General features: G+C 66.9%; 54 protein-coding genes (2 of these 54 cut by a window edge). 20 read left to right on the top strand and 34 right to left on the bottom strand.

The annotated features are described in order from the left end of the window. On the top strand, positions 1–349 hold the 3' end of the coding sequence (locus FOF45_RS16200; protein WP_158986663.1) for a 3-hydroxyacyl-CoA dehydrogenase/enoyl-CoA hydratase family protein. 2,027 nt of this gene lie to the left of the window's left edge; only the last 349 of its 2,376 coding nucleotides appear in the window; its start codon lies off the left edge, out of view; its stop codon occupies positions 347–349. Positions 350–375: 26 nt separating this feature from the next. Next, positions 376–1,584 (top strand): acetyl-CoA C-acyltransferase, encoded by a 1,209-nt coding sequence (locus tag FOF45_RS16205; RefSeq protein WP_158986665.1) that lies wholly within the window; start codon positions 376–378, stop codon positions 1,582–1,584. A 72-nt stretch (positions 1,585–1,656) separates the two neighbouring features. Here the strand turns inward: FOF45_RS16205 and FOF45_RS16210 are convergent, their stop codons facing one another. The 10 genes from FOF45_RS16210 to cmk form a co-directional block, all read right to left on the bottom strand. After that, the gene (locus FOF45_RS16210; protein WP_158986667.1) at positions 1,657–1,998 is read right to left on the bottom strand and encodes a tRNA-binding protein; all 342 of its coding nucleotides are present in this window, start codon (positions 1,996–1,998) and stop codon (positions 1,657–1,659) included. Then, the gene (locus FOF45_RS16215) at positions 1,995–3,296 is read right to left on the bottom strand and encodes an FAD-binding oxidoreductase (protein ID WP_158986669.1); all 1,302 of its coding nucleotides are present in this window, start codon (positions 3,294–3,296) and stop codon (positions 1,995–1,997) included. The genes FOF45_RS16210 and FOF45_RS16215 overlap by 4 nt, the downstream gene beginning before the upstream one ends. Positions 3,297–3,370: 74 nt before the next feature. Next, on the bottom strand, positions 3,371–4,270 hold the full coding sequence (galU, locus tag FOF45_RS16220) for a UTP--glucose-1-phosphate uridylyltransferase GalU (protein WP_158986671.1): 900 nt from the start codon (positions 4,268–4,270) through the stop codon (positions 3,371–3,373). Next, positions 4,270–6,180 (bottom strand): polysaccharide biosynthesis protein, encoded by a 1,911-nt coding sequence (locus FOF45_RS16225; RefSeq protein ID WP_158986673.1) that lies wholly within the window; start codon positions 6,178–6,180, stop codon positions 4,270–4,272. The genes galU and FOF45_RS16225 overlap by 1 nt, the downstream gene beginning before the upstream one ends. Positions 6,181–6,204: 24 nt before the next feature. After that, on the bottom strand, positions 6,205–7,173 hold the full coding sequence (locus tag FOF45_RS16230; RefSeq protein WP_158986675.1) for an MraY family glycosyltransferase: 969 nt from the start codon (positions 7,171–7,173) through the stop codon (positions 6,205–6,207). 3 nt (positions 7,174–7,176) lie between these two features. Beyond that, complete coding sequence (gene lapB / locus FOF45_RS16235; RefSeq protein ID WP_158986677.1) at positions 7,177–8,355, bottom strand: lipopolysaccharide assembly protein LapB; 1,179 nt, start codon at positions 8,353–8,355, stop codon at positions 7,177–7,179. Between the two features lie 3 nt (positions 8,356–8,358). Then, positions 8,359–8,622: a lipopolysaccharide assembly protein LapA domain-containing protein gene (locus FOF45_RS16240; RefSeq protein ID WP_158986679.1), complete on the bottom strand. Its 264-nt coding sequence runs from the start codon at positions 8,620–8,622 to the stop codon at positions 8,359–8,361. A gap of 86 nt (positions 8,623–8,708) precedes the next feature. Next, complete coding sequence (locus FOF45_RS16245) at positions 8,709–9,011, bottom strand: integration host factor subunit beta (protein ID WP_158986681.1); 303 nt, start codon at positions 9,009–9,011, stop codon at positions 8,709–8,711. Between the two features lie 87 nt (positions 9,012–9,098). After that, on the bottom strand, positions 9,099–10,787 hold the full coding sequence (rpsA, locus tag FOF45_RS16250; protein ID WP_158986683.1) for a 30S ribosomal protein S1: 1,689 nt from the start codon (positions 10,785–10,787) through the stop codon (positions 9,099–9,101). 185 nt (positions 10,788–10,972) lie between these two features. Next, on the bottom strand, positions 10,973–11,665 hold the full coding sequence (gene cmk, locus FOF45_RS16255) for a (d)CMP kinase (protein WP_158986685.1): 693 nt from the start codon (positions 11,663–11,665) through the stop codon (positions 10,973–10,975). Positions 11,666–11,831: 166 nt separating this feature from the next. Here cmk and ykgO point away from each other — a divergent pair, with 166 nt between their 5' ends. From ykgO to FOF45_RS16295, 8 genes are all read left to right on the top strand, one after another. Beyond that, the gene (gene ykgO, locus FOF45_RS16260; protein WP_010342887.1) at positions 11,832–11,957 is read left to right on the top strand and encodes a type B 50S ribosomal protein L36; all 126 of its coding nucleotides are present in this window, start codon (positions 11,832–11,834) and stop codon (positions 11,955–11,957) included. A gap of 205 nt (positions 11,958–12,162) precedes the next feature. Continuing rightward, a complete protein-coding gene (locus FOF45_RS16265; protein WP_158986687.1) occupies positions 12,163–12,492 on the top strand; it encodes a hypothetical protein in 330 nt (109 codons plus the stop codon). Between the two features lie 4 nt (positions 12,493–12,496). Then, positions 12,497–13,537, top strand: coding sequence for an agmatine deiminase family protein (locus tag FOF45_RS16270; protein ID WP_158986690.1), 1,041 nt, complete (start codon positions 12,497–12,499; stop codon positions 13,535–13,537). A 96-nt stretch (positions 13,538–13,633) separates the two neighbouring features. Next, positions 13,634–14,521, top strand: coding sequence for a carbon-nitrogen hydrolase (locus tag FOF45_RS16275; protein WP_158986692.1), 888 nt, complete (start codon positions 13,634–13,636; stop codon positions 14,519–14,521). Between the two features lie 13 nt (positions 14,522–14,534). Next, complete coding sequence (locus FOF45_RS16280; protein WP_158987607.1) at positions 14,535–15,062, top strand: GNAT family N-acetyltransferase; 528 nt, start codon at positions 14,535–14,537, stop codon at positions 15,060–15,062. A gap of 56 nt (positions 15,063–15,118) precedes the next feature. Beyond that, positions 15,119–15,736 (top strand): TetR/AcrR family transcriptional regulator, encoded by a 618-nt coding sequence (locus FOF45_RS16285; protein ID WP_158986694.1) that lies wholly within the window; start codon positions 15,119–15,121, stop codon positions 15,734–15,736. 18 nt (positions 15,737–15,754) lie between these two features. After that, on the top strand, positions 15,755–16,678 hold the full coding sequence (locus FOF45_RS16290; RefSeq protein WP_158986696.1) for an alpha/beta hydrolase: 924 nt from the start codon (positions 15,755–15,757) through the stop codon (positions 16,676–16,678). A 146-nt stretch (positions 16,679–16,824) separates the two neighbouring features. Then, on the top strand, positions 16,825–18,030 hold the full coding sequence (locus FOF45_RS16295; protein ID WP_158986698.1) for a TraB/GumN family protein: 1,206 nt from the start codon (positions 16,825–16,827) through the stop codon (positions 18,028–18,030). A 4-nt stretch (positions 18,031–18,034) separates the two neighbouring features. Here the strand turns inward: FOF45_RS16295 and FOF45_RS16300 are convergent, their stop codons facing one another. The 4 genes from FOF45_RS16300 to FOF45_RS16315 form a co-directional block, all read right to left on the bottom strand. Further along, on the bottom strand, positions 18,035–18,922 hold the full coding sequence (locus FOF45_RS16300; protein WP_158986700.1) for a DUF817 domain-containing protein: 888 nt from the start codon (positions 18,920–18,922) through the stop codon (positions 18,035–18,037). A gap of 152 nt (positions 18,923–19,074) precedes the next feature. Next, positions 19,075–22,179, bottom strand: a complete 3,105-nt coding sequence (locus FOF45_RS16305) for an efflux RND transporter permease subunit (RefSeq protein ID WP_158986702.1) — start codon at positions 22,177–22,179, stop codon at positions 19,075–19,077. A 13-nt stretch (positions 22,180–22,192) separates the two neighbouring features. After that, entirely contained in the window at positions 22,193–25,663 is a 3,471-nt protein-coding gene (locus FOF45_RS16310) for an efflux RND transporter permease subunit (RefSeq protein WP_158986704.1), read from the bottom strand. Between the two features lie 16 nt (positions 25,664–25,679). Next, a complete protein-coding gene (locus tag FOF45_RS16315) occupies positions 25,680–26,816 on the bottom strand; it encodes an efflux RND transporter periplasmic adaptor subunit (protein WP_158986707.1) in 1,137 nt (378 codons plus the stop codon). Positions 26,817–27,126: 310 nt separating this feature from the next. Here FOF45_RS16315 and FOF45_RS16320 point away from each other — a divergent pair, with 310 nt between their 5' ends. Then, positions 27,127–27,504 (top strand): c-type cytochrome, encoded by a 378-nt coding sequence (locus tag FOF45_RS16320; protein WP_158987609.1) that lies wholly within the window; start codon positions 27,127–27,129, stop codon positions 27,502–27,504. A gap of 14 nt (positions 27,505–27,518) precedes the next feature. Then, entirely contained in the window at positions 27,519–27,953 is a 435-nt protein-coding gene (locus tag FOF45_RS16325; protein WP_158986709.1) for a c-type cytochrome, read from the top strand. A 149-nt stretch (positions 27,954–28,102) separates the two neighbouring features. Here the strand turns inward: FOF45_RS16325 and FOF45_RS16330 are convergent, their stop codons facing one another. The 11 genes from FOF45_RS16330 to rpsF all read right to left on the bottom strand — a co-directional run bounded on the left by FOF45_RS16330 (position 28,103) and on the right by rpsF (position 37,341). Further along, a complete protein-coding gene (locus FOF45_RS16330) occupies positions 28,103–28,834 on the bottom strand; it encodes a YiaD family glycine zipper/OmpA-like lipoprotein (protein ID WP_158986711.1) in 732 nt (243 codons plus the stop codon). A gap of 95 nt (positions 28,835–28,929) precedes the next feature. Then, positions 28,930–30,348: a WS/DGAT/MGAT family O-acyltransferase gene (locus FOF45_RS16335; RefSeq protein ID WP_233264170.1), complete on the bottom strand. Its 1,419-nt coding sequence runs from the start codon at positions 30,346–30,348 to the stop codon at positions 28,930–28,932. 131 nt (positions 30,349–30,479) lie between these two features. Continuing rightward, entirely contained in the window at positions 30,480–31,922 is a 1,443-nt protein-coding gene (locus tag FOF45_RS16340) for a cryptochrome/photolyase family protein (RefSeq protein ID WP_158986715.1), read from the bottom strand. A 53-nt stretch (positions 31,923–31,975) separates the two neighbouring features. Continuing rightward, a complete protein-coding gene (gene alr / locus FOF45_RS16345) occupies positions 31,976–33,112 on the bottom strand; it encodes an alanine racemase (RefSeq protein WP_158986717.1) in 1,137 nt (378 codons plus the stop codon). A 135-nt stretch (positions 33,113–33,247) separates the two neighbouring features. Then, a complete protein-coding gene (locus tag FOF45_RS16350) occupies positions 33,248–33,577 on the bottom strand; it encodes a glycine zipper 2TM domain-containing protein (protein WP_158986719.1) in 330 nt (109 codons plus the stop codon). Positions 33,578–33,624: 47 nt separating this feature from the next. After that, complete coding sequence (locus FOF45_RS16355) at positions 33,625–33,882, bottom strand: KTSC domain-containing protein (protein ID WP_158986721.1); 258 nt, start codon at positions 33,880–33,882, stop codon at positions 33,625–33,627. A 53-nt stretch (positions 33,883–33,935) separates the two neighbouring features. Continuing rightward, positions 33,936–35,351 carry a replicative DNA helicase gene (locus FOF45_RS16360; RefSeq protein WP_158986723.1) on the bottom strand — a complete coding sequence of 472 codons (1,416 nt, stop codon included), beginning with the start codon at positions 35,349–35,351 and terminating at the stop codon, positions 33,936–33,938. A gap of 229 nt (positions 35,352–35,580) precedes the next feature. Continuing rightward, positions 35,581–35,895 carry a hypothetical protein gene (locus FOF45_RS16365; protein ID WP_158986725.1) on the bottom strand — a complete coding sequence of 105 codons (315 nt, stop codon included), beginning with the start codon at positions 35,893–35,895 and terminating at the stop codon, positions 35,581–35,583. Positions 35,896–36,058: 163 nt separating this feature from the next. Further along, positions 36,059–36,511, bottom strand: coding sequence for a 50S ribosomal protein L9 (rplI, locus tag FOF45_RS16370; RefSeq protein ID WP_158986727.1), 453 nt, complete (start codon positions 36,509–36,511; stop codon positions 36,059–36,061). Between the two features lie 150 nt (positions 36,512–36,661). After that, the gene (gene rpsR, locus FOF45_RS16375) at positions 36,662–36,892 is read right to left on the bottom strand and encodes a 30S ribosomal protein S18 (protein WP_158986729.1); all 231 of its coding nucleotides are present in this window, start codon (positions 36,890–36,892) and stop codon (positions 36,662–36,664) included. A gap of 26 nt (positions 36,893–36,918) precedes the next feature. Beyond that, a complete protein-coding gene (gene rpsF / locus FOF45_RS16380) occupies positions 36,919–37,341 on the bottom strand; it encodes a 30S ribosomal protein S6 (protein ID WP_158986731.1) in 423 nt (140 codons plus the stop codon). Between the two features lie 384 nt (positions 37,342–37,725). Here rpsF and xth point away from each other — a divergent pair, with 384 nt between their 5' ends. The 4 genes from xth (at position 37,726) to FOF45_RS16400 (ending at position 42,283) form a co-directional block, all read left to right on the top strand. Further along, complete coding sequence (gene xth, locus FOF45_RS16385; RefSeq protein ID WP_158986733.1) at positions 37,726–38,553, top strand: exodeoxyribonuclease III; 828 nt, start codon at positions 37,726–37,728, stop codon at positions 38,551–38,553. A 76-nt stretch (positions 38,554–38,629) separates the two neighbouring features. Continuing rightward, complete coding sequence (locus FOF45_RS16390; protein ID WP_158986735.1) at positions 38,630–40,501, top strand: ABC transporter ATP-binding protein; 1,872 nt, start codon at positions 38,630–38,632, stop codon at positions 40,499–40,501. A gap of 41 nt (positions 40,502–40,542) precedes the next feature. Then, positions 40,543–41,739, top strand: a complete 1,197-nt coding sequence (locus FOF45_RS16395; RefSeq protein ID WP_158986737.1) for a PQQ-dependent sugar dehydrogenase — start codon at positions 40,543–40,545, stop codon at positions 41,737–41,739. 106 nt (positions 41,740–41,845) lie between these two features. Then, positions 41,846–42,283 carry a nuclear transport factor 2 family protein gene (locus FOF45_RS16400; protein WP_158986739.1) on the top strand — a complete coding sequence of 146 codons (438 nt, stop codon included), beginning with the start codon at positions 41,846–41,848 and terminating at the stop codon, positions 42,281–42,283. Positions 42,284–42,289: 6 nt separating this feature from the next. Here FOF45_RS16400 and FOF45_RS16405 read toward each other — a convergent pair whose 3' ends face one another. Further along, on the bottom strand, positions 42,290–42,847 hold the full coding sequence (locus FOF45_RS16405) for a DUF488 domain-containing protein (protein ID WP_233264171.1): 558 nt from the start codon (positions 42,845–42,847) through the stop codon (positions 42,290–42,292). Positions 42,848–42,949: 102 nt separating this feature from the next. Between FOF45_RS16405 and FOF45_RS16410 the strand changes: the two genes are divergently transcribed. Together FOF45_RS16410 and FOF45_RS16415 are read left to right on the top strand one after the other, a co-directional pair. Continuing rightward, positions 42,950–43,759: a ferredoxin--NADP reductase gene (locus FOF45_RS16410; RefSeq protein WP_158986743.1), complete on the top strand. Its 810-nt coding sequence runs from the start codon at positions 42,950–42,952 to the stop codon at positions 43,757–43,759. A gap of 104 nt (positions 43,760–43,863) precedes the next feature. Next, complete coding sequence (locus tag FOF45_RS16415) at positions 43,864–44,286, top strand: universal stress protein (protein ID WP_158986745.1); 423 nt, start codon at positions 43,864–43,866, stop codon at positions 44,284–44,286. 3 nt (positions 44,287–44,289) lie between these two features. Here FOF45_RS16415 and FOF45_RS16420 read toward each other — a convergent pair whose 3' ends face one another. From FOF45_RS16420 to FOF45_RS16435, 4 genes are all read right to left on the bottom strand, one after another. Continuing rightward, positions 44,290–44,679: a hypothetical protein gene (locus FOF45_RS16420; protein WP_158986747.1), complete on the bottom strand. Its 390-nt coding sequence runs from the start codon at positions 44,677–44,679 to the stop codon at positions 44,290–44,292. 5 nt (positions 44,680–44,684) lie between these two features. Then, the gene (locus FOF45_RS16425; protein WP_158986749.1) at positions 44,685–45,167 is read right to left on the bottom strand and encodes a glutathione peroxidase; all 483 of its coding nucleotides are present in this window, start codon (positions 45,165–45,167) and stop codon (positions 44,685–44,687) included. Between the two features lie 128 nt (positions 45,168–45,295). After that, positions 45,296–47,626: a TonB-dependent receptor gene (locus FOF45_RS16430; RefSeq protein WP_199244516.1), complete on the bottom strand. Its 2,331-nt coding sequence runs from the start codon at positions 47,624–47,626 to the stop codon at positions 45,296–45,298. Between the two features lie 254 nt (positions 47,627–47,880). Continuing rightward, positions 47,881–49,935, bottom strand: coding sequence for an amidohydrolase family protein (locus FOF45_RS16435; RefSeq protein WP_158986751.1), 2,055 nt, complete (start codon positions 49,933–49,935; stop codon positions 47,881–47,883). Between the two features lie 160 nt (positions 49,936–50,095). Here FOF45_RS16435 and FOF45_RS16440 point away from each other — a divergent pair, with 160 nt between their 5' ends. Beyond that, positions 50,096–52,288, top strand: coding sequence for a M3 family metallopeptidase (locus FOF45_RS16440; protein WP_158986753.1), 2,193 nt, complete (start codon positions 50,096–50,098; stop codon positions 52,286–52,288). A gap of 64 nt (positions 52,289–52,352) precedes the next feature. On the opposite strand, the gene FOF45_RS16445 is transcribed toward FOF45_RS16440, so the two are convergent. Next, complete coding sequence (locus tag FOF45_RS16445; protein WP_158986755.1) at positions 52,353–52,688, bottom strand: gamma-glutamylcyclotransferase family protein; 336 nt, start codon at positions 52,686–52,688, stop codon at positions 52,353–52,355. A gap of 169 nt (positions 52,689–52,857) precedes the next feature. Here FOF45_RS16445 and FOF45_RS16450 point away from each other — a divergent pair, with 169 nt between their 5' ends. After that, a complete protein-coding gene (locus FOF45_RS16450) occupies positions 52,858–54,102 on the top strand; it encodes an MFS transporter (RefSeq protein WP_158986757.1) in 1,245 nt (414 codons plus the stop codon). A gap of 10 nt (positions 54,103–54,112) precedes the next feature. On the opposite strand, the gene FOF45_RS16455 is transcribed toward FOF45_RS16450, so the two are convergent. The 3 genes from FOF45_RS16455 to FOF45_RS16465 form a co-directional block, all read right to left on the bottom strand. After that, on the bottom strand, positions 54,113–55,438 hold the full coding sequence (locus FOF45_RS16455) for a glycerophosphodiester phosphodiesterase family protein (RefSeq protein WP_233264172.1): 1,326 nt from the start codon (positions 55,436–55,438) through the stop codon (positions 54,113–54,115). Between the two features lie 130 nt (positions 55,439–55,568). After that, positions 55,569–56,075: a hypothetical protein gene (locus FOF45_RS16460; RefSeq protein ID WP_158986759.1), complete on the bottom strand. Its 507-nt coding sequence runs from the start codon at positions 56,073–56,075 to the stop codon at positions 55,569–55,571. 76 nt (positions 56,076–56,151) lie between these two features. Beyond that, positions 56,152–56,733, bottom strand: partial view of a DEAD/DEAH box helicase gene (locus FOF45_RS16465; RefSeq protein ID WP_158986761.1) — the 3' portion only. It continues 3,888 nt past the right edge of the window; the window shows 582 of its 4,470 coding nt (coding positions 3,889–4,470); the start codon falls outside the window, past its right edge; it ends in the stop codon at positions 56,152–56,154.

A 56,733-nucleotide genomic window follows, 5' to 3' on the forward strand; every position in this document is an offset into this window, starting at 1 on the left:
CGAGCTGCTGCACGTGGCCAAGGCGCAGGCGCGCGCGCTCGCCGAATCCGGCTACCGCCCGCCCCTGCCCGCGCGCCGCATCCAGGTCGCCGGCGATGTCGGCATCGCGACCTTCAAGATGATGCTGGTCAACATGCTGGAAGGTCGCTTCATCTCGCCGCACGACTACGAGATCGCGACCCGCATCGCCACCGTGATGTGCGGTGGCGAAGTCGATCGCGGCGCGCTGGTCGACGAGGAATGGCTGCTCAAGCTCGAGCGCGAACACTTCGTCGCGCTGGCGCAGATGCCCAAGACGCAGGAACGCATCGCGCACATGCTCAAGACCGGCAAGCCGCTGCGCAATTGAGCGACGACGACACAGGACCCAGACACATGACCAAGCAAGTTCAAGACGCCTACATCGTCGCCGCCACCCGCACTCCGGTCGGCAAGGCGCCGCGCGGCGTGTTCCGCAACACCCGTCCGGACGAGATGCTCGCCCACGTGCTCCGCTCCGTGGTCGCTCAGGCACCGGGCATCGACGTCAACCGCATCGACGACGCGATCATCGGCTGCGCCATGCCCGAGGGCGAGCAAGGCATGAACGTGGCGCGCATCGGCGCGCTGCTGGCAGGCCTGCCCAACACCATCGCCGCGCAGACCATCAACCGCTTCTGCTCTTCGGGTCTGCAGGCCGTCGCGATGGCGGCCGACCAGATCCGCCTGGGCAACGCCGAGCTGATGCTCGCCGGCGGTACCGAGTCGATGTCGATGGTGCCGATGATGGGCAACAAGGTCGCACTCAGCCCGCAGGTGTTCGCCAAGGACGAGAACGTCGCCATTGCCTACGGCATGGGCATCACCGCCGAGAAGGTCGCCGAGGAATGGAAGGTCTCGCGTGAGGACCAGGACGCGTTCGCACTGGCCTCGCACCAGAAGGCCATCGCCGCGATCCAGGCCGGCGAGTTCAAGTCGGAGATCTCGCCGTACGAAGTGATCTCGCGCATTCCGGAGCTGGGCGGCAACACGATCCGGGTGAAGAAGTCGCTGGTCGAAATCGACGAAGGCCCGCGCCCGGATTCGTCGATCGAAGGCCTGGCCAAGCTCAAGCCCGTATTCCGCAACGGCCAGTTCGGCGGCAGCGTCACCGCGGGCAACAGCTCGCAGATGAGCGACGGCGCGGCCGGCGTGCTGCTCGCCTCCGAGCAGGCGATCAAGGACTACGGGCTGACCCCGCTCGCGCGCTTCGTCAGCTTCTCCGTCGCCGGCGTGCGTCCGGAAGTGATGGGCATCGGTCCGATCGCGGCGATCCCGAAGGCGCTCAAGCAGGCCGGCCTCACCAAGGACCAGCTCGACTGGATCGAACTCAACGAAGCCTTCGCCGCGCAGGCGCTGGCGGTGATCCGCGACAGCGGCCTGGATCCGTCCAAGGTCAATCCGCTCGGCGGCGCCATCGCACTCGGCCACCCGCTCGGCGCGACCGGTGCGATCCGCACCGCAACCATCGTGCACGGCCTGCGTCGTCGCCAGCAGAAGTACGGCATGGTGACCATGTGCATCGGCACCGGCATGGGCGCGGCGGGCATCTTCGAAGCGCTCTGATCGCGCCTCGACGCAGCAATAGAAACGGGCGGCCCAGGCCGCCCGTTTTCGTTTCCGCCGCGACTGCCAATGTCAGGCCAGACGGGTTCCGTTCGGCACGGGCCGTTCGATGGTGGTGATCACCACGCCGTCGTCGGTCGGGAAGCCGGTGAGCAGGAACTCCGACACGAACGGGCCGACCTGCTTCGGCGGGAAGTTGATGACGCCGACGACCTGTCGGCCGACGAGATCCTCGACCGCATACAGATGGCGGATCTGCGCGCTGGTCTTGAGCACGCCGTAGGGACCGAAATCGACCCATACTTTCCACGCCGGCTTGCGCGCCTGCGGGAACTCTTCGACGCGCCGCACCGTGCCGGCGCAGATCAGCACCTTCTCGAAATCGGCCCAACCGATCGTCTCGCGCCCGCTCATGCTGCCCTCGCCTGCTCCATCCGGTCCTTCCACTCGTCCTTGAACTGCGCCCACCAGTAACTCAGCTGTGCGCCGACGAAACCGGCCGGCTTCATCGCCGACACCAGCCCGTAATCGGCGAACTCACGCCAACGCGTGTCGCCCTCGGCGATCGCGCTGGCGATGCATTCTCCTGCAAACGTCGTCGGCGCGACGCCGTGGCCACCGAAGGCCTGCGCCAGCCACAGGCCATCGCCGATGCGACCGATCTGCGGCATCTGGTGGCGCGCATAGCTCATCAGACCGGACCATGCGTGATCGATCCGCACGCCGTCCAGCTGCGGGAATACCTTCATCAGGTCGGCGCACAGCAGGCGCTCGACTTGCGCGGGCGACCGGTCCAGCACCGAGATGCGGCCGCCCCACAGCAGTCGCGTGTCGGGCAGAGGCCGGTAGTAATCGAAGGCGAAGCGCGTGTCGTAGACCGCCGCGCGTGTGCCGAGGATATCGTCGAGCCGTTCGCCCAGCGGCTCCGTGACCATCACGTAGGTGGCGATCGGCAGCACGCCCGCATCGACCTCGCTGCGCAGTCCGGCCAGATAACCGCCGCAGGCCAGCACGACCTGCTCGCACTGCACTTCGCCATCCGGCGTGCGCACGCACCAGTCCGCTCCGTCGCGCTCCAGGGCCACGGCAGGCGAGCGCTCGTGGATCGACACGCCCTGCGCCATCGCCGCCGCGGCGATGCCGCGCGCGTACTTCAACGGATGGAAATGGAATGCCTGCGGCTCGAACAGCCCATCGTGGTAACGGTCGCTGCGCACGAGTCCGCGCAGTTCGGCTTGGGGCATCCATTGCCAGTGCGTGTCGTAGTGTTCGGCGAGCAGTTGCTGGCGTTCGCGTAATGGCGTCGGATCGCGGAACCAGTTCGCCCACAGGATGCCGGCGTCGGTGCGATCGCAGTCGATGGCGTAGCGATCCGTGCGTGCGCGGATCAGCTCGACCGCATCGGTCGTGCCCGCGTACAAGCGGCGCGCACGCTGCGGGCCGAGTTCGCGCAGCAGGCTGTCCTCGCCGCGTGAGAATCCGCCGAACACGAAGCCGCCGTTGCGGCCGGAGGCGCCGAAACCGACGCGCTCGGATTCCAGCAGCACGACATCCCGCATCCCGCGTTCGACCAGGCCCAACGCGGTGTTCAGGCCCGCGAAACCGCCGCCGACCACACACACGCGCGCTTCGTGCGATCCACGCAAAGGCCCGGACCCCATGCCCGTATCGGGCACGGTCGCGGTGTAGTAGTTGGCGCCGGTATCCGCCATGTTTCGCTCGTCATCGGCGGCGGGAAATCCGCCGCCTCGCACGCCAGTCTAGCGATGTGCGACGTGGACCGGGCTCAGCCGAGTTCTTCGACGCCCAGTTCGGACAACGCGTTCTGCATCAGCTGGCGCGCGGAGTCGCTGAGCTTCTCGTGGTCCAGCGCGTAGCGGATCGTCGCTTCGATGAGACCGATGTGGGTGCCGCAGTCGAAACGCGTGCCCTGGAATCGGTAGGCGTTGACGGCCTCTTCCTCGAGCAGCGCGGCGATGGCGTCGGTCAGTTGGATCTCGCCGCCGGCGCCCGGCTTCGTCGATTCAAGCAGCGAGAAAATGCGCGGGTTGAGCACGTAACGACCGACCACGGCCAGGTTGCTCGGTGCGACCTCGGGCTTGGGCTTCTCGACGATGGCGCGGATGCGGCCCTGACGGGACTGGAAAGCCTCGGTGGCGACGATGCCGTAGCTGGCGGTCTGTTCGTGCGGCACATCCTGGACGGCGATCATGCTCGCACCCGAGGCTTCGGCCGCATCGGCCATCTGCTTGAGTGCGCCGGGACCGCGGTTCCAGATCAGGTCGTCCGGCAGCAGCACGGCGAACGGCTCGTCACCGATCACGGCCTTCGCGCACAGCACGGCATGACCGAGGCCCAGCGCTTCGGCCTGGGTCACGAACACCGCACGCACGCCTTCGGGCAGCACGTTGCGCACCAGTTCGAGCTGTTCGGTCTTGCCGCTGCGCTCGAGCTTCTGTTCGAGCTCGTACGCCTTGTCGAAGTAATCCGCGACCGCATGCTTGTAGCGATTCGTCACGAAGACCAGCGTGTCGCACCCGGCCTCGATGGCCTCGTCCACGGCGTACTGGATCAGCGGCCGGTCGATGATCGGCAGCATCTCCTTGGGGACGGTCTTCGTGGCGGGAAGGAAACGGGTGCCGAGACCGGCCACCGGGAACACGGCCTTACGAATACGTGCGGACATCAAACCTTCCTGGCGTTACGGGCGGGAAACGCGACCACGGTGGCCGATTCCTGGTAGTCCGGATGCGCGCCGACGGGCTCGAACTCCGGCACCGCCATGCGCAGCAGATGGCCCAGCGCCTCGAGATCGTAGCGGCCGGAGGCTTCGCGCAGCTGACCGACGGCGTTCTCGATGTGCGCGGCCGTGACGTCGCGCGGCTCGGCCTGCAGGATCTTCGGATGCGCGGTTCGACGATAACGCTCGTCCGCATGGAACAGCGTCTCGTGCAGCTTCTCGCCCGGGCGCAGGCCGGTGTAGACGATCGCGATGTCGCGGCCCGGATGCTTGCCGGCGAGACGGATCATCTGTTCCGCCAGCAGTCGGATCGGCACGGGCTCGCCCATGTCGAGGGTGTAGATGGCTTCGTGCGTACCGATGGCCGATGCCTGCAGGATCAGCTGGCAGGCCTCGGGAATCGTCATGAAGAAGCGCGTCACTTCCGGATCGGTCACGGTGACCGGACCGCCCGCGCGGATCTGTTCGCGGAACAGCGGCACGACGCTGCCCGCCGAATCGAGCACGTTGCCGAAGCGAACCGTCACGAAGCGCGTGGAGCGGTGGTCGGCCAGCGACTGGCAGGCCATCTCGGCCAGGCGCTTGGTCGCACCAAGCACGTTGACCGGATCGACCGCCTTGTCGGTGGAAATCAGCACGAACGTGCCCACGCCCGCATCGCGACACGCGCGCGCCACGGTATGGGTAGCCAGCGAGTTGTTGCGCACCGCTTCGCGTAGCTGAAGTTCGAGCAACGGCACCTGCTTGTAGGCCGCGGCATGGAACACGGCATCGGGCTCGGCGCGACCGAGCGCGTACGCGATCACCGCGGGATCGCCGCAGTCGCCGAGCACGGCGATGTATTCGAGATCCGGGAAGTCGCGACGCAACGCGGCTTCGGTCGTGGTCAGCGCGAGTTCGTCGATTTCGATCAACGCAATGCGACGCGCGCCATGACGAGCGCACTGACGGCACAGCTCGGAGCCGATGGAACCGCCGGCCCCGGTGACCAGCACGGAACGCGCGCCCAGCCAGCTGCGGATCGCCTTCCAGTCCGGCATGACCGGCTTGCGACCGAGCAGGTCCTCGATCGCGACTTCCTTCAGTTCGCCCGGAAGCGAACGCCCTTCCATCACGTCCTGCAGCTTCGGGACCATGCGGAACGGCAGGCCGGTGCGCTCGCACGCCACGACCACGCGCTGCAGCGCATTCGCATCCGCCGAAGGCATTGCGATCACCAGCAGCTTGGCCGCGGTCTCGCGCGCGATCTCGGCAACATCCTGCACGCGGCCCAGCACCGGCACGCCCTGCACCTTGCTGCCGCGCAGGCGTGCGGCATCGTCGAGGAAACCGACCGGATGATAGGTGGCCGAACGACGCAGGTCGCGCACCAGCGCTTCGCCCGCATGGCCGGCGCCGAGGATGAGGATGCGCACCGAGGACTTGCTCGACGCTTCGGCGCGGCTGTCCTTCCATGCGCGATACAGCAGGCGCGGTGCACCGAGCATGCCCATCAGCACCAGCGGGTATAGCACCAGCACCGTGCGCGGCACGGTACCCAGACGGTTGTAGAGGAACAGCCCGAGCACGATCGCGAACAGGCCCAGGACCGAGGCCTTCAGGATGTTCCAGAGATCCGGCACGCCGGCGAAACGCCACAGGCCGCGATACAGGCCAACCTGCCAGAACACCAGTCCCTGCGCGGCGAGCACGAGCGCGACTTCCGCCGACCACAGCGGCACGCCGGGCGCGTTGAGTTCGATGCCCCAACGCAGGCGATGCAGGGCCTGCCAGACGAGCCAGACCATCGCGAGATCGTGCGCGACCACCGCCATGCGCGGCAGGCCACTTTTCACACGATCACGCCATGAGCTCATTCCATGCCCCTTGTTCGGACTTCGTCAGGAAAGCGGCGCTGCATGCTTCTTTTGCAGCCCCAGCCAGAAAAAAGTGCAGCCGGTATACCACGCGACTGTGATACCCGTGATGAAGGAAGAATCGAGGGTCGTCAGCAGCCAGCTGCCAAGTATGACCAGAAGCGAAATCACTGCATAGGCAAAGGTCACCAATGTGTGACCGGAGAAGCGTGCCCACGCCTGGTATGCATGCTGCGTATGCGGCGACCACCAGCGCTCGCCGCGAAGGATCCGCCGCGCCAGGGTCAGGCTGGCGTCGACCAGGAACACCGAGATCGGCAGCAGCACCAAAGCAGCCCGGCTTTCCAGTCGGGTCGCCGCCAATGCCACCAGCGCACCGAGGGTGTAGCCGATCGCACCGCTGCCGACGTCGCCCATGAAGATCCGGGCACGCGGAAAATTGAAAGGCAGGAAGCCCGCGCACGCAGCGGCCAAGGCCAGGGCAAGCAAGGCCCAGCCTCCACCCAGCCACACCGACAGGCCTACCGCGGCAAGCAGCGCCTGGCTCGCCGCCAGCCCGTCGATGCCGTCCATGAAATTCCACACGTTGGTGAGGACCAGCGTCGCGATAAAGGTGCACGCAGCCCACGTGAAGGACGAGTGGAGATCGCCCACGGCGAGTGCGAGCAGCCCGGCGGCAACCACGTGGACGGCAAGACGCCACCACGGCGACAACGGCCGGTGGTCGTCCACCCAGCCGATGCCCGCGACCAGCGCCAGTCCGATCCCGAAGGCGAGCATCAGCGGCGCCTGCGCAGGCTGGCGGATACCGATGGCCACGGTGGCCACCAGCAACGCGATCACGATCGAGATGCCGCCGCCGCGCGGGGTCGCAACGCTATGGCTGCGCCGCTCGCCCGGCTGGTCGATCAACGAACGATGCAGCGCGTATCGACGCGCCAGCCAGGTTCCCACCACTCCGATGAGGAAGTGCACCGCCAACCATTCGAGCATGCGTCACACCACCGCGTAGTTCAGCAGCGGCTTGATCGTGCCCCACTCCTTGCAGCTCGGACACTGCCAGTGGTGGCTGCGCGCGCCGAAGCCACAGCGGTTGCAGCGATAGCTCGGGTTGCGCACCAGCAGCTGGTCGGTGATGTGCTTCAGGTCGTGCAGCGTCGCCGCGGGATCCGCGCCTTCGGCGAGGGTCAGGTCGATCAGCGCCGCTTCGCCGCGAACCGAAGGACGATCCTTCAGTTGCCGCGCGAGATATGCGCGCGCCGCCGGTACGCCATCCTCGCTCTCGACCATGCGCGTGAGCGCGAGGACGGGCGCGATGCCGCGGTAGTGCTCGGTCATCTCGGCCAGGAACGCGCGCGCGCCGGACGCATCGCCGACGCGTGCGTAGCACTCCAGCAATGCGGGCAGGATCTCGGGCAGGTAGTCCGGATCGACCCGGGCCACGCGCTCGAACGCACGAATCGCACCGGCGTCGTTGCCCGAATCCACTTCGAGGCGGCCTTCGGTCATGCCGGCGCGCACGGAATTGGCATCCGCCTCGTACGCACGCTTGACCGCGGCACGCGCGGCCTCGATGTCGCCGGCGGCGCGGTGGCGGTCGGCCAGCTCGCATTCGAACTGCGCGACCAGCTTGCCCATCGGCTCGCCGGTGGCTTCCTCGAAGCGGCGCGCGTTCTCGATGGCCTTGTCCCAGTCGCGCTCGGACTGGTAGATGCCGATCAGATGGCGCAGCGCGAGCGGCGCGCGCATGTCCAGCGCGACCAGATCGCTGAAGACGGTCTCGGCGCGATCTAGCAGGCCCGAGCGCATGTAGTCCTCGCCCAGCGCAAGCAATGCCTGCACGCGCTGCTGGTCGCTCAGGCCGGGACGTTGCACCAGCGCCTGGTGCAGGCGGATCGCGCGATCGACTTCGCCGCGACGACGGAAGAGATGGCCCAGCGCGACCTGCGTCTCGAAGGTGTCCTTGTCGAGTTCGGCGATATGCAGGAACAGTTCGATCGCCTTGTCCGGCTGCTCGTTGAGCAGGTAGTTCAGGCCGCGGAAGTACGTGGTCGACAGACGGCTGACCTGCGTGTCGCTGTGGCGCTCACCGCCACGTCGGCCGATGATCCAGCCGCTGACGGCCGCGATCGGAAGCAGGAGGAAGAACCAGAACCACTCGCTGATGAAGGCCATGCATCACGTTCCGGAAGGTGGGGCGGCGACAGGGAGCTGCCGTTCCGCGCGCGCCAGGCGACGACGCAGCGGCAGCACCACGCTGGCGCTGATGGCGAGACCGCCGACCAGCACGCCCAGCAATAACGCCACGAGCAGGGAAACACCGAGGTTGCTCGGCATGCGCGCGAAGCCAAGGTCGACCATGACCGGAGCACGGTTCAGCGCACCGATGATGGCACCGGCGGACAGGCACGCGATCGCGATGAGGAATCGAAGCAGGCGCACGTCGGCCTCCGTGGACCGCTCAGGTGTGCGTTAGCTTAACGGACCGCGCACGCAGGTCCAGAGGAAAGCGTTGGAAACGCGGGCTTTCAGTCCGCTTCGTCCAGCGGCACCACGCCGCTGACGCGCTCGCGCAGTTCCTTGCCCGGCTTGAAGTGCGGAACGTGCTTGCCCGGCAGCGCGACGGACTCGCCCGTCTTCGGGTTACGACCCAGGCGCGGCGGACGGTAATGCAGGGAAAAACTGCCGAAGCCGCGGATCTCGATCCGCTCTCCGGTAGCGAGGGATCCGCCCATCATCTCGAGCAGTGCTTTCACGGCCAGGTCCACATCCTCGCCCTTCAGGTGCGCCTGACGCTGGGAAAGGATCTCGATGAGCTCGGACTTGGTCATGGGTTCGGAAGGCGGCTCGCGTTGCTTCTGAAAGGAAGGCGGCCCGGCGAACCGGACCGCCTTCGCGGTTACCACTGACAGCGGGTATTACTCGGACTTGTTGCCCAGCTGCTCGCGCAGCAGCGCGCCCAGCTTGGTGGTGCCGCTGGAAGCTTCCGACGAGGCGCGGTTGTAGTCGGCCAGCGCTTCCTGCTGGTCGGCTTCGTCCTTGGCCTTGATCGACAGCTGCATCGAGCGGCCCTTGCGGTCCGTACCGATGATCTTGGCCTCGATTTCCTGGCCGACCTTCAGGTACGTCGAAGCGTCTTCGACGCGCTCCTTGGCGATGTCGCGAGCGGCGATGTAGCCCTCCACGCCATTGTCGAGCTCGACGGTGGCGCCCTTGGCGTCGACTTCCTTCACCTTGCCCTTGACGATCGAGCCCTTCGCGTTGGACGCGACGTACTGGCCCATCGGGTCCTGCTCAAGCTGCTTCACGCCGAGGCTGATGCGCTCGCGCTCCGGATCCACGGCCAGCACGACGGCTTCCAGCGTGTCGCCCTTCTTGAAGTTGCGGACCACGTCTTCGCCGGTGGTGTTCCAGCTGAGGTCGGACAGGTGCACCAGACCGTCGATGCCACCGTCCAGGCCGATGAAGATGCCGAAGTCGGTGATCGACTTGATCTGGCCCGACACCTTGTCGCCCTTCTTGTGGATGACGGCGAAGGTTTCCCACGGGTTGCTGGTGACCTGCTTCATGCCCAGCGAGATGCGGCGACGCTCCTCGTCGACATCCAGGACCATGACCTGAACCTCGTCGCCGACCTGCACGATCTTCGACGGGTTGACGTTCTTGTTGGTCCAGTCCATCTCGGACACGTGCACCAGGCCTTCCACGCCCGGCTCGATCTCGACGAACGCACCGTAATCGGTGACGTTGGAGACCTTGCCGAACACGCGGGTGTTGGCCGGGTAGCGACGGGCGATGTTGTCCCACGGATCCTCGCCCAGCTGCTTCAGGCCGAGGCTGACGCGGTTGCGCTCGCGGTCGTACTTGAGCACGCGGACGTCCAGCTCCTGGCCGACTTCCACGACTTCGGACGGATGGCGCACGCGCTTCCACGCCATGTCGGTGATGTGCAGCAGGCCATCGATGCCGCCGAGGTCGACGAACGCACCGTAATCGGTGAGGTTCTTGACGACGCCCTTGAGGATCGCGCCTTCCTGCAGCTTCTCGAGCAGCTGCTCGCGCTCAACGCTGTACTCGCTCTCGACCACCGCACGGCGGGAGACGACGATGTTGTTGCGCTTGCGGTCGAGCTTGATGAGCTTGAACTCGAGTTCCTTGCCTTCGAGGTAGGCCGAGTCGCGCACCGGGCGCACGTCGACCAGGGAGCCCGGCAGGAAGCCGCGCACGTCCTTGATGTCGACGGTGAAGCCGCCCTTGACCTTGCCGCTGATGCGGCCGGTGATGGTCTCGTTCTTCTCGAGCGCCTGCTCGAGTTCGTCCCACACCATGGCGCGCTTGGCCTTCTCGCGCGACAGGACGGTCTCGCCGAAGCCGTTCTCGATCGAGTCGAGCGCGACCTTGACTTCGTCGCCCACGCCCACGTCGATTTCGCCGGCGTCGTTCCGGAACTGTTCGATCGGCACGATGCCTTCGGACTTCAGACCGGCGTTGATGACAACGACGTCGCCGCGGACTTCCACGACGACACCGGTGACGATCGCACCCGGCTTCAGCTTGGCCAGGTTGGTCTGGCTCTGTTCAAACAGTTCGGCAAATGATTCGGTCATTGGAAAAAATACTCGGTTGAACACACGGGCCGCACCGGCTGTCAGGGCACTCCGCGTCGGAGGGCATCAAGCAGCGCGTGGTCGACCCACCCGTTGTGTGGCGCGATGAACTGCACCATGTGTTGGTGGATGACCCACCGTTTCCGCCTATGGCTTCGCGGTGGAACTTTTTCTGCCGCGTGCGATCAACGTGAAGGCAACAACGCCAGCACGCGCTCGACGACTTCCTCGATGCCAAGGCCGGTGGTATCGATGCGCACGGCGTCTTCGGCCGGGCGCAACGGAGCCACCGCACGACTGGCGTCGCGGGCGTCGCGGGCGAGGATCTCCCGCAGCAGACCGTCTAAATTAACGGAAACCCCCTTGTCTTTCAACTGCTTATAGCGCCTTTCGGCCCTTTCTTCGGCACTGGCGGTCAGAAACACCTTATGGAGGGCGTCCGGGAAGATCACCGTGCCCATGTCGCGACCGTCCGCGACCAGCCCCGGCGCCCGCCTGAAAGCCCGCTGGCGGTCCTTCAGGGCAGCCCGGACTTCCGGGATGGCGGCGATGGCCGAGGCCGCGGCGCCGGCCGTCTCGGTACGCAGTTCATCGGTGGCGTCGACGTCATTGACCAGCACCCGCAGCTCCCCGCCGGCGGGGTCTTCGATGAAATCGATGCGGGTATCGAAGGTGCAGCGGACCAGCGCCGCCGGGTCGGCCAGGTCCAGGTCGGCCCAGCCGGCGGCCACGCCGACCGCCCGGTACAGTGCGCCCGAGTCGAGGTAATGCCAGCCCAGGCGGGCGGCCACATAGCGACTAATGGTGCCCTTGCCGGAGCCGGAGGGGCCGTCGATGGTGAGGACGGGGATGGATTCGCGGGAGTCGGGGCTGTTCATCTCGCCATTATGCGGGCAAGCTGCCGCCCGCCCGAGGACGCCCTTTGGCCGGTTCGAAGTGCCCCTTCGCGACGAATAATCGCAACCACTTGATCCGCGTGGACTTTGCCCGTTAGAATCGCGGGCTTCGTTCCATTTTCCCATTTTCCTGTTGCCGAGGTCTGTCATGAAGGTCCTGTCCTCCCTGAAGTCGGCGAAGGCCCGTCACCGCGACTGCAAGGTCGTTCGCCGCCGTGGCAAGGTCTTCGTGATCTGCAAGTCCAACCCGCGTTTCAAGGCGCGTCAGCGCTGATCGCGGACGGCTCGGCACTCCGGTGCCGTAGCCGTTCGTCGTTCCGCGCGATGCACCGTCGAAGGGCCGCCGCGAGGCGGCCTTTCTGCATCCGGGCCTGCGTCGCGCTATTGCGTCTCGCGATCCCCAAAACGTGACGGCCGCGCGCTGCCTTCGCCGGACGTGTTGTGCATACAATCCGGCACCAATCACGAGGGGGCCCGTCATGAAGCACCGCATCGCTGCCATTCCGCTGTTCGCTCTGCTCGCTTTCGCCGGTGTCGCCTCGGCCGACACGCTGCTGATCGAGCGCGTCCAGGAAGAAAACCCTGCCACCCTCCCCGTCCGCGGCCAGACCATGTCGCAGGTGGAGGCCAGCTACGGCGCGCCCGCGCAGAAGCTGGAGGCCGAGGGTGGACAGAAGCGCCAGTGGCCCGCCATCAATCGCTGGGTCTATCCGTCCTTCACCGTGTACTTCGAGAAGAACAAGGTGATCGACGTGGTGGCCAACAAGGCGAGCGCCGAGGAAGTCGGGCCCAAGCCGCCCATCCGATGAGGCCATGAACCAAACCGCACACGCATCGCGCTTTCCCGCCGAATGGGAACCCCAGTCGGCTGTCCTGATCGCCTGGCCGAACGCCGACACCGACTGGGCCGATCGGCTCGGCGAGGTCGAAGAGACGTACATCGCGCTGGTCGCGGCGATCACCCGGTTTCAGGACGCGATCGTGTGCGTGGCCGACGAGGACGTGGAAGCGTACGCGCGTGCGCGCCTGTCCTCGGCCCGCATCGACATGGCGCGTGTGCGCTTCATCGAAGCCCCCTACGACGACACCTGGCTGCGCGATTCCGGCCCGATCACGCTGCGTGACGGCGACGGTTTCCGCCTGCTCGACTTCCGCTTCACCGGCTGGGGCGGCAAGTTCGACGCGAGCCAGGACGACCTGCTGGTCGAACGCCTGTTCGACGCGGGAATCTTCTCGAAGAGTTCGCGTCAATCCATTGATTTTGCACTGGAAGGTGGCGCCATCGATACGGATGGCGAAGGCACGCTGCTGACCACCTGGCAGTGCCTGCACGAGCGCCATCCGGAGACCTCGCGCGAGCAACTGGGCGCGAACCTCGCCGACTGGCTGAAGCAGGACCGAGTGCTGTGGCTCGACCACGGCTATCTCGAAGGCGACGACACCGACGCCCACGTCGACACCCTCGCCCGCTTCGCCGCACGCGACGCCATCGTCTATCAGGATTGCGACGACCCGGCCGATTCGCACTACGCCGAGCTCAAGGCGATGGGCGCGGAACTGGCCGCGCTGCGCACGACGGACGGCCAGCCGTATCGCCTGTTCCCGCTGCCGTGGGCCAAGCCCATCGTCGACGAAGGCCGCCGCCTCGCCGCGAGCTACGCCAACTTCCTGATCGTCAACGGCGCCGTGCTGATGCCGGCCTACGGCGACGAAGCAGACGCGAAGGCACAGGCTGTGTTGGCACAGGCGTTCCCGGACCGCGAGATCGTGCCGGTGCCGTGCCGCGCGCTGATCTGGCAGAACGGCAGCCTGCACTGCATCACGATGCAGTTGCCCAAGGGCGTCGTCGCCTGAGTCCCGGACGGCGACGCCCGCCCTTACCGGCGAGGCGCCGTCACTTCCGAGTCCTACAATGAGCGGCGCCCCCGCGTCGTACGGACCACGATCACGATGAAGAAGACCACCCTCCCCGTCGCGCTGATCCAGGAACGCAACCACGGCGATGCCGAGGCGAACCTGGCGGTGATCGAACAGCGCGTGGCCGAAGCCGCCAAGCGCGGCGCGAAGCTGGTGCTGCTGCAGGAGCTGCACAACGGCCCGTACTTCTGCCAGCACGAGAGCGTGTCGGAATTCGACCTGGCCGAGACCATTCCCGGCCCGAGCACGCAGCGCCTGGCGCCGCTGGCGAAGCAGCACGGTGTCGTCCTGGTGAGTTCGCTGTTCGAGAAGCGTGCGACCGGCCTGTACCACAACACCGCGGTGGTCTTCGAAGCCGACGGCTCGATCGCCGGCAAGTACCGCAAGATGCACATCCCGGACGACCCGGGCTTCTACGAGAAGTTCTATTTCACTCCGGGCGACATCGGCTTCGAGCCGATCGACACGTCGGTGGGTCGTCTTGGCCTGATGGTGTGCTGGGACCAGTGGTATCCGGAAGGTGCGCGCCTGATGGCGCTGGCCGGCGCGGAGATGCTGCTGTATCCCACCGCGATCGGCTGGGATCCGACGGACGAACAGTCCGAGAAGGACCGCCAGCGCAACGCGTGGATCCTCAGCCACCGCGGCCATGCCGTCGCCAACGGCCTGCCCGTGCTCAGCTGCAACCGCGTCGGCCACGAGCAGTCGCCGATGGACGCAGCCGGCATCGATTTCTGGGGCAGCAGCCACGTGCTTGGTCCGCAGGGCGAGTTCCTCGCCGAAGCGAACACCAGTGAGCCGGAAATCCTGATGGCCGAGGTCGACATGCAGCGCAGCGAACACGTGCGCCGCATCTGGCCGTTCCTGCGCGATCGCCGCATCGACGCGTACGGCGACCTGCTCAAGCGCTACCGCGACTGACCGCTTGGACGGCGTGCCGGTCATCCGCACCGCCACGGCCGGCGACCTGCCGGCCATCACCGCCGTCTACGCGCGCGAAGTCGACGACCACGTCGCGACCTACGAGTACAGCGCGCCCGACGAAGCCGAAATGCGCCGCCGCTGGGAGGCGATCGTCGCGCAGGGCTATCCGTATGTCGTCGCCGAGATCGACGGCCGCTTTGCCGGTTACGCCTACGCCAGCAGTTACCGCAGCCGCGAAGGCTATCGCTGGACAGTGGAGGACACGGTGTACGTGCATCCGGACTTCATGGGTCGCGGCGTCGGGCGCGCACTGTTGCAGCATCTGATCGACGACTGCACGACCCGGGGCTACCGGCAGATGGTCGCGGTGATCGGCGACGTGACCAATACTGCCTCGATCGCACTTCATGAAAAGCTCGGTTTCCACGGCGTGGCCGTGTTCCAGGGACTCGGCCGCAAGCACGGGCGCTGGCTGGACACCGTGCAGATGGTCCGCCCGCTGGGGGCCGGATCGAAGGCCCCGCCCGAGAGCGCCTGAACGCTCGACCGACGAACGGCGATAAAAATACGAACGGACGTGCTATTTTTTCGTCCATGAACGCTCTGACCGCCACCAGCAAGGGTGCCGCCACCCGCGAGGCCATCATCGACCGCGCCTACGGAATAGCCTGCGCGGCCGGCCTGGAGGGGCTGTCGATCGGCCCCCTGGCGCAGGCGGTCGGCATGTCCAAGAGCGGTGTGTTCGCTCACTTCGGCTCCCGCGAAGACCTGCAGCTGGCCGTCCTCGACGCCGCTGGTGAGCGCTTCGTCGCCCACGTTCTGCGACCCGCTCTCGCGCAGCCGCGCGGCGTGGCACGCCTGCGCGGTGTCCTCGAAGCCTGGTTCGACTGGGTTCGCCAGTCCGAGGGCGGCGGCTGCCTGCTGCTCAGCGCGGCCAGCGAATACGACGACCGTCCGGGCCCGCTGCGCGACCGCATCGTCGAGAACGAGCTGCGTTGGCGCCAGGAAATCGTTCGAGCTGTCAGCCTCGCCGTCGAGACCGGCGAGCTCGCCTCCGACACCGACCCGACCCTGATGGCCTTCGAGCTCTACGCTCTGGCCCTGACCGTGCACCACGACGCCGGCCTGTTCGGCTTCGATCTCGCCGTCGAGCGCGGACGTCGCTCGCTCGAACGGCTGCTGCGCTCGTACGCCCCCACCACCAACCGCTGACCGCCCGCGGAGGCCCCCATGTATCCGCTCATCGCCAAAATTAGCACGACCGTTCGTAATGCGATCTTCCTCGGCATGCGCCTGCGCTTCGCGGTCGGCAGCCTGTTCGCGCCGGGTTCGACCCTGGCACGGGCCGCGCGCGTGTTCTGCACCCCGCTGCCTTCGTCGCGAAGCCGTGCGCTGGCTGCACCGACCTTCGATGCGCGGGAAGTCGCCATCGCCGTGGACGACCACACGATCACCGCCTACGTCTGGGGCGATCCTGCCAAGCAGCCGTACGTGCTGTTCGCGCACGGCTGGTCGAGCCACGGCACGCGCATCGCGGCGTGGCTGCCGCAACTGCGCCGCGACGGCTACGCCGTGGTCGCGTTCGACCAGCCCGCGCACGGTCGCAGTCCCGGTGAACTGGCGACGCTGCCCTGCTTCACACGCCACCTGCTGGCCGTCGGCACGCATTTCGGCCCGGCCGCCGTCGTCATCGGCCATTCGCTTGGCGGCGCGGCCACCGCGAACGCCTTGAGCCGCGGTCTGCAGGCCGAACGCGCGGTCCTGATCGCGCCGGCGGCGGATCCGGTGGCCGCGGCGGAACGCTTCGCCGACTTCATGTGGATCGGCCGCAACCTGTGCCAGCGCATGTTCGGCTACTTCGAAAGCCTCATCGGCATCAGCTTCGACGAACAGCAGGCACACCGCACCGCGCCAGTGATCGGCCGCCCCGCGCTGATCGTGCACGACCTGGAAGACCGCGATGTGCCCTGGGCCGAAGGCGAACGCTATGCGCGCTACTGGCCGGATTCGCGCCTGCTCACGACGCGCGGACTCGGCCACCGCCGCGTGCTCGACGACGGCGAGGTGATCGCCTCGGTGATGCGCTTCCTGCACGGCGAGGCGGTCGGCGACCGGCTGGTCTCCTCGCCGAACCTGCCCTTTGGCGTGGCCTGAGAAACCCGTTCATTGCCCCCTCGCAGTACAGGCCCTAAGCTTCGGGCCACCACGCGATGTGCGGACCGAGACGGCGCCTGATGGCGCCGTCTTGCTGACGGGCCTCCCGCCGCACGCGTCCCTCTGCTTCCATCCTGACGGTACCCATGTCCGAAACGCTGCAGGCGCTGCTCGAAACCCAGCCTCACGCGATCGTCGAACGCGACGGCGTCCGCTACACCCTGCTCGGCACGGCGCACGTGTCGCAGGCCAGCGTCGACGCGGTGCGCGATGCGATCGGCACCGGCGCCTTCGACGCGGTCGCGGTCGAACTCGACGCACAGCGCCTGCAGGCGCTGACCGACCCGGACGCGCTTGCGCGCCTGGACCTGGTGCAGGTGATCCGCACCGGCAAGACCGCACTGTTCGCGGCCAACCTCGCCCTCGCCGCCTACCAGCGCCGTCTCGCCGAGCAACTGGGCATCGAGCCCGGTGCGGAGCTCAAGCGCGCCGTGCTGGAAGCGCGTCAGCGCGACCTGCCCGTGCACCTGATCGACCGCGACGTCGGATTGACCTTCAAGCGCGCCAGCGCCGGCCTGGGCATGTGGGGACGCATCAAGCTCGCGACCGGTCTGGTCACCGCGCTGTTCGTGGACGAGGAAGTCGGTGAGGAAGAAATCGAGAAGCTCAAGCAGGGCGACATGCTCGAGTCGAGTTTCAGCGAATTCGCCAGCGACAGCCCAGAGTTGTACGAAAGCGTGATCGCCGAGCGCGACCGCTACATGGCCGCGCGCCTGCGCGAAACGCATGGCGACGCGCGTGAAGTGCTGGCGGTGGTCGGTGCCGGCCATCTCGCGGGCCTGGCGCGGCACCTGCGCGAGGAAACCCGCGAGCCGGACGCGATCCGCGCCGAGCTGGAAAGCGTGCACAAGAAGAGCAAGACGCCGTGGTTCGGCATCGCCATCGTCGCGCTGATCGCCGCCGGCATCACGATCGGCTTCTGGCGCGGCGGCTTCGCGATGGGCGCGGACCTGCTGCTGCAATGGGTCGCCTGCACCGCGGGCTTCGCGGCAGTCGGCTGCGCCCTGGCGACCGCGCATCCGCTGAGCATCCTGACCGCGGCATTCTTCGCACCGCTCAAGCCATTCCGCCTCGGTGTTCCGACCGGCACCTTCAGCGCGCTGACCGAAGCGCGCATCCGCAAGCCGACGTATGCCGACTTCATGTCCCTGCGCGACGACGTGCAGAGCGTGCGTGGCTGGTACCGCAATCGCGTCGCACGCGTGCTGGTGACCTTCCTGCTGACCAACCTCGGCTCCGCCATCGGCGCATGGGCAGGACTGTTCCGTATCGGCGGACGCCTGATGCACTGACGCTTCAAGCGCGACTGCGCGAGGAAGGCCATGCGTCGCCCCCGTCCTCGCGCGACTGCGCGTTGACGGAACACTCCGGTGGGTGCACCAGCGTCACCAGCACCACCGAGATGATCATCAGCAGGTACCACGAACCGAGCTTTCCCAGCCCGACCGGCGACCAGCTCCCGAGCTGGTTCGGATAGAGCCAGACGCTGGACCACGTCGCGATGTTCTCCGCCAGCCAGATGAACATCGCGACCAGTCCGAACGCGAGCAGCAGCGGCATGCTGTGGGTGCCTTCGAGCGCGCGGTAATGCATGCGCACCCGCCCGAAGATCACACCGGTCGCAGCGAACAGCAGCCATCGCAGGTCTGGCAGGAAGTGGTGGGCGAAGAAGTTGCCGTAGATGGCGGCGGCGAGCACCACGGTGACGCCGATGCGCGGATAGCCGTCCAGTCGAATGTCGAACACGCGGTACACCCGCGCCATGTACGAACCTACCGCGGCGTACATGAAGCCACTGAACAACGGCACTCCGCCCAATCGAAGGAAGTTCGCCTCCGGATAGGACCAGGAGCCCATGTGCGTCTTGAACACCTCCATCGCCGTGCCGACGATGTGGAAGACGAGGATCACGCCCGCTTCCGAGGGCTGCTCGAGACGCGTCACCAGCAGGCCCAGCTGCACGAGCACGGCCATCACGAACAATGCGTCGTAGCGCGCGATCGGCGACGCTTCTGGCCAGTACAGCCGCGTTGCGAGGATCAGCACCAGCAGGATGCCGCCGAACAGGCAGGACCATCCCTGGCGCGCACCGAAGACGAGCAGCTCGATCGCGAAACGCCAGGCGCGAGTCCCGCGATGACGGGCGAGCAGTCGGCTGGCGAAACGATGTAATGCATGCTCCATGTCGGCACCGACTAGTCTGTCGGCTCAAGCGTGCATGCTCGGCATGAAGTGCGCGGGGCTGCGATGCGAAGCGAATGTGAAGTCGCGCGCGTCCGCACAAACAAGAACGGGAAGGTCATCGACCTTCCCGTTCCGTTTGCATTGCAGTTGCCTTAGTCCGCCCTGAGCGCCGCCACCGCCGCCGCGGGCACGGCCTCGGGCTTTCCGCGTGCGCGACGCACCATGCGCGCGGTGCCGGTGCGCAGGTCGTCGAGCATCGCGTAGATGGTCGGCAGGAACAGCAGGCTGACCACCGTCGAGAACGCGAGGCCACCGGCGATTGCGCGCGCCATCGGGTAGTACGGCGGACCGTCGCCGCCGATCTGCGTCTGCGTCAGTGAGATCGGCACCATCGCCAGGATCGCCGTGCCCATCGTCATGAGGATCGGACGCAGGCGTTCGCGGCTGCCTTCCACCAGCGCATCGGTCCGCGACAGGCCACGACGACGCAGGTTGTTGATGTGCTCGATCATCACGATGCCGTTGTTCACCACCACGCCCATCAGCACCAGGATGCCGATGAAGGCCATGATGTTGAATTCTGTGCCGGTCAGCCAGAACAGCCAGAACACACCGAACACCGAGAACAGCACGCCGCTCATGATCGCCGACGGGAACAGCAGCGATTCGAACACCGCCGCCATGACCACGTAGATCATGATCAGCGCGATCAGCAGGTTGAACATCATCTGCTTGTTCGCCTCGGCTTCGTCCTCGAATGCACCCGACTCGAAGCTGAAGGTGTAACCGGCCGGGAACGCGATCGACTTGAGCGATTCTTCCATCGCCTTGCGCGCTTCGGGCACGGTGATCTTGTCGCCGAGGTTGGCCTGGATCGCGACCGTGGTCTGGCGGTTGGCGCGCTGGATCTGCGTCGCCGACGGCTTGACCGCGACATCGACCATCGCCAGCAGCGGCACGGTGCGGCCATCCGGCGCGCGCACGGTGAAGCTGGCGATGTCTTCCATGCCGAAGTCTTCGGCGCCGGCGAAACGCACCCACACCGGCACTTCGGTCTCGCCGCGACGGAACTCGCGCAGCGGAGCGCCACGTAGCGCCAGGCCGACGAAGCTGGCCACTTCCTGCGCGCTGAAGCCGAACGAGGCCGCGCGCTCGCGATCCACGTGCACCGACAGCTCGCTGTTCTGGTCGCCGATGTCGACGCGCACGTCGCGCAGCTCCTTGCGCTTGGCGAGGATCGGCACGATGTCGTTGGCCAGTTCGACCAGGGTTTCGGTCGAATCGCCGACCAGCTGCACCTGTACGTTCTGGCCCGGGCCACCGCCGCCGCCACCACCGCCCTGGTTGCCGATGCCGATGTTGGCACGGGCCGACTTCGGGATGTCCTTGCGCAACTTCTCGATGATCGCCTTGGACTCGCTGATCTTCTCGGTGTCGAAAGTGATGCGCGTACCGCCCCAGCCCTGCTCGCTGTAGTACGAGTAGATCTGGGTGATGTTGTACTTCTTGCGGTTCACGTCGAGGAACTTCTCGACCTTGAGGATCTCGTCCGACATCTGCTCCTTCGTGTACGCGCCCTTCCACTGGTAGAAGATGTTGGTCTCGGTGCCGTCGTCGCCACCGAACATGTTCTTCTTGGTCAGCTGGAACGGCACGATGCTGACGGCGATGATCATCAGGATGCCGAGCACGGCCTTGCCGCGATGCTCAAGCGTCCAGCGCAGGAACTGCGCGTAGTGCTTCTGCATGCGCGGGATCAGGCCGCGATCGGACTTCACCGCCGGCGGCGTCTTCAGTCGCGCGGAGATCATCGGGATCAGGCTCACCGCGACCAGCCACGAGGCCAGCAGCGACACCGAGATGGTGATCGCGATCTGCGACAGGTAGATGCTCAGGAAGTTGCGGTCGCCGAACAGGTTGGGCAGGAACACGATGCAGTGGCACAGCGTGCCCGCCGACAGCGCGATGGCGACGTGCTTGGTGCCCAGGATCGACGCCATCACCGGCTGGTCAGGCAGGCGTTCGCGTTCCTGGTAGATGCTCTCCACCACCACGACCGCGTTGTCGACCAGCATGCCCACCGCCAGCAGCAGGCCCATCATCGACAGGATGTTGAGCGTGACGCCGGTGAAGTACATGAAGCCCAGCGTCATCACGAAGCAGATCGGGATGGCCAGCGTCACCATCAGCGTCGACGGCCAGTGGCGCAGGAAGAAGAACAGCACCGCGATCGACAGCAACAGGCCGATGCCGCCGGCCTCGGCCAATTCCAGCAGCGACTTGGTGACGTTCTCGCCCTGGTTGTCGATGATGATGATGCGGATGTCGCTCAGCTCGGGCTGCTTGCGGATCGCCTCGACTTCCGCCAGCGCCTTGCTCGACACATCCACCAGGTTCGCATTGCGCTCCTTGAAGATGTCCAGGCCGATCGCGGGTCGTCCGTCGAGACGGCGACCGTAGTTCATGCGCTGCGGCTTGAGCCGGATCTCGGCGATGTCGCCCAGGCGCACGCCCTTGCTGTCGATCACCAGGTCGCGCAGCTGCTGCAGGTCGGTGATCTCACCCACCGGCTGCACGCGCAGGCGCCGCCCGCCGTCGTCGATCTGGCCGGCGGAGATCGAGAAGTTGACCTCCTGCAGACGCTTGTTCAGATCGTTGAGGCTGAGGTTGTGCGCGGTCAGGCGGTCCGGATCGATCGCGATCTCGACTTCGTTCGGCGCCGCGCCGGTCACATCGACGCGCGCGACGCCCGGGATGCGTTCGATGCGCCGCTTGAACTCGCGGTCGATCATGTCGTACGCGCCGGTCAGGTCGCTCTTGCTGGCCAGTCGCACGCGCAGGACGGGTTCGTCCGTGGTGGAGAACTTGAAGACGTTGTAACGCTGCAGGTCTTCCGGCAGGTCGTCGCGGATCGCGTCGATGCGCTCGCGCGCTTCCGAGGCCGCGATGGCGACATCGCGGTTCCAGTCGGAGAACTGCATGAAGATCTCGGCGCCGTCGGCACGCGCATTGGCATCCATGCGCTTGATGCCGGTCATCGTCGACAGCGATTCCTCCACCGGACGCAGCAGCGTGCGCTCCACCTCCTCGGGGGTGGAGCCGGTGTACGGAAGCTGGACGAAGATGAAGGGCGGCGAGACTTCCGGGAACGCTTCAAGCGGCAGGCGGATCGCTGCGATCAGGCCGATCACGAACAGCGATATGAAGAACATGATCGCCGTGACCGGCCGCTTGATGCTGAGCTCCGCAATGGTCATGTCGTCGCGCTCCTCAGACCGGCTCGACCGTGCCGTCGGCATCGCCGCCGGCGATCGGCGCATGCGTGCGCTTGGCGCGGTTGACGTAGTACTCGTCCGCGCGGCGATCCAACAGGTCGTACACGACCGGGATCACCACCAGCGTCAGCAGCGTCGACACCAGCAGGCCGCCGATCACCGTGATCGCCATCGGCGAACGCACTTCCGCACCCTCGCCCATCGCCAGCGCCAGCGGCAGGAAGCCGAACAGCGTGCACATGGTGGTCATGATGATCGGACGCAGGCGCGAACGTGCACCTTCGATCAGCGCTTCGCGCTTGCCCACGCCGTTCTCGCGCAACTGGTTGACCTTGTCGACCAGGATGATCGCGTTCTTCACCACCAGGCCGACCAGCAGGATCAGGCCGATGAACACCACCACCGACACCGGCGAATTGGTGATCAACAGCGCGAGCACCGCACCGACCAGCGCCAGTGGAATGGTGAACAGGATGACGAACGGATGCAGCAGCGATTCGAACTGCGAGGCCATCACCAGATACACCAGGAACACGGCCAGACCGAACGCGAACAGCAGCGACTTGACGGATTCCGCGAGCTCCTCGCCCTGGCCGCCGATGTGCATGCTCACGCCCGCGCCGAGCGGCTGGCGACCCACCATGTCCTGCACTTCCGCCACGGCGGTGCCGAGGTCGATGTCGCGCAGGTTGGCCGAGACGATCGCCACGCGCACCTGGTCGGCGCGGTGGATTTCGCTCGGGCCGGTGGTGGCGACCACGTCGGCGACCGCGTCCAGCGTGACCGGGCGCGTGCTGCCCGGGTTCACGATGAGGCGGCGGATGCTGTCGACCGACGCGCGATCGGTTTCGCGCGCACGCACCAGCACGTCGATCTTGCGGTCGCGGAAGCTGTAGCGCGTGGCGACATCGCCGCGCACCTTCTTCACGACCACGTCGGCGATCTGGCGCGTGGTCAGGCCGAGCGCACCGGCGCGGTCCTGGTCGAAGCGGATCTGGATCTCCGGGAAGCCTTCCTCCACCGTCGACTTCACGTCGGCGTAGTGCGGATTGGCGCGCAGCATCTTGGCCATCTGCTGGCCCGCCTGCTGGATGCCCGCCAGGTCCTGGCCACGCAGTTCGATTTCCAGCGGCGTGGAGAAGCTGAAGAGCTCAGGACGGCTGAAGTCGACCTGCGCGGACGGATGCGCCTTCATCGTTTCGCGCAGACGCTCGGTCTCACTGGCTTCGATCGCCTTGCTGCCACCGTCCTCCATCACGACGGTGAGCTTGCCGATGTTCTCGCCGCTCTCGGTCGGATTGGCGTCAAGGCGCGTGCCGGTGCCGCTGACGCCGTACAGCGTACGGATGCCCTCATCCTTGGCATGCTTCTGCTGCAGTTCGCGCACCAATGCGTCGGTGTCGCGCAGCGGCGTGCCAGGAGGCAGCTTCACCGTCATTTCGAAGCGGTCCTGCGCCAGCTGCGGGATCAGGTCCGCGCCGAGCATCGGCACGGCCAGCAGCGTCAGCGCGAAGGCCACCGCCGCCGAACCCAGCACCAGCGCCGGCCGGTTGAGCGCGGTCGGCAGCAGCTTCAGGTAGCCGCTCTCGGCGCGGCCATACGGTGCCATCGACAGGTCGCTGGCCTTGCGCATGATCGGACCGACCACGCGGACCAGTCCGCGCCACGCGCGCACGATGCCCCACGCGATCACGAAGAACAGCATGCGCAGCAGCCAGTTGAAACCGTGCACGAGGTAGGCGAACGGCTTGCCGACCTTCGCCTTCGGCTCCCAGCGCGGGTGCGGCGCTTCTTCGGCGAACGCCATCGGCGGACGGCCCTTGAGCGCACTCAGCATCGGGATCAGCGTCATCGACACGATCAACGAGATGCCGATCGCAAGCGCAACGGTGAGCGCCTGGTCGCGGAACAGCTGGCCGGCGATGCCCTGCACGAACACCAGCGGCAGGAACACCGCGATGGTGGTCAGCGTGGACGCGACGACGGCCATGCTCACCTCGCGCGTGCCGGCGATGGCGGCATCGAGCACGCCAAGCCCTCGCTCACGCGCCTTGGCGATGCTTTCGAGCACGACGATCGAGTCGTCCACGACCAGGCCGGTGGCCAGCGCGAGGCCGCCCAGCGACATGACGTTGAGGCTCAGGCCCATCTGGCCCATGAAGAAGAACGTCGCGATGATCGACACCGGCAGCGACAGGCTGATCACGAACGTGCTCCAGCCATCGCGCAGGAACAGGAAGATGATCAGGATCGCGAGCGCGCCGCCGATCACCGCGTCCTTCTTGACGTCGCTGATGGCGTGGCGGATGAACGTCGACTGGTCGTCGGTGGTCGTCAGCGTGATGTCCGGCGGGATCTGCTCCTTGATCTCGTCCAGGCGCTTCTGGATCGCATCGGCGGTGGCGACGGTGTTCGCATCGCCTTCCTTGTAGATGGCGAGTTCGACCGCTTCCTTGCCGGCCAGGCGGATGATGGCCTCGCGTTCCTTGAAGCCCTGGCGGACCTCGGCCACGTCCTTCAGGCGCACGGGCATGCCGCCGGCGACGGTGGAACCGGCGCCGCCGCTGGCGCTCTGCACCGACGCCGCCGCGGCCATCGCCTCGGCAGAACCGGTCTGCGCCGCGATCGCGGCCATCTGCGCCGCCGCGCTCGCGGCCGCGTTGTCGCCGCCGCTCTGCGTGGCGACCAGCATCTCGCGGATTTCCGGCACGCTGGCGAACTGGTTCACCGTGCGCACGAGGTAACGCTGCGAACCTTCTTCCAGACGGCCGCCGGAAACGTTGATGTTTTCCTGCTGCAAACGCTGGATGACGTTGTCGATCGGCAGGTTGAGCTGTGCGAGCTTCTGCTGGTCGATGTCGACCTGGATCTCGTCCTCGAGGCCACCGCCGACCTTCACCGCGGCGACGCCTTCGACCGGCTCGAGCTTCTTCTTCAGGTCGTCGTCGGCGTAGCGGCGCATCGCGGTGAGCTGGCGCAGCGCTTCGGTGTCGCTGGACGCTTCGTCCTTGGGCGACAGCGCGATGCGCAGTATCGGCTCGGTCGACGGATTGAAGCGCAGCAGCACCGGCGCCTTGGCCTCCAGCGGCAGCTGCACGACTTCCATCTTGTCGCGCACTTCGAGGCTGGCCTGGTCCATGTCGGTGCCCCAGGCGAACTCGAGCACGACGTCGCTCTGGCCCGTGCGCGAAACCGACTTGAGCTTGCGCAGTCCCTTGACCACGCCGACGGCCTCTTCGACCGGCTCGCTGATCAGGGTTTCGATTTCCGCCGGGGCCGCACCGGTGTACTCGGTGCGGACCGTCAGCGTGGGATAGCTCAGGTCCGGCAGCAGGTTGACCTTGAGATCGCCCAGCGCGATCAGGCCGAACAGGACGAAAGTGAGCGTCACCATCATCACCGTCACGCGACGGCGAGTGGAGAATTCCACCAGGTTGAAGCCGGGCGTGTTCGCAGGATGCGTCACGTTGCGCTCTCCGCGATTACTGCTTGGATTCGGTCTTGGCGACGGCCGCTACTTCGGCCTTCGCCTGCGGCTGGCCCAGCACCTGCACGACCGTACCGTCGCGCAGCGCGGTCTTGCCGGCGACGACCACCTGGTCGCCTTCCTTCACGCCTTCGCGGACTTCGGCCCAGGAACCGTCCATATAGCCCAGCTTGACCGGCACGCGCTTGGTCTTGTCGCCGTTGACGACGAACACGGCCGGATCGCCGTCGTCCTCGAGCAGCGCCACGCGCGGCACGACGAGCGCGTTGGCGCGCTGGTCGTAGTCGATCTTGATGCGACCGAACATGCCCGGCTGCAGCACGCCGCCGCCGGCGAACGAGCACACCACGCGGAAGGTGCCGCTGCCCGAATCCACCACCGGCGCAACGCGATCCACGGTGCCGGCGAAGGTCTTGCCCGGCAGCGCGTCGACCTGCAACAGCACCGGCAGGCCGGACTTGAGCGTGGCGAGCTCGCGCTCGGGCACGTTCAGCGTGGCCTCGAGGCGCGAGGTATCGACGATGCGGAAGATCGGCGTGTTGATCTGCACGAAGTTGCCGGTCTTGATCGAACGCGACGCGATCACGCCCGAGATCGGCGCCTCGACGCTGGCGTACGACAGCTCCAGGTTGGCCATGCGATTGGCCGCACGCGCTTCTTCCAGGTCGTAGCGCAGCTGGTCGTTGTCGTTGGCGCTGAGCAGCTTCTGCTCGGCCATCTGCTTGGCGCGAGCGTAGTTGGCCTCGAGCTTGCGCATCTGCGCGGCGGTCTGCGCGGCCTGCAGCTCCGAACGGGCCGAATCCAGACGCACGAGGGTCTGGCCGGCACGGACCTGCTGGCCTTCCTCGAACATCACGTTGAGGGCCACGCCCGAGGTCTTGGCGACCACCTGCGACTCGGCCACCGGCTCCAGCGGGGCGGTACCGGTGTAGCTGGCGGCCACGGCGCGACGGGAGGCCTTGGCGACCTCGACCGGCACGGCGTCCGGGCCCTTCTTTTCCTCGCCTGGCTTGGCCTGGGCTTCGCCTGCCCCGCCCCCGCCCTTGCAGGCGCTCAGCAGCAACAGGCACGGCAACAGGACGACAGCGGCGCGGGCAAGACCACGGCTGCGATTTGCGCTGAAGTGACGCATCGAATTGGACCCCAAGTGGCTATTTACCGGACCGTATGCCGGTGTTGTATATAGGTATATCACCGCCCCAGTCACCCTCCATCCGCCGAAGGTCATGGTGACTGGAGCCACGTCGCATGCTGGCGGAGTCGATTCGATCCGGAGCCGCATCAACCATCGATGCAAAATGGTACGGCTTCGTTGCATCAAGATCGCAGGCTATACTTGCAAACTTGTGCGCGCCCCAGTCAGCTGCATCGATGAACGGGCGTCACGCGCAGCCAGCTCCAGAACCTTTCGCTAGCCATTCGAGATTGCGGACTACGACATGATGCGACCGCTGATGATCGCCGCCTGCTTCGTCCTGACCACCGCCGCGTTCAGCGCGTCGGCCCAGGAAACCCAGGCCCCTGCCGCCCCGGCCGCTGCCGCCACGCCGGCCGCTCCCGCCGCCATCAAGGGCAACGCCGACAAGGGCCGCCAACTGACCTACACGTGCCAGGGCTGCCACGGCGTCGAAGGCTACAAGAACGCGTACCCGAACTATCACGTGCCGCGGATCGGCGGCCAGTCGGCGGTCTACCTGACCAACGCGCTTACCGAATACAAGAAGGGCACGCGCAAGCACCCGACGATGCAGGCCCAGTCGCAGAGCTTCTCCGACCAGGACATCGCCGACATCGCCGCCTTCCTTTCGACCCTGAAGTGAGTGAGCGCACGACCATGACGAACAAGATCCTCGCCATCGCCCTGCTCGCTTCCTTCGCCGTGGCCGGCTGCTCCGGTTCCGACACCCCGGCCGAGCATTCCGCCGCCGACCGTTCGGGCGGCCACACCTCTTCGTCCGCGGGCCTGCCGGCTGGCCACATCGCCGCTGGCGAGAAGCTGGCCCAGACCAAGGGCAAGGCCACCGGCCAGTCGTGCGTGGACTGCCACGGCGCCGAAGGCAACGCGCCGATCGACGAGTCCTACCCGAAGCTCGCCGGCCAGTACTACGACTACATCGCGCACTCGCTGCAGGCCTACCGCGACGGCGATCGCGAACACGCGCTGATGTCGAGCCAGGCCAAGGAGCTCAACGACCAGCAGATCGCCGACCTGGCGGCCTACTTCGGTTCGCGCAAGAGCAACCTGCGCGACCTGAAGGGCGTGCACTGATTCCTGCGTAGCGACGTCGTGACGAAAAGGCCCGCCACTGGCGGGCCTTTTCTTTTGCATGCATTTCGCGCAACGCCGCGCGCGGAGACCACAAAAGGAACGGGCCGCTCGCGCGGCCCGTTCGTCGTTCGACGGCGATGCCGCCGGGCTTACGCCTCGATCGGCACCAGCGTGATCTCGACGCGGCGGTTCTGCGCGCGACCGGACTCGCTGTCGTTGCTGGAGATCGGACGGGTTTCGCCGGCGCCGACCACGATGAAACGATCGCGGTTGAGGCCGCGGCTCTGCAGGTAACTGGACACCGAGTTGGCACGCTGCTCCGAGAGCTTCTGGTTGTACGCATCGCTGCCGACGCTGTCGGTGTGGCCGGCGACTTCGACCACGGTCTGGTTGTATTCCTGCAGCGTGCGCGCGACGTCGTCGAGCACCGGGTAGAACTCCGGCTTCAGGTTCGACTTGTCGAAGTCGAAGGTGATGCCGCTGGGCATGTTGAGCGTGATGTTGTTGCCCTGGCGGACCACTTCCACGCCGGTACCGGCCATCTGCTCGCGCAGGGCGCGTTCCTGGCGATCCTGGTAATTGCCAATCGCCGCGCCGGCCAGGCCGCCGACGCCCGCACCGACCAGCGCACGCTGGCGGCGTTCGGTGGCGTCGTCGCCGCTCAGCAGGCCCGCGGCCACGCCGGCGAGCGCGCCGATGATCGCGCCCTTGCTGGTCTTGCTCATGCCCTGCTGCTGGCCCTGCGTCGTCTGTCCCTGCTGCTGCGGCGGCTGCTGCTGCGGATACGGCTGGCCGTAGTAACCGCCGCCGCTGGTGGCGCAGCCGGCGAGGAATGCGGTCGCGGTCAGAGCAAGGACAACGGTCTTCAGATGCATCTTCATGGTCGATCCTTCTGGCAAAAAGTCGGCGTGTGCCGAGAGCGGGCACAAGCTAATCACGTCCGCGTGGGAAACGAGTGACGGCGCGTGGCGCCCATTCAGTCGGCGGCAGGGATCAACGCTTCGGCGGCGAGCGCATCGAGCGTTGCGTCCCAGTTCCCCATCAACGCCAGATAAAGGAGCTTCTCGAACTCCGCGCCGAAACGGCGGATCACCGCATCGGGATCGGGGATGAGCCGACCGTCGGCGATCAGCCCGAAATGGACGCGTCCGTTGTAGCTCATGATCGAAATGCCGATGCCGATCGAACCGGTCTGCGGCACCCAGAACATCATCTCGCGCAGCTCGCAGCCAGCCAGATACAACGGCTGCTGCGGACCGGGCACGTTGGTCGCGACCGCGGTCGCCTTGCGACTGAACAGTTCCAGCGCCAGCCCCTGCACCGATGCCGGCGCCATGCCGAGTGCGGCAAGCAGCCCGTAGGCGACGATCGCCTGGCGCGAGCCCTTCAACTGCTGCATGCACTGCGCGACGCGTTCGAGGCGACGGATCGGATTGTCTTCGCCCACCGGCAGGTCGAGGAACACCAGGCCGAAATGATTGCCGAGCTTGCGCGCGTGCTCGAGAGGTCGCAGGTTCACCGGGACCGTTGCGCGCAGGGTCATGCCGTCGACGGATTCGCCGCGCTCGATCATGTAGCTGCGCAGCGCACCGGCGGCAGTCGCCATCAGCACGTCGTTGACCGTGCAGTCGCAGGCGCGGCCCACGGCCTTCACTTCTTCCAGGTCGAGCGGTTCGGCCCAGGCCACGCGCTTGCTCACGCCGAGTCGACCGCGCAACAGCGACGGCGGATCGTCCGAAAGCGCCAGTGCATTGAGCAGTTCGCGCGCGATCTCCCCACCTTCCTTCGCCAGCACGCCGGCGAGGCCGGGATCGCGGTACATCTCCAGGCCTTTCTCGACGACCTTGCTGCCCAGCTGCACGTAGCGATCGACCGCGCCGACGCGCCGGGCGACACCGGCATGGTCCTGCTTGAGCCAGGTACGGGGCAGTTCGCTGGAGCCGGACGTTTCGGGACCGGTGTCGGTCAGCGACAACAGCACCTGCACCAGCGCGATGCCGTCGGCATAGCTGTGGTGGATGCGCGCGACCAATGCCGAACCGCCGCCGTCGTAGCGCTCGACCAGGTGGAACTGCCACAACGGACGGTCGTGATTGAGTGGCGACGATGCGAGCTGGCTGACGAAGCGCTCAAGCCCGCGCTTGTCGCCACGTCCTGGCAGGGCCGCGTGCTGCACATGCCAGTCGAGATCGAAGTTGACGTCGGTCTGCCAGTGCGCCCCGGCCGGCGTGACCACTGCCTTCTGGCGGAAGCGCCGATATGCGAGGAAGCGCTGCTTGACCACGCGCTTGAGCCGTTCCAGCGACATCGGCTCGGCGAACATCAGCACGCCGGTGATCATCATCGGGTTGGTCGGCCGCTCCATGCGCAGCCAGGCCGTGTCGACGCGCGACATCGGATCGCGGCGTCCCCGCCGGCGCGTGACTGCTCGCGTTCGCGATGTGGCCATGCGCGCCCTCCAAGGCATCCGTGGTCGAGTGAATCACGCTGCGCAGAGCAGCGTCAACGCAGTGTCTAAGCGGACCGTCATCCACGCAGCTTGCGGTAGGCGGCCAGCGCGCCGTCGCGTCCGCGACCGATGTCCACGCTCGGCTGCGGCGGGTAGTCGGGCGCCGCTCGGCGCAGTGCCTTTGGATCCTGCCACGGGGCGAACCGCAGCGGCAGCGGCAGAGATGCCAGCTCGGGCAGCCAGCGGGCGATGTAACGTCCATCGGGATCGAACTTCTGCGCCTGCAGCACCGGATTGAACACGCGGAAGTACGGCGCCGCGTCCGCCCCGGTCCCGGCGACCCACTGCCAACCCAGCGTGTTGTTGGCGAGGTCGGCATCGACCAGCGTGTCCCAGAACCAGCGCGCACCGTGCCGCCAGTGATAGCGCAGGTGCTTCGTCAGGTAGCTGGCAACGACCATGCGCACGCGGTTGTGCATCCAGCCGGTGGCCCACAGTTCGCGCATGCCGGCATCGACGATGGGCACGCCGGTGCGCCCCTGCTGCCATTCCTGCAGGCGCGCGGGCGACACCTGCGCCCAGTCGAAATCGTTGAACTTCGCGTCGAAGTTGTGCGACGGCGTTTCTGGAAAGTGGTGCAGCAGATGGTGGCCGAACTCGCGCCAGCCGAGCTGTCGCAGGTAGCCGTCGATGTCCGCGCCGTTCCCGGCGCTGCGCTCGCGTTCCAGCGCCATCGCGATGCGCCACGGCGCGATCTCGCCGAAATGCAGGTGCGGCGAAAGCCGTGAGGTGGCGACGCGGTCGGGTCGATCGCGCTGCCCGATGTAGCCGCGCAGTGCGCCTTCCAGGAAGGTCTCCAGCGCGCCGCGCGCACCGGCTTCGCCCGGCGTCCAGTCGTTCCAGAAAGCCGCGTCCCAGTCGCGCTTGGGCGCGAGCTGCAATGCGTCCAGTGCCACCCCAGCCGGCCCTTCATCGCTATGCGGCAGGCGCGTCGGCGCATCGATGCACAGGCCGAGCTGCCACTGCCCCAGCAGGGTCTTCCAGTACGGCGTGAACACCTTGAACGGCCCGCCCTGGCGGTTGCGCACGGTCCACGGCTCGAACAACAGCGCGGCGTTGAAGCTCTCCACGCGCACACCCTGCATGCGCAGGGTCTGCTTGATGTGGGCGTCTCGCTTCTCGTAGGCGGGTTCGTAGCGCCGATTCCAGAACACCGCCTCGGCGCCGGACATCGCGATCAGCGATTGCAGCGTCGCCAGGCTCGGTCCGAAGAAGTGCCGCAGGTGCGAGCCGCGTCGCCGCAGCTGCGCATCCAGCGCCGCGAGCGATCGATGCCGCCACGCGTCGGAGGCCGCACCGGGTCGCCAGTCGCCACCCTCGTCGGGCGCGTGGATGTAGACCGGGATGGGCACGTAGCCGCCGTCGAGGGCGGCCTGCAGCGCGGGATTGTCGTCCAGGCGCAGGTCGTTGCGGAACCAGACCAGCGCCCGCGGAGCCGAGCTCGCTTCGGTTCCGGCCATTCGCGCGCCCCTGAGTGATCGACGGCTTCAGTATGCCGCGATCGGGCGCGAAGTCAGCGACCGGTGTCGCCGCCGCGGTACTCGCGCGGGATGCGGTCGTTGAGCCCGACCAGGATTTCGTACGGGATGGTGCCCGCCAGTCGCGCGACTTCCTCGGCGCTGATGGCCTCGTCGCCCTGCTTGCCGACCAGCACGACCTCGTCCTCGTTCCAGGCACTGTCGCCACCGATGTCGACCATGAACTGGTCCATGCAGACGCGGCCGACGATGGGATAGCGGTGACCGCGGATCAGCACCTCGCCGCGCGAGGACAGCGAGCGCGGGAAGCCGTCGCCGTAGCCGATCGGCACCGTCACCACGCGCGTGTCGTGGTCCGCGGTCCAGGTCGCACCGTAGCTGACCGTGTGCCCCGCCCTCACGACCTTGAAGTACACCACCTGCGAGGCCAGCGACATCGCCGGCCGTACGTCGATGGTGCGCTTGGATGCGGGATCGGGCAGCACGCCGTACAGCACGATGCCCGGCCGCACCATGTCGAGCCAGGTCTCGGGGAAATGCAGCACGCCGCCGGAGTTCGCCAGATGCCGAAGCGGCATCGGCGCGCCGATGCGCTCGAAATGCGCGCAGGCTTCGTGGAAGCGCTCCACCTGCTGCAGGGTCATCGGCGAGGCGGGATCGTCCGAGCAGGCCAGGTGCGAGTACACGCCCTTGACCGTGCACCACGACGACGCGACGGCCGCCTCGATGAAGGCGGCCGAGGAATAGCTGTGGACACCGATGCGTTCCATGCCGGTGTCGATCTTCAGGTGCACGATCGCCTTGCGTCCCATCGCCTGCGCCGCGGCCTCGGCCTGGCGCAGCTTGTCGAGCGAGGACACGGTGATTTCCAGATCGTGGGCGATGTACTGCGCAACCTGCGGCCCGAAGATGCCGCCGAGAACGAGGATCGGCGTGGTGACGCCGGCTTGCCGCAGCGCGATGCCCTCCTCCACGAACGCCACGCCCAACTGCTCGACGCCCTGCGCCTGCAGGTGGCGAGCGACCGGCACCAGGCCGTGGCCGTAGGCGTTGGCCTTGACGATGGCCATCACCGGCACGCCGACGTGCGCGCGGATGTTGCGCAGGTTGAGCGCGAGATGGTCGAGATCGACCACGATGCGGGTCGGGCGCCCACTGACTGCGGGCGGCATCAGGCCTGGACTGTCGTGCACTTCGTTCCCGGACGCGACGATGAAGTGGCGATCATTCTAAGCGCGCCCGCGCACCGCTTCGCGCCGGAGCGTGCGCGAAGTGCTCTGGAACATTCATCCGTACGGCGACACCGCTCAGTCGCAGCGGCGCTCGGTCACCGTCTCGGTCTTGTTCTGCTGGTTGTCCTGGATCTTGCGACCGGCGAACGCGCCGCCGACCGCGCCAGCCGCGGTCGCGATCTTCTTGCCGCTGCCGCCGCCCACCTGGTTGCCGAGCAGTCCACCCGCCACCGCGCCCAGCGCCGTGCCGGTGATCTTGTGCTCGTCCTTCACCTCCTTGGGCCGCTCGACCTGCACGTCATAGCAGTGGGGCTGCTTGGTCGGTGGTTGCTTGGCGGCGACCGGCGTCGCCAGGCACGCCGCCGCCAGCGCGAGCGACAGCACGGAAATAGTGGTGTTGCGCATGGCACGCTCCTTGAATCGAACCTGCAGCCACGCTGCACCGCGCGGCGTTATGGCCGCGTCAACCGGTGACGATGAGACGGCGGATCGGGCGTGTCGAGCTGAAGGTAGTCGAAACCCGCGTCGCGGATGTGCCGGCTGAAGTATTCGCCGTGCGAGGGCGCCGCCATCAGTCCGTCGTGCAGGTGCGGCGGCACGTCGAAGTAGCGGTACACCGCACCGCTTTCGAACTCGATCTCCAGCACCTGCCGGTCGGGGTCGTACCCGATGCTGCGCAGGGCCTGCGAATCGACATGCCGGCGTTCCATCGACGACAGTCTCAGGCCGCCGCCGTGGAATCGCCGTGAGCGCGGTCGCCCGCTTATTCGAAGCTGCCGACCGAGTCGTGCGAGAGGTTGTCGAAACGCGTGTACTCACCGAAGAACTTGAGCTTGCACGAGCCGGTCGGGCCCGAACGCTGCTTGCCGATGATGACTTCGGCCAGTCCCTTGTCCGGCGAGTTCTCCTTGTTGTAGTAGTCGTCGCGGTAGATGAACATGATCATGTCCGCGTCCTGCTCGATGGCGCCCGATTCGCGAAGGTCGGCCATGACGGGGCGCTTGTCGGTACGCGTTTCCAGCGAGCGGTTGAGCTGCGAGAGCGCGATCACCGGCACCTGCAGTTCCTTCGCCAGGCCCTTGAGCGAACGCGAGATCTCGGAGATTTCCGTCGCACGGTTCTCGCTGTTGCCGGGCACGGACATCAGCTGCAGGTAGTCGATGACGATCAGGCCCAAGCCACTGTGCTCGCGCTTGAGGCGACGCGCCTTGGCGGCCAGCTTCACTGGCGACAGGCCGGGCTCGTCGTCGATGAAGATCTTCACCTCGCGCAGCTGGCGGATCGCGCCGGTCACGCGGCTCCAGTCCTCGTCCTCCAGCTGGCCCGTGCGCAGGCGCTGCGCGTTGACGCGGCCGACCGAGGAAATCAGTCGCATCGCCAGCTGGCTGGCCGACATTTCCATCGAGAACACCGCCACCGGCAGCTTGCTGCGGAAGGCGGCCGTCTCGGCCATGTTCAACGCGAGCGTGGTCTTGCCCATCGCCGGACGCGCCGCGAGGATGATCAGGTCGGTCTTCTGCAGGCCGGCCGTCATCATGTCGAGTTCGGTATAGCCGGTCGACAGGCCCGTCACGCCGCCGCCGTTGGTGTAACGCGTCTGCAGGGTGTCGAAGGCTTCCGACAGCGCCTTGGTCACCGGGGTGAAGTCGGTCTTGCCGGTCGAATTCGCCTGCGCGATCGCCAGCACCTGGCGCTCGGCTTCCTCGAGGATCTCGGCGCTGTCGCGACCGTCGGGCTGGAAACCGTCGTTGACGATGCCGGTGCCGACGTCGATCAACTGGCGCAGGATCGCCTTGTCACGGACGATCTCGGCGTATGCGGTGATGTTGGCGGCCGACGGCGTGGTCGTCGCCAGCTCGATCAGGTAGGCGCCGCCGGCGACCTGTTCGGACAGGCCCTGCGATTCGAACCACTCGCCGAGCGTGACCGCATCGAACGGACGGTTCTTCTCGGCCAGCTCGCGGATCGCGCGATAGATCAGCTGGTGATCGCGACGGTAGAAATCGTTGTCGCTGAGCTGGTCGGCGATGCGATCCCAGGAATCCGGCGCCAGCATCAGGCCGCCGAGCACCGCCTGCTCGGCCTCGATCGACTGCGGCGGAATGCGCAGTTGGTCGACGCGCTGCTCGCTGCGTGTCTCGAATCGTTTTTCGCCGCGGAATCCCGGTCGTACGCTCATTGAGGTTACTGTCCCCTTCCCTGCGTCGAGGCGGTGGCCGTGTGATGGTCGCGGGTCGGGAATCGTAGACGCGGAAGCCCTCGGGCAGTTGCAGATAAGTCTGTGGATATCGCGTGGATACTCATGGCCGCATGGGGCCACGTCTTCGTCTCACCTGATGAGACGGGCGCTTAAGCGATGGATGCAGGCGCGCCGTTCGTCCGCGGAACGCCTCGTACGACGGGCGGTATCAGTCCAGGGCGACGGGCCGGGCGCGACTGGCGGTCGCATGCAGGCGCTCCACCTGGGCCGGCATGCGCGGCGAGATCAGCATCAGCAGGCCGTCCAGCGCCTCGTTGCGCCAGCGCCCTATGCGCGGCACCTCGAGGCTGCCGGCGATGTGCTGGTCGATCATCTGCGCGATCAGCGGGAACACGACGTCGCCCTGCGTCTCGCAGGCATCGCGCAGGCTGCGCACGATGAGGTCGAGATAGCGGGCTTCGGGATCGACCGGACGGATGGCGTCGCCGCCGATCGCCTGCATGCGGCTCTGGTTCGAGGTCATGGTGGCAAGCCCTCCGATGAGGAGCGCGTACGGTCCCACGCACACCCGATCGGTCCCATCAGAAAAATCCTAAAGCCGCTGCGGAGTAATCCGACACCGGATTCCGCAAAAAACAAAGGGCGCCTTGCGGCGCCCTTCGCTTGAAGCAGGATCGTTCGTGGGATCAGGCGACTTCGCCGACCACGATGACCTTGACGTTGGCTTCGATGTCGGCGTGCAGGTGCACGACGACTTCGTGCTCGCCGGTGCGGCGCAGCGGGCCTTCGCCCAGCACGACTTCCGACTTCTCGACCTTGTGGCCCAGCTTGGTCAGCGCATCGGCGATGTCGCGCGGGCTGATCGAGCCGTACAGCTTGCCTTCGGTCGAAGCGTTGGCCGAGATGGTCACCTCGACGCCGTCGAGCGCGGCCTTGCGGCCTTCAGCGCCTTCCAGCGAGGCCTTGGCCTTGGCTTCGTACTCGGCGCGGCGGGCCTCGAACTCGGCCAGGTTGGCCGGGGTCGCCGGCGCGGCCTTGCCGTACGGGATCAGGTAGTTGCGGCCGAAGCCCGGCTTGACGTTGACCTTGTCGCCGAGCTTGCCGAGGTTCTGCACGTTCTGCAGGAGGATCAGTTGCATGGTCTTGCTCCGTATTCGTTAGCGAGCCTGAGGGCCCGCAGCGGGTTTCGCTGTCCGAAGACCGCGACGTCTTTCCCTCACCCTGCCCTCTCCCGCCAGCGGGAGAGGGGGACAAGGCGTTTCCTCCCTGCGGGAGAAAACGACGTCGCCTTAGGCGTTGTGGTTGTCGGTGTACGGGATCAGGGCCAGGAAGCGGGCGCGCTTGACGGCCGCGGCCAGCTGGCGCTGGTACTTCGACTTGGTACCGGTCACGCGGCTCGGCACGATCTTGCCGGTCTCGGTGAGGTACTGGCGCAGGGTGTTGAGATCCTTGTAGTCGATCTCCTTCACACCTTCGGCCGTGAACTTGCAGAACTTGCGGCGACGGAAGAACTTGGACATGAGTGCGTTACTCCTGGAATTCGTGCTTAGGCGGCTTCGACGGTGTCGTCGCTGGAGTCGTCGGCCGTGCCAACGCCTTCCTCGTCACGACGGCGGCGCTCGCCGCGCTCGGGCTTGTCGCCCTTCTCGTCCTTGAACTTCATGATCAGCGACTGCTCGGTGTCCGGGCCGTCGCGCTTGATCACGAGGTGGCGCAGGACGGCGTCGTTGAAACGGAAACCGTCGACCAGCTCGTTCAGCACGTTCTGGGTGCACTCGATGTTGAGCAGGACGTAGTGGGCCTTGACCAGGTTCTCGATCGGGTAGGCCAGCTGACGGCGGCCCCAGTCCTCGAGACGGTGGATCTTGCCTTCGCCGCCTTCGATCAAGCCCTTGTAGCGCTCGATCATGGCCGGCACCTGCTCGCTCTGGTCCGGATGGACCAGGAACACGACTTCGTAATGACGCATGGTGATTCCTTGTGGATGATGGCCCGCGACGCGGACCGGATCAGCCCCCCGACGTCCGGGACTGGACGCGGTGGAGCAAGGTCTCCCGCAAGCCGGAGCCGCGGGAGCCGGAAATTATGGCCGATTCAATGGGTTGGGACAACTGCCCTCCCTTTAGACCCGGGAATCCCGGCACGAGGGCTCCGGGACCGTCACTCCTGGGCCCTGCCGGTACTCCCCGAGCCCCTGGGCAGCGGCCCAAACAGGCGATTCGGGGCGCCCACGCCGTCTGCGCGACCGGTCCGTGCCGGGATCAGCCCAATCCCCTCGCGTCGAATGTGCATGACATCGTCCCTTCACGACCGCCCGGATAGCGTGGCCGCTCCCGCGTAGCGGACCCGGCCGGTGAAGATCGCGACCTTCAACATCAACGGCATCAACACGCGCCTGCAGGCCCTGCTCGCGTGGCTGGAGAAGGAACAGCCGGACATCGCCTGCCTGCAGGAACTGAAAGCACCGGGAGACGCATTCCCCGCACAGGCAATCGCCGATGCCGGTTATGGCGCGATCTGGCACGGGCAGAAGTCGTGGAACGGCGTGGCCGTGCTCGCGCGCGATGCGGAGCCGGTGGAGATCGGCCGCGGCCTGCCCGGCGATCCGGAAGACACGCAAAGCCGCTACATCGAAGCCGCTGTCGGCGGGATCGTCGTGGTCTGCCTTTACCTGCCCAACGGCAATCCGCAGCCCGGGCCGAAGTTCGACTACAAGCTGGCGTGGTTCGACCGTTTCCTGAAGCGCGCGCAGCAGCTGTACGACTGCGGGCAACCGGTGGTGCTGGCGGGCGACTACAACGTCGTGCCGACCGACGAGGACATCTACGACCCGAAGTCCTGGCGCAAGGACGCACTGCTGCAGCCGGAAAGCCGCGAACGCTACAACCGTCTGATCGGACAGGGCTGGACCGATTCGCTGCGCCACGTATTCGGCGAAAAGCGCGTGTACACGTTCTGGGACTATTTCCGCCAGCATTGGGAACGCGACGCAGGCCTGCGCATCGACCATCTGCTGCTCAACGCCGAACTCGCACCGCGCCTGCGCGCGGCCGGCGTCGATCGCTGGGTGCGTGGACAAACCAAGCCCAGCGACCATGCGCCGACCTGGATCGAGATAACCGACGGCGTCGAACGGCCTGCCGCATCCAGGACCGCCAGGCGACCGCGGACCAAGACCTGAGCGCTGCAACGCACACGCGTACGAAGCGTGAGGTGCACTTCACCGTTCCTGCGCCGTCTGCGGGCACAATCGGCGCATGAGCGAACGCGCCGACGCCGTCCTCCCGCCCACGCCCAAACCCAGCCTGCGCGAACGCTTCGACGCGCTGCGCAACCTGCCGCCGTTCCTGCGCCAGATCTGGGCGACCAGCCCGGGCCTGACGCTGCTGTCGCTGGGGCTGCGCGTGATCCGCGCGCTGCTGCCGATCGCGATGCTGTACGTCGGCAAGCTGATCATCGACGAGGCCGTGCGACTGGTCGCGGCCGGACAGTCGTTCGATTCGATCGGCGCCGGCTGGCACAGCGGCCAGCTCGACACGCTGGCGATGCTGTTGCTGCTCGAGTTCGCGCTGGCGATCGGCTCCGACCTGCTGGGCCGGGTAGTCAGTTACGCCGACTCGCTGCTGTCGGAGCTGTTCACCAACGTCACCAGCGTGCGCCTGATGGAACACGCGGCCACGCTGGACCTGGAGGACTTCGAGGATCCCGACCTGCAGGACAAGCTCGATCGCGCGCGCCGACAGACGATGGGCCGCATGAACCTGATGAGCCAGTTGTTCGGCCAGGCGCAGGACGCGATCACCGTCATCAGCTTCGCCGCGGGCCTGCTGGTGTATGCGCCGTGGCTGATCGTGCTGCTCGCCGTGGCGCTGGTGCCGGCGTTCGTCGGTGAAGCGCATTTCAACGCGCTGGGCTATTCGCTCAACTACGCCTGGACGCCCGAGCGCCGCCAGCTCGAGTACGTGCGCCAGATGGGCGCGAGCGTGGAAACAGCGAAGGAGGTGAAGATCTTCAACCTCCATCGGTTCCTGATCTCTCGCTACCGCGAGCTGGCCGAGCGCTTCTTCCGTGCCAATCGCGCCCTCGCCCGCCGCCGCGCGATATGGGGCACGCTGCTGGCCGCGCTCGGCACGCTGGGTTACTACGTCGCGTACGGCTACATCGCATGGCGCACGGTGCGCGGCGATTTCAGCATCGGCGACCTGACCTTCCTCGCTGGCAGCTTCCGTCGCCTGCGCCAGTTGCTGGAAGGCCTGCTCGTGGGTTTCTCGCAGGTCGCCGGACAAGCGCTGTACCTGGACGATCTGTTCTCGTTCTTCGAGATCCGACCCGAGATCGTCTCGCCCGCGAACGCATTGGCGATCCCGCGTCCGATCGCGCGCGGCTTCGTGTTCGAGAACGTCGGTTTCCGCTATCCGGATGCCGAGAAGTGGGCGCTGCGCGGACTCGATTTCGAGCTGCGCGCCGGCGAAGTGCTGGCGCTGGTCGGCGAGAACGGTGCGGGCAAGACCACGCTGGTGAAACTGCTCGCGCGCCTCTACGACCCCGACGAAGGCCGCATCACCCTCGACGGCCGCGACCTGCGCGACTACGACCTCGACGACCTGCGCGGCAACGTCGGCGTGATCTTCCAGGATTTCGTGCGCTACCACCTCACCGCCGGCGAGAACATCGGCGTCGGCCAGATCGACGCGATGACCGACGCCGCGCGCATCCGCGACGCCGCACGGCGGGCAATGGCGGACGAGGTGATCGAAGGCCTGCCGCTGGGCTACGACCAGCTGGTCGGGCGCCGCTTCAAGACCGGCGTGGATCTCTCCGGCGGCCAGTGGCAGAAGATCGCCATCGCCCGTGCCTACATGCGCGATGCGCAGGTGATGATCCTCGACGAACCGACCGCTGCGCTCGATGCGCGCAGCGAGTTCGAGGTGTTCCAGCGCTTCAAGGAACTCTCGGAAGGCAAGACCGCCGTGTTGATCTCGCACCGTTTCAGCAGCGTGCGCATGGCGGACCGCATCCTCGTGCTGGCCGGCGGCCGGCTCGAGGCCAGCGGCACGCACGAGCAACTGCTCGCACAGGGCGGTCGTTACGCGGAATTGTTCGAACTTCAGGCCGCCGGTTATCGTTGAGCCTCGCGACCCACTCCCCATACCGGACAGGACCTCTGCCCATGCGCCACGCCCTGCACTGCACCACGCTCGCCCTCGGCCTTTCGCTGGCCCTCGTCGGCTGCCAGGCCCGCCAGGGCGAGGAGTCCGCCACCGCCACGACTGCGGCCACCGCCGCGCCGAAAGCACTGCCGACGCAGACCGTCGCCAGCCAGAACGGCACGGTGCAGGTCACCACGATCACCGCCGGACTCGAACACCCGTGGGGCGTTGCACTGCTGCCCGACGGCGGCTTCCTGGTCACCGAACGTCCCGGTCGCCTGCGCCATGTCGGCGCCGACGGCAGCCTGTCGGCGCCGCTGGGCGGCGTGCCGACCGTGTGGGCCGAAGGCCAGGGTGGCCTGCTCGATGTCGTGCTCTCGCCCGACTTCGCCACCAGCAAGCGCATCTTCCTGAGTTATTCCGAGCCGGGTCCGGACGACAGCGCCGGCACCGCCGTCGCCAGCGCCGTACTCGGCAAGGACGCGCTCTCCGACCTGAAGGTGTTCTATCGCCAGGAGCCGAAGCTGGTCGGTCCGAACCACTTCGGTTCGCGCATCGTGTTCGACGGCAAGGGCCACGTCTTCATCAGCCAGGGCGAGCGCAACGACCGCCCGACCTCGCAGAAGCTCGACATGCTGCAGGGCAAGCTGGTGCGCCTGAACCTCGACGGCAGCGTGCCGGCCGACAATCCCTTCGTCGGCCGCAAGGACGCGCGTCCGGAAATCTGGAGTTACGGCCATCGCAACATGCAGTCGCTCGCGCTGGATCCGCGCACTGGCAAGGTGTGGGAAGCCGAGCACGGCCCGAAGGGCGGCGACGAGATCAACATCCCCGAACCGGGCAAGAACTACGGTTGGCCGATCATCACCCACGGCATCAACTACTCGGGCCTGAAGATCCCGGAAGCGGTCGGCACCTCCGCGCCGGGCATGGAGCAGCCGTACCACGTGTGGGAGGTCTCGCCGGGCCTGTCGGGCATGGCGTTCTCGACCGGCCATGCAGGGTCGAAGTGGAACGACAGCCTGTTCCTCGGTGCGCTCGCCGACGGCAGCCTGATCCGCCTCAGCCTCGACGGCGACAAGATCACCGGCGAAGAGCGCCTGCTGAAGGAACTGGGTTCGCGCATCCGCGACGTGCGCGTCGGCGCGGACGGCGCGGTGTACGTGCTGACCGACGAAACCGACGGCAAGCTGCTGCGCCTGGATCCGCCGAAGTAAGCCGACCGTTGCGCGCCCACCCGCGCATCGCCCGAGTCATCGCCTGGCAATGGCCCTTCTCCCGCACGGGAGAGGGGCTTTCCTTTCTCGCATACGGAACCCGCACATGCTCCGCACCGCGATCCTGCTGTTCGCCCTGCTCGTCTGCATTCCGTCCGCCGTCGCCGCCGAGAGCGATGCGGAGCTGCTCGCGCTCGACGCCACCTGGAACGATCTGCGCATGAAGCCCGATGTCGATGGCCTGGATCGCCTCCTCGCCGACGACTGGATGCTCACCCATTCCGACGGGCGTGTGCAGTACAAGGCCGACTACCTCGACGAACTGCGCACCAGCACGCGTCGCAACCAGGGCATCGGTAATGATGACCTGCGCGTGCGTCGCTACGGCGACACGATGGTCGTCACCGGCACCAGCGTGCAGTCGGGTATCAGCAACGGCCAGCCGTGGAGCGGACGCTTCCGCTTCACACGCACGTGGATCAAGCGCGACGGCCAGTGGCGCATGGTCGCCTCGCATTCCTCGCGCATCACGCCGCCGCAATAGAGACGGTCAGAACAGCGGGGGCTGCGTTCCCGCCGTGTCGTCCGCCGCATGCGGCGAGTAGTCGAGTACGCCATCGACGATGCGCGCGGCCTTCGTGTACGGATGCTCCTCGCTGCGACCCGGCGCGACCAGATGCACGACCTGCCAGCCGCGCGATTTCAGGTCGTCGCTGATCAGGCTGCGATGGCACTGCGCCCAGTACGCCTCCGCGCACATCACCGCCGTGCGCTTGTGCAGGGCCAGCGCTTCAAGGCGTTCGCGCGCTTCGACGTAGTCGGCACTTTCCATGTAGTCGGCATAGCCGCGGAAAGACGCATTGCGCCACGCGGTGTTGTGCGAGTCGGGCCGTGGAACTCGGCGACCGCCCAGGTCCGGCATCGGCACGTAGTCGATACCCGCCTCCGGCAGCGCCTGCGCCATGTGCGTGGCGGCGAACTGCGGATGCCGCCGCGAACCGGCGAAGCGGCGCACGTCAGCGACGGCCTCGATGCCCGCCATTTCCAGCAAGGCGACGAAATCCGGCCATTCGCGAGTGGAATGGCCCACGGTCCATACGGTTCGCATGACCGCAAGCATAGGTCGGGCGCCGTCGACCCGACGCAAATCAAGATCGGCCGGCGCCGCCGGGCTACAATGCCGGCCGGTTTCCCCTCCCCCCGCACCGGCATGTCCTCCGCGTTTGGCACCGAGACGGTGCTGGATGTCCGTCACTGGACGGACGACTACTTCAGCTTCACCACCACCCGCGACGACGGTTTCCGCTTCGACAACGGCCAGTTCGTGATGATCGGACTGCAGGTTCCGCAGGCCGATGGCGCGAGCAAGCCGCTGCTGCGCGCGTATTCGATCGCCAGCGCCAACTGGGAGGAGCAGCTCGAGTTCTTCAGCATCAAGGTGCCCAATGGCCCGCTGACCTCGCGCCTGAAGTCGATCCAGCCGGGCGACCAGGTGCTGGTCGGACGCAAGCCGACCGGCACGCTGCTGATCCACGATCTGCATCCGGGCCGCAATCTCTACCTGCTGGGCACCGGTACGGGCCTGGCGCCGTGGCTGGCGGTGATCAAGGATCCGGAAACCTACGAGCGTTTCGACAAGGTCATCCTGACCCACGGCGTGCGCAGCGAGAAGGACCTCGCCTATCGCGACTACTTCGTCAACGAGCTGCCGAAGCACGAGTTCCTCGGCGAGCAGATCGCCGCCAAGCTCAAGTACTACCCGGCCGTGACGCGCGAGCCGTTCGAGTTCGGTGGCCAGGACCACCGCGGCCGCCTGACCGATCTGTTCGACAGTGGCCGGATGATGGAACACCTCGGCATCGAGGGACTGGATCCGGAACACGACCGCGCGATGATCTGCGGCAGCCCGCAGATGCTGGCCGACTTCCGCACCATCCTCGACGGCCGCGGCTTCACTGCCGCCCCGCGCATCGGCACGCCGGGCCAGTACGTGTTCGAGCGCGCCTTCGTAGAGAAGTGAGCCGCTGGGCGTCGCGACGACGCCCGCCCTCTCGGTTGATCCGGATCAAGGCCCCCGTCACGCCCCCTGCGTAAGATCGCCGCAGGTTAACGGGAGTGACTCGCATGAAGATCCTGCTCGCCGTCGACGGCAGTGAAGTCAGCACGCGCGCCGTCAAGCACGTCATCACCCTCGCCGGCCAACTGGCCAGCCCACCTCAGGTGATCCTGGCCAACGTCGACATCCCGCTGATGCAGCGCGCCGCGGTCGCGATGGGCGCCAAGGCCGTGGAGGCCTACCACGCGGAAAGCGCGCGAGGGATGTGCAAGGACGCGCGTCGCCTGCTCAAGCGCGCCGAGCTCGATTTCGACGAGGAAATCCACGTCGGCGACATCGCCGAGACGCTGCTCAAGATCGCCAAGAAGCGCCGTGTCGACCTGATCGTGATGGGATCGCACGGCCAGGGCCTGATTCGCGGCATGTTCCTCGGTTCGGTCTCGACCAAGGTCATCGCCGGCGCATCGACGCCGGTCACGATCGTCCGCTGAGCCTCAGCCCTCGCGCAGCCAGAGTTCGGCGATGGTTTCGTTGACGAACACGCGCGCGTCGATGCCGTTGGCGCGCGCGTAGAGTTCGCAGTACTCGATTTCCTGCAGCCCGCGCGGCTTCACGTGCGCGATCCGCAAACGGCGCACCCGGTCCGGATCGGTCTGCACGACCAGTTCCAGCCACTGCTCTTCGGTGAGCGGTTCGCCCTGCAGCTCGTCGACGAGAAGCACACCGCAACCGTCCGCATCGCGCGCGGCGGTGAGGATCGCGCGCCAGTAGGCGATGGAGTTCTCGAGCGTTTCCGCACCGCGCACATGCACGCGCAGGCCCAGCGGGTGCGGCTCGATCCGCACGTCAAGGGATCCGGCCGGCGCCACGCTGTCGGTGGTCATGGCGGCTACACCAGCGCGGCTTCGATGTCCTTCGCGATCGCCTCCGGTTTCTCGGTCGGCGCGTAACGCTTGAGCACCTTGCCGTCGCGGCCGATCAGGAACTTGGTGAAGTTCCACTTGATGCCGTCGAAACCGAGCAGCCCACCCTTTTCGTCCTTCAGCCACTTCCACAGCGGATGCGCGGCGTCGCCGTTGACGTCGATCTTGGCGAACAGCGGGAAGGTCACGTCGTAGTTGAGCGAGCAGAAGTTCTTGATCTCCGCTTCGTCGCCCGGCTCCTGGTGGCCGAACTGGTCGCACGGGAAACCCAGCACCGTGAAGCCGCGGTCGCGGTACTCGCGCCAGAGCTTTTCCAGGCCGGTGTACTGCGGCGTGAAACCGCACTGTGAGGCGACATTGACCACCAGCATCGCCTTGCCGCGGAAGTCGCCCAGCGAACGCGGCTGGCCGTCGATGTCGGTGGCGGAGAAATCGTAGGCGGTGGTCATGGCGGCGCTCCGGCTCGGCTCAACCGCAGCATAGCGCCGCCCGGGGCCGACTGGGAGCTTTCCTGACCCCGGACACGACAACGCCGGGACGGGCCCGGCGTTGTCGTGGATCGGGTTGGACCGGACGGTCAGAAGCCGGCCTTGAACTCCACGCCGACCAGGCGCGGTTCGTTGACCATGCCCGTGAGGTTGTTGAAGTCGATCGCGCCAACCACCTGCACCTCGTCCGTGATGTTGCGGCCGTACACGGCGACGTCGTACTTGCCGTAGCCCCAGGTGTAGCCCACGCGCAGGCCGCCTTCGACCAGCGACTTGCCGGTGAACTCTTCCGACTCGTACAGGAAGAAGTTGACGTCGTCGCGGTAGACCCAGTCGGTGTACACGTAGAACTCGCCGCCGTTGTCCATCGGCAGGCCCCAGCGCGCGGTCAGGTTGTGGGTCCACTTCGGCGCCTGCGGCAGCGGGTTGCCGTCGATGTAGAAGCGACCGGTCGGCAGGCCCGTGACCGGATCGATTTCCGGACGGTTCGTGACCGTGCACTGGGCGCAGCCGGCGACGCGCAGATCGGAGTCCTTGATCTCGGTGTCGTTGTAGCTGCTGCCCAGGGTGACCAGCAGGGTGTCGGTCAGGTAGGCCTGGAAATCCAGCTCGAAGCCCTGGCCCACGCTTTCATCGGCGTTGAGCAGGATGTTGGCGTTGGCCGAGCCGCCCACGGCGGTCAGCTGCTGGTCCTCGACCTCGTAGTAGAAGATGCCGGCGTTGATGCGCGCACGGTTGTCCCACAGGTCGGCCTTGATGCCGGCTTCGTAGGAGATCGAGGTTTCCGGTGCGGCGACCGACATGCGGTTGAACGCGCCGGCGGCCTGGATACTGCTGCCGCGGTAGCCGGTGGCGACGCGACCGTAGACGTTCACGTCGTCGTTGATCTCGTACGTGGCCGACAGGTCCCAGCTGAACTTCTTGTCTTCCGGCGAGGACGACAGCGTGCCGCCCGGGCCTTCGGCCGCGAGCAGGTCGGCCTGGGTGCACAGCACCGGACCCGGGATGAAGCCCAGCGTCGGACCGATGCACGGCGCGAAACCGGTGTTCCAGTATTCCTCGACGTTGAGTTCCTTCTCGTCCCACGTGTAGCGGGCGCCGGCACGCAGTTCGAGCTTGTCGGTGGCCTGCCACGTCGCGGCGCCGAACAGCGCCCACGAATCGTTGGTCTGGTTCACGCGCTCGTAGCCGTCCTGGACGCCGTTGTTGAGCGAGTCGTAGCTGAAGCTTTCGACGTCGTAGTCTTCCTTGAAGTAGAAGAAGCCGGCCTGCCAGTTCCACGCGGTGCCGGTGTCGGACTCGATGCGGAACTCCTGCGTCCACTGCGAGTGGTCCGGGATGCCGTCGGCGGTTTCGGACTGGAACGGGATGAAGCCCGGGCCGGTCGCGGTGCCGCCGTCGATGTCGCCGCGGCTGTAGGTCTCGACCGACTCGTAGCCGGTGATCGAGTACAGCGTGTAACCGCCACCCAGCTCCCAGCTCAGGCGGGCGTTCGCGCCCTGGCTGTCGAGCTCGGAGTGGTTGAAGCCGTTGAGCGAGACTTCGTCTTCGTCGAAACCGTCGATCAAGTCGTTGGTGCCCGGCTTGATGATGTTGGCGCGGAACAGGCGCGCGGTGCCGTTGAGGTGGCGCGCGTGCGCGCCCAGCAGCGCCTCGAAACCTTCGCCCTCGTACAGGAACTGCACGCGGCCAGCGGATTCGTCGTAGCCCTCGAAGCTGTCGTTCGGGCCGTCGAAGGTGTTGGTGACCCAGTCGTCGCGACGCTGGAACAGGGCCGACGCGCGTGCCGACCAGTTCTCGGTCAGACCGCCGCCGACGGCGCCTTCCAGGTTCCACATGTTGTCGCTGCCGACGCCGACCTTGCCGTAGCCGCCAAAGTCCTGCGACGGGCGCACGGAGTCGAACTTCACCACGCCGGCCGGGCTGTTGCGGCCGAACAGCGAGCCCTGCGGGCCGCGCAGCACTTCGACGCGGTCCAGGTCGAACACCGGGAAGCCCTTCAGGATCGGGTTCTCCTGCACGACGTCGTCGTACACCAGCGAGACCGGCTGCGAGGTGTTGAGGCGGAAATCGGTGTTGCCGTAGCCGCGGATGTAGAAGCGCGGGAACGCGCGGCCGAACGACGATTCGATGTTGAGGCTGGGCACGCGACCGGACAGGAAGCGCACGTCGTTGCCGCCGGAGCCGTAGGCGTCGAGCTGCTCGGGATTGACCGTGGTCACCGAGACCGGCACGTCCTGCAGGTTTTCGACCTTGCGCTGCGCGGTGACCTGCACCGTGTCGAGCGTGGCGGCTTCCTTCTGCGCCGGGGTGGTTGCGGGCTGCGCGTCCTGCGCGAAAGCCTGGGCCGGCAGCATCAGGGCGATGGCGACGGTCAGGGCGTGACGGGGAAGCTTGCGGGCAAGCGGCTTGGAAGGCATTGAACGGTCTCGATGGGTGGCGTCGGGCGATAGGAGACGCCAAGGGTTCGAAGGCCGACGCAGCGCATGTTTCTCTGACATGCGATACGGCGATGCTTAGGACTCACGCCGTCCCTTGACGGCTTCTTCGACGCGGACCCGTCCCGCGCCTGGCACCGATGTCATGACGGCGCGAATGTTACCAGACGGTTAAACCGGCCGTACCTGCCCGTACGCCTGCCAGATCCGGCAAGGCGCGGGGGCAGGATCGGCAATCAACGTCCGGCGCGGACCTTCACCGCCGGTGCGAACGGCTTGATCCCGAGGGCTTCGTGGATCTCCTCCGGGTAGTACGCCGTCGAACCCTTCAGGACCAGCGCGACCTTGCGGATATCGGCGATGTTCGCCGTCGGATCCCCGTCGATCAGCACCAGATCGGAACGCTTGCCCGGCGCGACGGAGCCCCGCTCCGCCAGCGTCCGGCTGTACTTGGCGCCGTTCCAGGTCGCGATCTGCAGGGCCTGGGACGGCGTCAGCCCGGCTTGCACGTACAGCTCCAGCTCGCGCTGCAGGGTGAAACCGACCATTTCGTCGGTGCCAGCGACCATCGGCACGCCCGCCTTGTAGGCGCGGCCGACGAACTCCACCAGCTTGGCGAAGGAGCGGTCGTACTTGGCCGCAGTGGCGTCGTCGGGGATGTTCATCTCCGCGGCGCGACGGCCGCGCTGCACGTCCGGCGGCAGGTGGTCGGCGACATCGGCGACGATCGGCGACATCTCGCCCTCGCGCTGGTGGATGAACTCGAACGTGGCCAGCGTCGGGTCGATCACCACCTGCTTCGACGCCAGCGTGCCGATGAAGTCCTGCACCGGCTTGCTGTCCAGGTCGAGTCCATCGGTCTTGTCGGCGACCAGGTAGAAGCGCGCGAGCGTCCGCGTGTCGGTCTTGTCGTCGACGAAGAAGTTCAGCATCAGCTGGTTGATGTGCTGGATCTCGTCGAATCCGTCGTCCACCACGTCCTGCGCGCGCAGGAACGCCGGCACGTGTCCGCTCACGCGCAGGCCCTTGGAATGCGCGTAGGCGACCGTGTCCTTGAGCACGTCCTTCGGGAACGAGTTGTAGATCTTGATCTGCGGATAGCCGTGTTCGGCGTACCAGTCCACCGCCTTCTTCGCTTCGTCCAGGTTCTTGATGACGAAGCCGTTGCGCGCGGAGAACTTGCTCTCGCCTTCGATGAAACCGGCCGGCACCACGTCCGGCGACATCAGCGTGCCTGCCTTGATCTCGCCCAGCATCTGCTGGAGCGTGGCGTTGTCGTTGCCCATGTCGCGCACGGTGGTCACGCCCGCGGCGAGGTTGAGTCCGCCGTCCCAGCGACCGACGTGGCCGTGCATGTCGAACAGTCCCGGCAGCAGCACCTTGCCGGCCGCGTCGATGACGTGATCGGCCTTGCCGGCGCTCGATGCCGCCGGCTTCACCGAGACGATCCTGCCGTCCTTCACCAGCACGTCGCTGGCCGCGCCGAGCGTCGCCTTCTCACTGTCGAACACGCGCGCGTTGCGGATCAGGGTGGTGCCGGCGAGCGGATGACCCAGACGCTTGGCCAGGTCGACCAGCGCCTCGCCCTCCGCCTGCTTCTGGCGGGTTTCCAGATCGTTCGCCGAGGCCTGGCAGCCGTCCTCGATCAACTGCAGGAAGCCCGGGTAGATATAGGCGAACAGGCGCGGATTGGCGTCGGTCGTGGTCCAGGCGAAGGTCGGGGTCAGGCCGACGCCGGTGACTGCCACCAGCTGCACGGTGCGCGACGACGCGCCGCACTGCACCTGGGCCTCGCCGACCTTGCGCGAGGTCAGCGTGCCGCTCGGGATCAGCGGCAGCTTGCCGTCCTTGCGCTGCGACAGCGCGTTGAATGCGACGGAGAAGCTCGCCGGTGAGCCGCCCAGCGGCGAATACAGGGCGGTGCCCTGCACCGTCTGCCTGCCCTCGTCCGAGGTCGACTTCCACTGCGCCTCGTCGCCCTTGCGGCTGAAGCTTTCGTCGATCTTCGCGCCGAAGGTCGAAGTGCCCTGCACCTTGTAGGTGACGTACGTGCCGTCCGGGGCCAGGGTGTATTCCTCCTTGAGCTCCGGACCGCGACCGTTATCCTTGAAGACAAAGTCCACCGCCGTGCTGCCATCGTCGCGCACGGTCACGGTCTGGTGGCCGGCCTGCTTGCCGCCGTCCACCAGGGCGACGTAGCGCAGCGTTTCCGCCGCCAGGGCGTGGGGAGCGAGGCTGTACAGGCCCAGGGCCAGCGATCCGGCCAGCGCGAGACGGGACTTGGCGTTCATGCGATTCCTTCCCATGTGCGGACCGCAGCGGCCCGGTGTTCCCGGAGTGTAGCCAGCCTGTGCGGGGGTGGGCCGTTCACCTGCCCATGCCTTTCGTCATAGGTCGGCCCCGGCCCCATCGGGTAGGCTTCGGGCTCCCTTTGACGAGGTCGACCGTCCCATGAAGCACCCTCTCGCGCTGGCGCTGGCCGTGGCTTTGGCCGCAACCGCCCCCACCTATGCGAAAACCCCCAAGGCAGACACCGCCGTGAGTGCGCAAGCCGCGAACCCCTTCCTCGCCGACAGCCCGCTGTCGCTGCACTACCCCCAGTTCGACAAGATCAAGGACAGCGATTTCGCTCCCGCCTTCGACGCCGGCATGGCCGAGCAGCTGAAGGAGATCGACGCGATCGCCAACAACTCCGCGAAGCCGAGCTTCGAGAACACCATCCTCGAGCTGGAGAAGTCGGGCCGCACGCTGAACCGCGCGGTCACCGTGTTCTTCAATCTGGTAGGCACCGACACCAACCCGACCCGCGAGAAGCTGCAGGCCGAGTACGCGCCGAAGTTCTCCGCGCACCGTGACGCGATCAACCTCAACGGCAAGCTGTTCGCGCGCGTGAAGTCGCTGCACGACAACCGCACCACGCTGGGCCTGGACGCACAGGGCGTGCGCCTGGTCGAGCGCTACTACACCGATTTCGTCCGCGCCGGCGCCAACCTGTCCGACACCGACAAGGCCCGCCTGAAGCAGATCAACTCCGAGCTGGCCGCGCTGGGCACCAAGTTCAGCCAGAACGTGCTGGCCGAAGTGAACGCCTCGGCGATCGTCGTCGACACGAAGGAAGAGCTGGACGGCCTGTCCGACGAGCAGATCGCCGCCGCCGCCGAGGCCGCCAAGGCACGCAAGCTCGAAGGCAAGTACGTCATCGCCCTGCTCAACACCACCGGCCAGCCGCCGGAATCCTCGCTGACCAACCGCGCCCTGCGCGAGCGCCTGCACAAGGCGTCGGTCGCGCGCGGCAGCCGCGGCAACGCGTTCGACAACACCGGCATCGTCGCCCAGGTCACCAAGCTGCGCGCCGAGCGCGCGAAGATGATGGGCTACGACAACTACGCCGCGTACGTGCTGGAAGACGAGACCGCCAAGACCCCGCAGGCGGTCAACGCGATGCTCGGCCAGCTCGCCCCGGCCGCCGTCGCCAACGCCAAGCGCGAAGCCGCCGACCTGCAGGCCATGATCGACGCCGAGCAGAAGGCCAAGGGCCAGCCGACCTTCAAGCTGGAGCCGTGGGACTGGTCGTTCTACACCGAGAAGGTCCGCCAGGCGAAGTACAGCTTCGACGAATCGCAGCTCAAGCCGTACTTCGAGATGAAGAACGTGCTCGAGAACGGCGTGTTCTTCGCCGCCGGCCAGCTGTACGGCCTGAAGTTCAAGGAGCGCACCGACCTGCCGAAGTACCACGCCGACACCTGGGTGTACGACGTGTTCAACGAGGACGGCTCGCAGCTGGCGATCTTCATCTTCGATCCGTACGCGCGTGCGTCCAAGCGCGGCGGTGCGTGGATGAACTCCTACGTCGACCAGTCCGGCATGACCGGCTTCAAGCCGGTGGTCGCCAACCACCTCAACATCCCCAAGCCGAGCGAAGGCAAGCCGACGCTGATGACCTGGGATGAGGTCACCACCGCGTTCCACGAGTTCGGCCACGCGCTGCACGGCATGTTCTCGAACGTGCAGTACCCGTACTTCAGCGGCACCAGCGTCCCGCGCGACTTCGTCGAGTACCCCTCGCAGGTCAACGAGATGTGGGCCGACTGGCCGTCGATCCTGGCCAACTACGCCAAGCACTACCAGACCGGCGCGCCGATGCCGAAGGAACTGCTCGACAAGGTGCTGGCCAGCTCGAAGTTCAACCAGGGCTTCGCCACGACCGAGTACCTCGGCGCGGCCATGCTCGACCAGAACTGGCACCAGGCCAATGGCTCGCAGCTGCCGGCCGCCGGCGGCGTGATGGACTTCGAAGCGAGCGCGCTGAAGAAGGACGGCGTCGATTTCTACGCCGTGCCGCCGCGTTACAAGACCCCGTACTTCAGCCACATCATGGGCGGCTACGCGGCCGGCTACTACGCCTACATCTGGTCGGAAGTGCTGGACGCCAACAGCGTGCAGTGGTTCAAGCAGAACGGCGGCCTGACCCGCAAGAACGGCGACCACTTCCGCCAAAGCCTGCTCTCGCAGGGCGGCAGCGAGGACGCGCTGCAGCTGTTCCGCAACTTCGCCGGCCACGATCCGAAGATCGAGCCGCTGCTGGAGAAGCGTGGCCTCACCGCGCCAGCCACAACGACCGGCAACGCCGCGAAGAAGAAGTAAGCCGCTTCACCGCACCACGACGAAGCCGCCCGGGAAACCGGGCGGTTTTTTTTGTTGCACCGGATCAGTCGGTCGTGCGCGCCAGCGCGTAGAGCCAAGCCGCGACCGTCGTGCCGTCCTCCAGCCGCACCTGCGCGAGGACGCGTTCGTAGCCCTCGCCCTCGAACGCATCCAGTCGCTCCCAGTGGCGCGCAAGTTCGGTCGAAGTGAACACCTGTCCCCTCACCTCGCCCGCCTGCGGGTCGAGCACGATGCCCGGGAAGCCCATCGCCGCGCCCCAGCCTTCCTGGCGCAACGTGCCGTTGACGGTCGCCGGCTGCCAGCTTCCGGGAACGTCGCCCAGCACGTGTGCATTCGCGCGGCCCGGGGCAAGCGATCCGTAGACGAAGAGTCGGTCCATCGCGGCACCGTGACAGACGCCTGCGCGACGATCAACGCCACGCGTGCAACGCGGTGGCGACGCCAGTGGCTCCGGTCGCGCGCGGGCCGCCGCAGGGCCATTCATGTCGTCGCATTGTCGAATCCTTGCGCCTTGGCTCGTCCACCATGAAACCGCCCGGACATCGCCCATGAATGCCTCCGCTTCGGCCGTGAACTACCCGATGGACCGCAACTGGCCGCTGGTCGCGGCCGGCGCGGTGATGGGATGCGTGGCGATCGGCGTGATCTTCTCGCTCGCCGTGCTGCTGGGTCCGATGAGCACGGCGACCGGCTGGTCGCGCAGCGGGTTGTCGAGCGCGATGACATTGGCCTTCCTCACCTCGGGGCCGGCGGGCTTCGTTTGGGGAATGCTGAGCGACCGGTTCGGACCTCGCGTGGTCGTGCTGGCTGGTTCGGTGCTGCTCGGGCTGTCGTGCATCCTCGCCAGCCAGGCGGCCAACCTGGTGCAGTTCCAGCTCACCTACGGCGTGCTGCTGGGCATCTCCATCGCGAGCTTCTTCGCCCCGGTGATGGCCGCGGTCGCGTCCTCGTTCGAGCGCCGTCGCAATCTCGCGGTGTCGCTGGTGTCGGCCGGCGTGGGTGTCGCTCCCCTGACGCTGTCGCCGCTGGTCGCGTGGCTGGTCACGCACTACGACTGGCGCACCACGTTGCTGATGGTCGGCGTGATCGCATGGGTGCTGACGCTGCCGGCGGTGTGGTTCATCCGTGCGGCGCCCGCTGCCACGCAGCCCGTCGCGGAGAACGAAACGGCCTCGCCGATGACCGCTTCGCAGGCGCTGCGTTCGATGCCCTTCATCGTGCTGGCGACGACGTTCTTCGCGTGTTGCGCCGCGCACTCGGGACCGATCTTCCACACCGTGAGCTACGCCGTCGGCTGCGGGCTCAGCGTGACGGCGGCGGTGACCATCTACAGCATGGAAGGGGCGGCCGGGCTCGGCGGGCGACTGCTGTTCGGCGTGCTCGCCGATCGCGTCGGCGCCAAACCGATGCTGGTCGCGGGGTTGTTCATCCAGGCCTTCGCCGCAGTCGCTTACCTGCGCGTCAACCAGCTCGACGGGTTCTACATGGTCGCCATCGTGTTCGGCATGGCTTACGGCGGCACGATGCCGCTGTACGCGTCGCTGGCGCGCGAAGCGTTCCCGCCGCAGATCCTCGGCACCGTGCTCGGCGCGGCGAGCCTGCTCTCCAGTCTCGGCATGGCGCTGGGGCCGCTGCTCGGCGGCTGGGTGTTCGACCACTTCGGCAGTTACACGTGGATGTACATCGGTTCGATGGCGGTCGGCCTGGGCGCCGCCGCCATCGCCCTGTTCCTTCCGTCGAAGCGTCGCGCCAGGAACGACGACGACGGCCTCGCACCTGTGTTGCAGGAGTGACGATCGCCGCTCAGCGTTCGCGCTGACGGTTGATCTCGAGGAACACCTCGCGTGCGAGCACGCCCTGGTCCGGCTGGTCGATGAAGAAGCCCTGCACGCCCAGGCCGTACAACTGCACGGCCTCGGCTACGACCGACTGCGGCACGCCGCCCGGCGTCTGCGCGAGATAGACCTCCTCGGCGCGCAACGTGTACGGATGCACCTGCAGGCCGGCCTTGAGCGCCCATGCGAGCATCGGATGCACCAGCCCGGTGCCCTGCCCCGCAAGCTCGGCCTTGCCGTCGCCATTGGCATCGACCGGCGCCTGCAGCGTCTGCCGCGGCAGCAGGTTGCCCTTCCACGGACCGACACCGCTGGCGTAGTTGGCCTTCATCCATGCCAGCACGGGCTCGCTGGTGAACGCACCGTAGCGCGTGGCTGCATCGATGCCGCCCGCCTGCTGCACCAATCCGCCGTACACCGCCGACAGGTCTGCGCCGTGCGCGAGGTTGTACGTGATGTCGTAAGGCGTCGCGCCCTGGAAGTCGTCGTACAGCTGCACCAGCGGCAGATCGATGCCGGCCGCGGGCATCAGCTTCTTCTTCAGCTCGACCAGGTTCTCGAACTCGAAGCTCTGGATGTACACGCGGCGCGGATCGGTGAAGCGCTGTTGCACCAGCGTCTCGACCAGCTTCGCGCCGAGCGAGACGCCGATCGGCTTGCCGTCGATGCGCCGACCTTCGCGCGCGAAGTACGTCGGGTGCTTGGTTTCGGGATAGATGCCGATGCGCCGACCGTTGCGGCTTTCGCGCTTGGCCAGCTCGATCACCTCGACCAGCGTCGGCACGGAATACATGCCGTCGAAACGCGTGTTGTCCGGACGGATCGCCGGGATGCGTTCCTTCGCGCGCAGCGTCTTCAGCTCGGCGAGCGTGAAGTCCTCGGTGAACCAGCCCGTCATCGCCACGCCGTCGATGGTCTTGGTCGTACGGCGCGAGGCGAACTCCGGATGCGACGCGACGTCGGTGGTGCCCGAGATTTCGTTCTCGTGGCGCGCGACCAGCACGCCGTCCTTCGTCGCGACCAGATCGGGTTCGATGAAATCCGCGCCCTGGCGGATCGCCAGTCGGTATGCCTCGAGTGTGTGTTCAGGCCGATAACCGCTGGCGCCGCGGTGGGCGATGACGATCAGCCCGTGCTGGCCCGGCGGATCGGACGGACGATGGCGGTCGGCGGCGCTCATCGCCGCATCATCGGCGAAAGCGGCGGAACTGGCGAACAGCGCCAGCAGCATCGCGCAGGCGGCCGGGCGATCCGGGCGACGGCGACGTTCGGGCGTGCGGCAACGCGTGTGCATGGTCTCGCTCCTTGCGGACAGGGGATGCCGGCTCCCCCGTGCAACCGGCCTGGCCATGCTCACGAAGCAAGATTGCGCCGCGTTGACCGTGGCGGGTCAAGCGTGATCGAACGCACGTGCGACGGTGGGTTCACGGTCCGACTTTGGCCTTCTTCTTCACAGGAGCCTTCTTCGCCCGCTCCGCCGCCTGCCGTGCGCGGACGCTGCGGATCTCCGCGGGCAACTCGCGCTGAAATAATGCAAGCAACTCCGCCGTGGCGTCGTGGTCGATGGGCTTGCCTGCGGATGTGGTCGCGGTGACCTTCGTGGTGATCCGGTTACCGGTCTGCGCCGCCGGAAGCGCCTTGGTGAGCACGAAGAAATCGACGCCGCGATAGCGGAGCGAATACAGGTCGAGCATCTGCGCGCGCCCGTGGTATTCCACGCCCTGCGTGCGCACGGCGATCTGGCCGACCGCATTCCAGGTATCGAGCTTGTCCGCCTCGATGGTGAACTCGCCGCGTGTCTTCGCCGGCGCGGTCACCAGCGGTGGCGGAGCCGCCGGCGCCGGCGCGGAGACGTCCACCACGGGCTCGCGCGTGCGACATCCCGGGACGACCAGGAGGAGTACAAGCAGCAGGAAAGCGAGCGTGCGCATGGACAGTCCTTCACCGCACGGTGTGCCACAAGCGCCGTCAGCGTCGGGCGAAGGCCGACGTCGCAGTGACGGCGCCCTACGTAGCGACTGGCACGATGAAGCCGGCTATCGAGCGCTCCGGCTCGCGCAGCAGCGTGCGACGCACCGCGGCTTCCTCTCCGTGCGGCAGTTCGTCGAGGATCGCGACCTCGCCCGACACCAGCGTCGCCAGCGGCACGCCATCTCGGAACAGGATGCGCGAACCGGCGATGCGCGCGACCTTCTCGCCGCTGACGATGGTGCCGACCAGGTTGAGCGGATCGACCGCCGAGACCGTCACCATCGCGCCGTCGTGCGGGCGCTGGCGCACCTGGCGCAGCAGGCCGATCGCCTCGGGCAATGCGAACTGCTCGCCCGACAGGCCGGAGATGAAACGGCCGCCGCGGATTTCGCCACGCGCTTCGAGCCGGTGGTACACGCGCACCAGTTCGCGCCACGGCGGCAGCCATTGCGCCTCGCGTTCGAGCAGGCGCCAGCACACCACGCCATAGCGTCGCAGCAGCGTGCGCGCGACATGCTCGACATCCTCCGGCGAACGTGCGGCCTCCGTCGTGGGACGACGGATCAGCGCCCAGCGTCCGGCATCCTCGATGCCGAACAACGCGGCACGGCGACGTCG

Source organism: Lysobacter panacisoli (assembly GCF_009765165.1).
GTDB lineage: Bacteria > Pseudomonadota > Gammaproteobacteria > Xanthomonadales > Xanthomonadaceae > Lysobacter_J > Lysobacter_J panacisoli.

Coding starts and splice junctions, on each gene's coding strand:
- rpsA (WP_158986683.1), bottom strand. CDS start 10,787: ATGACCGAATCATTTGCCGAACTGTTTGAACAGAGCCAGACCAACCTG.
- FOF45_RS16205 (WP_158986665.1), top strand. CDS start 376: ATGACCAAGCAAGTTCAAGACGCCTACATCGTCGCCGCCACCCGCACT.
- FOF45_RS16340 (WP_158986715.1), bottom strand. CDS start 31,922: ATGGCCGGAACCGAAGCGAGCTCGGCTCCGCGGGCGCTGGTCTGGTTC.
- FOF45_RS16420 (WP_158986747.1), bottom strand. CDS start 44,679: ATGACCACCGACAGCGTGGCGCCGGCCGGATCCCTTGACGTGCGGATC.
- rpsF (WP_158986731.1), bottom strand. CDS start 37,341: ATGCGTCATTACGAAGTCGTGTTCCTGGTCCATCCGGACCAGAGCGAG.
- FOF45_RS16315 (WP_158986707.1), bottom strand. CDS start 26,816: ATGCGTCACTTCAGCGCAAATCGCAGCCGTGGTCTTGCCCGCGCCGCT.
- FOF45_RS16270 (WP_158986690.1), top strand. CDS start 12,497: ATGAACCAAACCGCACACGCATCGCGCTTTCCCGCCGAATGGGAACCC.
- FOF45_RS16230 (WP_158986675.1), bottom strand. CDS start 7,173: ATGCTCGAATGGTTGGCGGTGCACTTCCTCATCGGAGTGGTGGGAACC.
- FOF45_RS16275 (WP_158986692.1), top strand. CDS start 13,634: ATGAAGAAGACCACCCTCCCCGTCGCGCTGATCCAGGAACGCAACCAC.
- FOF45_RS16425 (WP_158986749.1), bottom strand. CDS start 45,167: ATGACCACCGCCTACGATTTCTCCGCCACCGACATCGACGGCCAGCCG.
- FOF45_RS16405 (WP_233264171.1), bottom strand. CDS start 42,847: ATGCGAACCGTATGGACCGTGGGCCATTCCACTCGCGAATGGCCGGAT.
- alr (WP_158986717.1), bottom strand. CDS start 33,112: ATGCCGCCCGCAGTCAGTGGGCGCCCGACCCGCATCGTGGTCGATCTC.
- FOF45_RS16395 (WP_158986737.1), top strand. CDS start 40,543: ATGCGCCACGCCCTGCACTGCACCACGCTCGCCCTCGGCCTTTCGCTG.
- FOF45_RS16225 (WP_158986673.1), bottom strand. CDS start 6,180: ATGAGCTCATGGCGTGATCGTGTGAAAAGTGGCCTGCCGCGCATGGCG.
- FOF45_RS16455 (WP_233264172.1), bottom strand. CDS start 55,438: ATGCACACGCGTTGCCGCACGCCCGAACGTCGCCGTCGCCCGGATCGC.
- lapB (WP_158986677.1), bottom strand. CDS start 8,355: ATGGCCTTCATCAGCGAGTGGTTCTGGTTCTTCCTCCTGCTTCCGATC.
- FOF45_RS16390 (WP_158986735.1), top strand. CDS start 38,630: ATGAGCGAACGCGCCGACGCCGTCCTCCCGCCCACGCCCAAACCCAGC.
- rplI (WP_158986727.1), bottom strand. CDS start 36,511: ATGCAACTGATCCTCCTGCAGAACGTGCAGAACCTCGGCAAGCTCGGC.
- FOF45_RS16445 (WP_158986755.1), bottom strand. CDS start 52,688: ATGGACCGACTCTTCGTCTACGGATCGCTTGCCCCGGGCCGCGCGAAT.
- FOF45_RS16295 (WP_158986698.1), top strand. CDS start 16,825: ATGTCCGAAACGCTGCAGGCGCTGCTCGAAACCCAGCCTCACGCGATC.
- FOF45_RS16355 (WP_158986721.1), bottom strand. CDS start 33,882: ATGGAACGCCGGCATGTCGATTCGCAGGCCCTGCGCAGCATCGGGTAC.
- FOF45_RS16440 (WP_158986753.1), top strand. CDS start 50,096: ATGAAGCACCCTCTCGCGCTGGCGCTGGCCGTGGCTTTGGCCGCAACC.
- cmk (WP_158986685.1), bottom strand. CDS start 11,665: ATGAACAGCCCCGACTCCCGCGAATCCATCCCCGTCCTCACCATCGAC.
- FOF45_RS16450 (WP_158986757.1), top strand. CDS start 52,858: ATGAATGCCTCCGCTTCGGCCGTGAACTACCCGATGGACCGCAACTGG.
- FOF45_RS16365 (WP_158986725.1), bottom strand. CDS start 35,895: ATGACCTCGAACCAGAGCCGCATGCAGGCGATCGGCGGCGACGCCATC.
- FOF45_RS16265 (WP_158986687.1), top strand. CDS start 12,163: ATGAAGCACCGCATCGCTGCCATTCCGCTGTTCGCTCTGCTCGCTTTC.
- FOF45_RS16460 (WP_158986759.1), bottom strand. CDS start 56,075: ATGCGCACGCTCGCTTTCCTGCTGCTTGTACTCCTCCTGGTCGTCCCG.
- FOF45_RS16360 (WP_158986723.1), bottom strand. CDS start 35,351: ATGAGCGTACGACCGGGATTCCGCGGCGAAAAACGATTCGAGACACGC.
- FOF45_RS16415 (WP_158986745.1), top strand. CDS start 43,864: ATGAAGATCCTGCTCGCCGTCGACGGCAGTGAAGTCAGCACGCGCGCC.
- FOF45_RS16325 (WP_158986709.1), top strand. CDS start 27,519: ATGACGAACAAGATCCTCGCCATCGCCCTGCTCGCTTCCTTCGCCGTG.
- FOF45_RS16350 (WP_158986719.1), bottom strand. CDS start 33,577: ATGCGCAACACCACTATTTCCGTGCTGTCGCTCGCGCTGGCGGCGGCG.
- FOF45_RS16210 (WP_158986667.1), bottom strand. CDS start 1,998: ATGAGCGGGCGCGAGACGATCGGTTGGGCCGATTTCGAGAAGGTGCTG.
- galU (WP_158986671.1), bottom strand. CDS start 4,270: ATGTCCGCACGTATTCGTAAGGCCGTGTTCCCGGTGGCCGGTCTCGGC.
- FOF45_RS16330 (WP_158986711.1), bottom strand. CDS start 28,834: ATGAAGATGCATCTGAAGACCGTTGTCCTTGCTCTGACCGCGACCGCA.
- FOF45_RS16305 (WP_158986702.1), bottom strand. CDS start 22,179: ATGACCATTGCGGAGCTCAGCATCAAGCGGCCGGTCACGGCGATCATG.
- FOF45_RS16435 (WP_158986751.1), bottom strand. CDS start 49,935: ATGAACGCCAAGTCCCGTCTCGCGCTGGCCGGATCGCTGGCCCTGGGC.
- FOF45_RS16215 (WP_158986669.1), bottom strand. CDS start 3,296: ATGGCGGATACCGGCGCCAACTACTACACCGCGACCGTGCCCGATACG.
- FOF45_RS16335 (WP_233264170.1), bottom strand. CDS start 30,348: ATGTCGCGCGTCGACACGGCCTGGCTGCGCATGGAGCGGCCGACCAAC.
- FOF45_RS16320 (WP_158987609.1), top strand. CDS start 27,127: ATGCGACCGCTGATGATCGCCGCCTGCTTCGTCCTGACCACCGCCGCG.
- FOF45_RS16430 (WP_199244516.1), bottom strand. CDS start 47,626: ATGCCTTCCAAGCCGCTTGCCCGCAAGCTTCCCCGTCACGCCCTGACC.
- FOF45_RS16290 (WP_158986696.1), top strand. CDS start 15,755: ATGTATCCGCTCATCGCCAAAATTAGCACGACCGTTCGTAATGCGATC.
- FOF45_RS16410 (WP_158986743.1), top strand. CDS start 42,950: ATGTCCTCCGCGTTTGGCACCGAGACGGTGCTGGATGTCCGTCACTGG.
- rpsR (WP_158986729.1), bottom strand. CDS start 36,892: ATGTCCAAGTTCTTCCGTCGCCGCAAGTTCTGCAAGTTCACGGCCGAA.
- ykgO (WP_010342887.1), top strand. CDS start 11,832: ATGAAGGTCCTGTCCTCCCTGAAGTCGGCGAAGGCCCGTCACCGCGAC.
- FOF45_RS16400 (WP_158986739.1), top strand. CDS start 41,846: ATGCTCCGCACCGCGATCCTGCTGTTCGCCCTGCTCGTCTGCATTCCG.
- FOF45_RS16285 (WP_158986694.1), top strand. CDS start 15,119: ATGAACGCTCTGACCGCCACCAGCAAGGGTGCCGCCACCCGCGAGGCC.
- FOF45_RS16300 (WP_158986700.1), bottom strand. CDS start 18,922: ATGGAGCATGCATTACATCGTTTCGCCAGCCGACTGCTCGCCCGTCAT.
- FOF45_RS16245 (WP_158986681.1), bottom strand. CDS start 9,011: ATGACCAAGTCCGAGCTCATCGAGATCCTTTCCCAGCGTCAGGCGCAC.